General features: G+C 65.4%; 54 protein-coding genes (2 of these 54 only partly in view). 33 read left to right on the plus strand and 21 right to left on the minus strand.

The annotated features are described in order from the left end of the window. Both IB257_RS06195 and IB257_RS06200 read right to left on the minus strand, forming a co-directional pair. A protein-coding gene (locus IB257_RS06195; protein ID WP_192492037.1) for a hypothetical protein crosses the window boundary here: on the minus strand, nt 1-592 show its 5' portion. 209 nt of this gene lie to the left of the window's left edge; 592 of the gene's 801 nt are visible here — the first part of the coding sequence; the start codon lies at nt 590-592; its stop codon lies off the left edge, out of view. Nucleotides 593-746: 154 nt separating this feature from the next. Beyond that, the gene (locus IB257_RS06200) at nt 747-1,718 is read right to left on the minus strand and encodes a LysR family transcriptional regulator (RefSeq protein ID WP_192492038.1); all 972 of its coding nucleotides are present in this window, start codon (nt 1,716-1,718) and stop codon (nt 747-749) included. Nucleotides 1,719-2,004: 286 nt separating this feature from the next. Here IB257_RS06200 and IB257_RS06205 point away from each other — a divergent pair, with 286 nt between their 5' ends. From IB257_RS06205 to IB257_RS06220, 4 genes are read left to right on the plus strand one after another with little or no spacing between them, the layout of a single operon-like run. Further along, a complete protein-coding gene (locus tag IB257_RS06205; RefSeq protein ID WP_192492039.1) occupies nt 2,005-3,333 on the plus strand; it encodes an MFS transporter in 1,329 nt (442 codons plus the stop codon). Then, on the plus strand, nt 3,330-4,109 hold the full coding sequence (locus IB257_RS06210) for an SDR family NAD(P)-dependent oxidoreductase (protein ID WP_192492040.1): 780 nt from the start codon (nt 3,330-3,332) through the stop codon (nt 4,107-4,109). Before IB257_RS06205 ends, IB257_RS06210 begins: the two co-directional genes overlap by 4 nt. A gap of 34 nt (nt 4,110-4,143) precedes the next feature. Next, nucleotides 4,144-5,886 carry a dihydroxy-acid dehydratase gene (gene ilvD / locus IB257_RS06215; RefSeq protein ID WP_192492041.1) on the plus strand — a complete coding sequence of 581 codons (1,743 nt, stop codon included), beginning with the start codon at nt 4,144-4,146 and terminating at the stop codon, nt 5,884-5,886. Further along, the gene (locus IB257_RS06220) at nt 5,883-6,776 is read left to right on the plus strand and encodes an NAD(P)-dependent oxidoreductase (protein WP_192492042.1); all 894 of its coding nucleotides are present in this window, start codon (nt 5,883-5,885) and stop codon (nt 6,774-6,776) included. The genes ilvD and IB257_RS06220 overlap by 4 nt, the downstream gene beginning before the upstream one ends. Before the next feature lie 41 nt (nt 6,777-6,817). Here the strand turns inward: IB257_RS06220 and IB257_RS06225 are convergent, their stop codons facing one another. After that, nucleotides 6,818-7,435, minus strand: a complete 618-nt coding sequence (locus tag IB257_RS06225; RefSeq protein ID WP_192492043.1) for a cysteine hydrolase family protein — start codon at nt 7,433-7,435, stop codon at nt 6,818-6,820. A 151-nt stretch (nt 7,436-7,586) separates the two neighbouring features. Between IB257_RS06225 and IB257_RS06230 the strand changes: the two genes are divergently transcribed. The 9 genes from IB257_RS06230 to IB257_RS06270 all read left to right on the plus strand — a co-directional run bounded on the left by IB257_RS06230 (nt 7,587) and on the right by IB257_RS06270 (nt 16,581). Continuing rightward, the gene (locus IB257_RS06230; RefSeq protein WP_054456291.1) at nt 7,587-8,537 is read left to right on the plus strand and encodes a GlxA family transcriptional regulator; all 951 of its coding nucleotides are present in this window, start codon (nt 7,587-7,589) and stop codon (nt 8,535-8,537) included. 279 nt (nt 8,538-8,816) lie between these two features. After that, nucleotides 8,817-9,644, plus strand: coding sequence for an ABC transporter permease (locus IB257_RS06235; RefSeq protein ID WP_225588749.1), 828 nt, complete (start codon nt 8,817-8,819; stop codon nt 9,642-9,644). After that, the gene (locus IB257_RS06240; RefSeq protein WP_225588750.1) at nt 9,641-10,495 is read left to right on the plus strand and encodes an ABC transporter ATP-binding protein; all 855 of its coding nucleotides are present in this window, start codon (nt 9,641-9,643) and stop codon (nt 10,493-10,495) included. Before IB257_RS06235 ends, IB257_RS06240 begins: the two co-directional genes overlap by 4 nt. Next, complete coding sequence (locus tag IB257_RS06245) at nt 10,488-11,525, plus strand: aliphatic sulfonate ABC transporter substrate-binding protein (RefSeq protein WP_192492045.1); 1,038 nt, start codon at nt 10,488-10,490, stop codon at nt 11,523-11,525. Before IB257_RS06240 ends, IB257_RS06245 begins: the two co-directional genes overlap by 8 nt. After that, nucleotides 11,518-12,276 (plus strand): LLM class flavin-dependent oxidoreductase, encoded by a 759-nt coding sequence (locus tag IB257_RS06250; protein WP_192492046.1) that lies wholly within the window; start codon nt 11,518-11,520, stop codon nt 12,274-12,276. The genes IB257_RS06245 and IB257_RS06250 overlap by 8 nt, the downstream gene beginning before the upstream one ends. Further along, nucleotides 12,273-13,496 (plus strand): LLM class flavin-dependent oxidoreductase, encoded by a 1,224-nt coding sequence (locus IB257_RS06255; RefSeq protein WP_192492047.1) that lies wholly within the window; start codon nt 12,273-12,275, stop codon nt 13,494-13,496. The genes IB257_RS06250 and IB257_RS06255 overlap by 4 nt, the downstream gene beginning before the upstream one ends. A 228-nt stretch (nt 13,497-13,724) precedes the next feature. After that, the gene (locus tag IB257_RS06260; protein WP_175162310.1) at nt 13,725-14,585 is read left to right on the plus strand and encodes a hypothetical protein; all 861 of its coding nucleotides are present in this window, start codon (nt 13,725-13,727) and stop codon (nt 14,583-14,585) included. A 127-nt stretch (nt 14,586-14,712) separates the two neighbouring features. After that, the gene (locus tag IB257_RS06265) at nt 14,713-15,636 is read left to right on the plus strand and encodes a bifunctional helix-turn-helix transcriptional regulator/GNAT family N-acetyltransferase (protein WP_192492048.1); all 924 of its coding nucleotides are present in this window, start codon (nt 14,713-14,715) and stop codon (nt 15,634-15,636) included. Between the two features lie 60 nt (nt 15,637-15,696). Then, a complete protein-coding gene (locus tag IB257_RS06270; RefSeq protein ID WP_192492049.1) occupies nt 15,697-16,581 on the plus strand; it encodes a DMT family transporter in 885 nt (294 codons plus the stop codon). A gap of 25 nt (nt 16,582-16,606) precedes the next feature. Here IB257_RS06270 and IB257_RS06275 read toward each other — a convergent pair whose 3' ends face one another. The 4 genes from IB257_RS06275 to IB257_RS06290 form a co-directional block, all read right to left on the minus strand. After that, on the minus strand, nt 16,607-17,179 hold the full coding sequence (locus IB257_RS06275) for an HD family hydrolase (RefSeq protein ID WP_125472351.1): 573 nt from the start codon (nt 17,177-17,179) through the stop codon (nt 16,607-16,609). A gap of 45 nt (nt 17,180-17,224) precedes the next feature. Next, a complete protein-coding gene (locus IB257_RS06280; protein ID WP_192328409.1) occupies nt 17,225-17,605 on the minus strand; it encodes a hypothetical protein in 381 nt (126 codons plus the stop codon). A gap of 67 nt (nt 17,606-17,672) precedes the next feature. Continuing rightward, nucleotides 17,673-18,317: a hypothetical protein gene (locus IB257_RS06285; RefSeq protein ID WP_192492050.1), complete on the minus strand. Its 645-nt coding sequence runs from the start codon at nt 18,315-18,317 to the stop codon at nt 17,673-17,675. A gap of 247 nt (nt 18,318-18,564) precedes the next feature. After that, nucleotides 18,565-18,948: a hypothetical protein gene (locus tag IB257_RS06290; RefSeq protein WP_054456281.1), complete on the minus strand. Its 384-nt coding sequence runs from the start codon at nt 18,946-18,948 to the stop codon at nt 18,565-18,567. Nucleotides 18,949-19,114: 166 nt separating this feature from the next. Here IB257_RS06290 and IB257_RS06295 point away from each other — a divergent pair, with 166 nt between their 5' ends. After that, nucleotides 19,115-19,630, plus strand: coding sequence for a hypothetical protein (locus IB257_RS06295; RefSeq protein WP_225588751.1), 516 nt, complete (start codon nt 19,115-19,117; stop codon nt 19,628-19,630). Nucleotides 19,631-19,883: 253 nt separating this feature from the next. Here the strand turns inward: IB257_RS06295 and IB257_RS06300 are convergent, their stop codons facing one another. Further along, nucleotides 19,884-21,029, minus strand: coding sequence for an alpha-hydroxy acid oxidase (locus tag IB257_RS06300; protein ID WP_054456279.1), 1,146 nt, complete (start codon nt 21,027-21,029; stop codon nt 19,884-19,886). 162 nt (nt 21,030-21,191) lie between these two features. On the opposite strand from IB257_RS06300, the gene IB257_RS06305 reads away from it, so the two are divergent. After that, nucleotides 21,192-21,530 (plus strand): hypothetical protein, encoded by a 339-nt coding sequence (locus IB257_RS06305; RefSeq protein WP_125472354.1) that lies wholly within the window; start codon nt 21,192-21,194, stop codon nt 21,528-21,530. A gap of 112 nt (nt 21,531-21,642) precedes the next feature. Continuing rightward, entirely contained in the window at nt 21,643-22,074 is a 432-nt protein-coding gene (locus tag IB257_RS06310; RefSeq protein WP_054456277.1) for a VOC family protein, read from the plus strand. Nucleotides 22,075-22,102: 28 nt separating this feature from the next. Here IB257_RS06310 and IB257_RS06315 read toward each other — a convergent pair whose 3' ends face one another. Next, on the minus strand, nt 22,103-22,519 hold the full coding sequence (locus IB257_RS06315) for a VOC family protein (RefSeq protein WP_175181367.1): 417 nt from the start codon (nt 22,517-22,519) through the stop codon (nt 22,103-22,105). Next, on the minus strand, nt 22,516-24,543 hold the full coding sequence (locus tag IB257_RS06320) for an aminotransferase class I/II-fold pyridoxal phosphate-dependent enzyme (RefSeq protein WP_192492051.1): 2,028 nt from the start codon (nt 24,541-24,543) through the stop codon (nt 22,516-22,518). Before IB257_RS06320 ends, IB257_RS06315 begins: the two co-directional genes overlap by 4 nt. A gap of 90 nt (nt 24,544-24,633) precedes the next feature. Between IB257_RS06320 and IB257_RS06325 the strand changes: the two genes are divergently transcribed. Then, entirely contained in the window at nt 24,634-26,334 is a 1,701-nt protein-coding gene (locus IB257_RS06325; RefSeq protein WP_192492052.1) for an NAD(P)H dependent flavin oxidoreductase family protein, read from the plus strand. Between the two features lie 24 nt (nt 26,335-26,358). Here the strand turns inward: IB257_RS06325 and IB257_RS06330 are convergent, their stop codons facing one another. Both IB257_RS06330 and IB257_RS06335 read right to left on the minus strand, forming a co-directional pair. Further along, on the minus strand, nt 26,359-28,272 hold the full coding sequence (locus tag IB257_RS06330; RefSeq protein ID WP_192492053.1) for a radical SAM protein: 1,914 nt from the start codon (nt 28,270-28,272) through the stop codon (nt 26,359-26,361). 111 nt (nt 28,273-28,383) lie between these two features. Continuing rightward, on the minus strand, nt 28,384-28,926 hold the full coding sequence (locus tag IB257_RS06335; protein ID WP_192492054.1) for a hypothetical protein: 543 nt from the start codon (nt 28,924-28,926) through the stop codon (nt 28,384-28,386). Between the two features lie 170 nt (nt 28,927-29,096). On the opposite strand from IB257_RS06335, the gene IB257_RS06340 reads away from it, so the two are divergent. After that, a complete protein-coding gene (locus IB257_RS06340; RefSeq protein WP_192492055.1) occupies nt 29,097-29,501 on the plus strand; it encodes a hypothetical protein in 405 nt (134 codons plus the stop codon). A 16-nt stretch (nt 29,502-29,517) separates the two neighbouring features. On the opposite strand, the gene IB257_RS06345 is transcribed toward IB257_RS06340, so the two are convergent. Beyond that, nucleotides 29,518-30,693, minus strand: coding sequence for a diguanylate cyclase (locus tag IB257_RS06345; protein ID WP_054456489.1), 1,176 nt, complete (start codon nt 30,691-30,693; stop codon nt 29,518-29,520). Between the two features lie 243 nt (nt 30,694-30,936). On the opposite strand from IB257_RS06345, the gene IB257_RS06350 reads away from it, so the two are divergent. Beyond that, nucleotides 30,937-31,872, plus strand: coding sequence for a DNA/RNA non-specific endonuclease (locus IB257_RS06350; RefSeq protein WP_082401132.1), 936 nt, complete (start codon nt 30,937-30,939; stop codon nt 31,870-31,872). A 21-nt stretch (nt 31,873-31,893) separates the two neighbouring features. Here IB257_RS06350 and IB257_RS06355 read toward each other — a convergent pair whose 3' ends face one another. The 4 genes from IB257_RS06355 to IB257_RS06370 form a co-directional block, all read right to left on the minus strand. Then, the gene (locus IB257_RS06355) at nt 31,894-32,700 is read right to left on the minus strand and encodes a hypothetical protein (RefSeq protein WP_054456270.1); all 807 of its coding nucleotides are present in this window, start codon (nt 32,698-32,700) and stop codon (nt 31,894-31,896) included. Nucleotide 32,701: 1 nt separating this feature from the next. Further along, nucleotides 32,702-33,367, minus strand: a complete 666-nt coding sequence (locus IB257_RS06360; protein WP_125472362.1) for a hypothetical protein — start codon at nt 33,365-33,367, stop codon at nt 32,702-32,704. Nucleotides 33,368-33,505: 138 nt separating this feature from the next. Beyond that, nucleotides 33,506-33,985 (minus strand): VOC family protein, encoded by a 480-nt coding sequence (locus IB257_RS06365; RefSeq protein ID WP_054456268.1) that lies wholly within the window; start codon nt 33,983-33,985, stop codon nt 33,506-33,508. A 94-nt stretch (nt 33,986-34,079) separates the two neighbouring features. Next, entirely contained in the window at nt 34,080-36,107 is a 2,028-nt protein-coding gene (locus IB257_RS06370; protein ID WP_225588752.1) for an alkyl/aryl-sulfatase, read from the minus strand. Between the two features lie 363 nt (nt 36,108-36,470). On the opposite strand from IB257_RS06370, the gene IB257_RS06375 reads away from it, so the two are divergent. From IB257_RS06375 to IB257_RS06415, 9 genes are all read left to right on the plus strand, one after another. Then, a complete protein-coding gene (locus tag IB257_RS06375) occupies nt 36,471-38,045 on the plus strand; it encodes a diguanylate cyclase (protein ID WP_175213654.1) in 1,575 nt (524 codons plus the stop codon). Between the two features lie 15 nt (nt 38,046-38,060). Further along, nucleotides 38,061-38,843 (plus strand): hypothetical protein, encoded by a 783-nt coding sequence (locus IB257_RS06380; protein WP_054456266.1) that lies wholly within the window; start codon nt 38,061-38,063, stop codon nt 38,841-38,843. A gap of 57 nt (nt 38,844-38,900) precedes the next feature. Further along, on the plus strand, nt 38,901-39,869 hold the full coding sequence (locus IB257_RS06385) for a hypothetical protein (RefSeq protein ID WP_175181374.1): 969 nt from the start codon (nt 38,901-38,903) through the stop codon (nt 39,867-39,869). A 172-nt stretch (nt 39,870-40,041) separates the two neighbouring features. Beyond that, entirely contained in the window at nt 40,042-40,791 is a 750-nt protein-coding gene (locus IB257_RS06390; protein WP_217472161.1) for a DUF899 domain-containing protein, read from the plus strand. Nucleotides 40,792-41,009: 218 nt separating this feature from the next. Continuing rightward, entirely contained in the window at nt 41,010-41,561 is a 552-nt protein-coding gene (locus IB257_RS06395; RefSeq protein WP_119451278.1) for a hypothetical protein, read from the plus strand. A gap of 104 nt (nt 41,562-41,665) precedes the next feature. Next, nucleotides 41,666-42,151 carry a nucleoside deaminase gene (locus IB257_RS06400; RefSeq protein ID WP_054456486.1) on the plus strand — a complete coding sequence of 162 codons (486 nt, stop codon included), beginning with the start codon at nt 41,666-41,668 and terminating at the stop codon, nt 42,149-42,151. A 96-nt stretch (nt 42,152-42,247) separates the two neighbouring features. Next, on the plus strand, nt 42,248-42,736 hold the full coding sequence (locus IB257_RS06405) for a hypothetical protein (protein ID WP_192352349.1): 489 nt from the start codon (nt 42,248-42,250) through the stop codon (nt 42,734-42,736). A gap of 87 nt (nt 42,737-42,823) precedes the next feature. Further along, nucleotides 42,824-44,125 carry a UDP-N-acetylglucosamine 1-carboxyvinyltransferase gene (locus IB257_RS06410; protein ID WP_192492056.1) on the plus strand — a complete coding sequence of 434 codons (1,302 nt, stop codon included), beginning with the start codon at nt 42,824-42,826 and terminating at the stop codon, nt 44,123-44,125. 205 nt (nt 44,126-44,330) lie between these two features. Continuing rightward, nucleotides 44,331-45,722, plus strand: coding sequence for an FAD-binding oxidoreductase (locus IB257_RS06415; protein WP_192354871.1), 1,392 nt, complete (start codon nt 44,331-44,333; stop codon nt 45,720-45,722). A gap of 26 nt (nt 45,723-45,748) precedes the next feature. On the opposite strand, the gene IB257_RS06420 is transcribed toward IB257_RS06415, so the two are convergent. Then, entirely contained in the window at nt 45,749-46,165 is a 417-nt protein-coding gene (locus IB257_RS06420; RefSeq protein WP_192492057.1) for a DUF1801 domain-containing protein, read from the minus strand. A gap of 137 nt (nt 46,166-46,302) precedes the next feature. Here IB257_RS06420 and IB257_RS06425 point away from each other — a divergent pair, with 137 nt between their 5' ends. Together IB257_RS06425 and IB257_RS06430 are read left to right on the plus strand one after the other, a co-directional pair. Continuing rightward, nucleotides 46,303-47,700 carry an HdeD family acid-resistance protein gene (locus IB257_RS06425; protein ID WP_175213657.1) on the plus strand — a complete coding sequence of 466 codons (1,398 nt, stop codon included), beginning with the start codon at nt 46,303-46,305 and terminating at the stop codon, nt 47,698-47,700. A 27-nt stretch (nt 47,701-47,727) separates the two neighbouring features. After that, on the plus strand, nt 47,728-48,777 hold the full coding sequence (locus tag IB257_RS06430; protein WP_175181377.1) for a DUF4105 domain-containing protein: 1,050 nt from the start codon (nt 47,728-47,730) through the stop codon (nt 48,775-48,777). Here the strand turns inward: IB257_RS06430 and IB257_RS06435 are convergent. Both IB257_RS06435 and IB257_RS06440 read right to left on the minus strand, forming a co-directional pair. Beyond that, entirely contained in the window at nt 48,726-50,321 is a 1,596-nt protein-coding gene (locus IB257_RS06435; RefSeq protein WP_192492058.1) for an FAD-dependent monooxygenase, read from the minus strand. The two genes, IB257_RS06430 and IB257_RS06435, sit on opposite strands and share 52 nt — an antisense overlap. A gap of 159 nt (nt 50,322-50,480) precedes the next feature. Then, nucleotides 50,481-51,386, minus strand: a complete 906-nt coding sequence (locus IB257_RS06440) for a LysR substrate-binding domain-containing protein (protein ID WP_125470632.1) — start codon at nt 51,384-51,386, stop codon at nt 50,481-50,483. Nucleotides 51,387-51,499: 113 nt separating this feature from the next. On the opposite strand from IB257_RS06440, the gene IB257_RS06445 reads away from it, so the two are divergent. Genes IB257_RS06445 through IB257_RS06455 form a run of 3 tightly spaced genes read left to right on the plus strand, consistent with a single transcriptional unit; the run spans nt 51,500 to nt 54,620 of the window. After that, on the plus strand, nt 51,500-53,182 hold the full coding sequence (locus tag IB257_RS06445; RefSeq protein ID WP_192492059.1) for an alkaline phosphatase family protein: 1,683 nt from the start codon (nt 51,500-51,502) through the stop codon (nt 53,180-53,182). 10 nt (nt 53,183-53,192) lie between these two features. Continuing rightward, nucleotides 53,193-53,645, plus strand: coding sequence for a cupin domain-containing protein (locus tag IB257_RS06450; protein ID WP_054456254.1), 453 nt, complete (start codon nt 53,193-53,195; stop codon nt 53,643-53,645). A gap of 3 nt (nt 53,646-53,648) precedes the next feature. Then, nucleotides 53,649-54,620 (plus strand): tripartite tricarboxylate transporter substrate binding protein, encoded by a 972-nt coding sequence (locus IB257_RS06455; protein WP_054456253.1) that lies wholly within the window; start codon nt 53,649-53,651, stop codon nt 54,618-54,620. A gap of 25 nt (nt 54,621-54,645) precedes the next feature. On the opposite strand, the gene IB257_RS06460 is transcribed toward IB257_RS06455, so the two are convergent. After that, nucleotides 54,646-55,558: the 3' portion of an acyl-CoA thioester hydrolase/BAAT C-terminal domain-containing protein gene (locus IB257_RS06460; RefSeq protein WP_192492060.1), read on the minus strand. It continues 386 nt past the right edge of the window; only the last 913 of its 1,299 coding nucleotides appear in the window; its start codon lies beyond the right edge, outside the window; its stop codon occupies nt 54,646-54,648.

Consider the following 55,558-nt stretch of genomic DNA (forward strand, 5'->3'; position numbering starts at 1 on the left):
CCCCAATGAAATCAACATGCGAGTCAAACGGCGGCATCGACTCCAGCAGTACGTCTGAACCCGGCAAGCTGGGCTCGGAGAGGTTTTCCCCCACCGCCACGCGCGGCTCAGAGCCGTCGTAGGCCAGCAGCATCAGCGGAAAATTCCTGGGATCCGCGTCATAGGAAGCTTGGGTGTCAGGAGTGAGATAGGGTCTTGCCGCAGGCCCCAGGCAGTATTGCGGGCTGTTCCAATCGCTGCCCTCATTATCCGCATACAGCTCTCCGGGCGTGATGCCTTGGCTGGCCAACAACTCCAGAGCTTCGGCCATGGTGTCGTTATGGCGAATGGGAATATCCGCAGGCAGATACCCCGCCCGCACGTACATCGCAATCACGTCGCCTGTCGTGCGCAACGGTTCCTGATACTGGTACGAGCCTTCGTTCAAGGTGGCCAGACCGAAGCTCAGGTTCAGCAACGCTCGATACGGGATATTGCCTCCGCGCGGTTCGAGTACGTATCCGCCTTCCAGCAGCTTCGTTTCCAGCGCCTGCCAATCGGGCGGCGGTAAATGCAGGTCGCGGGGGCACAGGAACTGGTGGTGTTCGGACATTAATGGGACTCGCTCTGTTGAGATGTCTAAAGTCGGCCAAGGCGACGGCGGGCCGTCTTGCCATCCGCGGTAGCCATAATCAAAACGTCTAGGGTATACGCACCAAGCCTGATCCATTTAGGGCGGACCGTGCCCAACCCAAGACAATCGGCCGCTACGCGCCAGCAGCATCGATCAATTCCGCCGACGACTCCCGCAAGCACTCTGCGAACAGCTCCGTGGTGGAAGTCGTCGTATCTTCGCGCCAATACAGAATCGCCTCCCCCAATGGCCCCAGCGGCGGCAGCGGCAGCATCCGCATGGTTCCGCGCTGTACGTAGCGGCGCGCGAGCGACAGCGGCAGGATCGAAACGTATCCCCCGTCGCGCAGCAAGGACAGGTTCAGCGCCAATGAACTGGACTCGATGGTCGGACGAAGCAGGGTCACGCCATGTTCGGCCAGGATCTCGACCATGGTCGCAAAGGCGGGCGAACCCTGCATCGGCGTGATCCAGCGCACGTCCTGCAGGTCGTCCCAGGCCACTGGGGTGTCCGGGCCGCCCAATGGGTGGCGCGTACCCACCACGAACACGAACGGCTCGTGATGCAAGGACTCATGGCGCATCACTGGCAGATACCCGGTCACGCGGTTGCGGCCCAAGGCCAGGTCGAGGTTGCCTTCGTCCATCATCTTGAGCAGGCGGTCGAGCGTGGCTTCCACGAACGAGAACGAGGCATTCGGCGCGCGCCGCGTGAACAGCTCGACGGCATGCGCGATCAGGGGTTGGGGAATCGTCACCACGGCGCCGAATCTCACGTGGCCCGCCGTGCCAGAGGCCAGCGCCTTGACGTCGCGCCGCGCCAGTTCGATCTGGCGCAGGATCTCGCGCCCGCGTTCGACCAGCACGCGGCCTATGCGCGTCAATTCGATGGCGTTGCCTACACGGCGCACGACCGGCGCGGCCAGCGCCTCCTCGATCTCCGCGATCTGCTTGGAGATGGCAGGTTGCGTGACGTGGAACGCGGCGGCCACCCGAGTCACCTGGCGCAGCTCGCCCAGCGCCACCAGGATACGCAGATGCCCAAGCTTCAGGCCGCTGCGGAAAAAGCGTTCTATCGAATTGTCGGACGGCGTGTTGGCGGACATATCGGGAATGGGAAGACGGGGGGATCGGTCGCCATCAGGTAACGGCGCAAGCCGCCAATCATAACCAAACGGTAATGCCAAATGCGGAAAGTGTGATTTGCCGCCGAATGCGAGCAGCCCGTACCCTTCGAACGGACAGCACTGTAGCGCAGGCCTTTCGTGAAGCATCGACGATCAACCGGGAACAAAGATTGATCCCACGCCGATGCCGCATCGCATAACCGAACTCGCAGGCTGCCGAATAACTCGATGTGCCCCATGGCACACACCCACGGAGACAACACTCATGAGCACGTCCCTATCCGGCGGCGCGCCGGCCTATGCCGGCGCGCAGGCCGCGCAGAATCCTGCGCAGCTAGACGCGCTGTACCGCAAGCTGGCCTGGCGCATCATGCCGTTCCTGTTCCTGTCGTTCATCGTCGCGTACATCGACCGCGTGAACGTGAGCTTCGCCAAGCTGCAAATGCTGGCCGACCTGTCGATGTCGGAAACGGTCTACGGCTTGGGGGCCGGCATTTTCTTTCTGGGCTACTTCATCTTCGAGGTGCCCAGCAATCTGATCCTGCATCGCGTGGGCGCGCGCATTTGGATTGCGCGCATCATGGTCACGTGGTCGATCATTTCCTGTCTGACGATGTACGCGCAGGGACCGCTGTCGTTCTATCTGCTGCGTTTCCTGCTGGGGGTGGCGGAAGCCGGCTTCTTCCCGGGCATCGTGCTTTATCTGTCGACCTGGTTCCCGTCGAGCCGCCGCTCGCAGATCATCGCGCTGTTCATGGTGGCCATTCCGGTGTCGGGCGCCATCGGCGGTCCGCTGTCCGGCTGGATCATGGAGCGGTTCGGCGGCATGCATGGCCTGGCCGGCTGGCAGTGGCTGTTCCTGGTTGAAGGCCTGGGGTCGCTGCTGGTCGGGATTGCCGCCTTCTTCATGCTGCAGGACCGGATCGAGACGGTGAAGTGGCTGAACGCGGACGAGAAGCGCCTGCTGGCGCAGGATCTGGCGGCCGACGACAGCACGCGGGCCCGCCATAGCGTGCGGCAGGTGTTCGGCGACCGCAAAGTGTGGCTGCTCGGCCTGCTCTATTTCTGCATCGCCATGGGCAACTACGGCCTGGTGTTCTGGCTGCCGACGATGATACGGGCCGCGGGCGTGGCCAATCTGGGCAATATCGGCCTGCTGTCGGCGGTGCCGTCACTCATCAGCGCGGTGGCGATGATACTCATCGCGCGCCATGCGGACCGCACGAACGAACGCCGCATCCACGTTGCCGTGTGCTGCGTGCTGGGCGCCGCCGGCATGCTGGTATCGGTGCTGTTTGCCGAGCACCTGTGGTGGTCGATGGCCGCCCTCATCGTCGCCGCCATCGGCATCAATTCGATCGCGCCGGTCTTCTGGGGCATTCCCACGGCGATGATGAGCGGCGCGGGCGCCGCAGCGGCCATCGCGCTGATCAATTCGGTGGGCAACCTGGCCGGTTTCGTCAGCCCGTATGTCATCGGCTTTCTCAAGGACACCACGGGGCAGCTGCTGCCCGGCATGATCCTGCTGGCCTGCGCGCTGGTCGGCGGGGCCTTCATTGCCATGTCGCTGCGCACGAAGCGGGGTCAGGCATGAGCGTGCCCGTCTGTCTGGTAACCGGCGCCGCCAGCGGCATCGGCGCGGCCACGGCCCTGCGTTTCGCGCGTGAAGGCTGGGCCGTGGCCATCAATAATTTCGACGGCGGCACCCGGGCGGCGGCCGAGGCGGTGGCCGCGCAGTGCGGCGAGGCCGGCGCCCAGGCCATCGTCGTGGATGCCGACGTGGGCGACGACGCTGCCTGCCGCGGCTTGGTCGATGCCGTCGCGGCGCGGTGGGGACGGCTGGACGCGGTCGTCAACAGCGCGGGCACGACCCGCGTGATTCCGCACGGCGACCTGGAAGCGGTCGATGCCAGCGAGTTCGAACGCGTCTATCGCGTGAACCTCATCGGCATGTTCCAGATGACGCGCGCCGCGGCTCGCCTGTTGCGCGAGCGTCCGGCAGGCGCGGCGTCGGGCTGCGTCATCAATATTTCTTCGCTGGCGTCCCTGAATGGCACGGGATCGTCCATCGCTTATGCGGCCTCGAAGGGCGCGGTCAATTCGCTGACGCTGTCGCTCGCGCGCAATCTCGCCCCCCAGGTCCGCGTGAATGCCATCGCCCCGGGCATGGTCGACGACGGCCTGCTGCGGCGCGTGCTGGGCGACGAGGCCTACGCCCGAGTGGTCGACGGCATGCGCGAGAACGCGCCGCTCAAGCGGGTGTCGCAGCCGTCGGAGGTCGCGGAACTGGCCTGGTTCATTGCCGCCCGCGCGCCGGCGATGACCGGCCAGGTGCTGGCCCTGGAAAACGGCTTGATGCTCAACACCTGAGCCTCCTCCGATACTGATACTAGGAACACCATCCATGAAAGATCTGCACAAACACCGCTCCCGCACGGTCACCGAGGGTGTGACGCGCGCCCCGCACCGTGCCTTCCTGCGCGCCACGGGCCTGGACGACGAGGCCATCGACAAGCCGTTCGTCGCCATCGTCGACACCTTCGGCGAGAACACGCCCTGTTCCATGTCGCTGAACCAGGTCTCGGACAACGTCCGTCTCGGGATCGCGGCCGGCGGCGGCGTGCCGATACGCGGCTCGGCGATCTCGGTCTCCGACGGAACGTCGATGAATCACTCGGGCATGCGCTTCTCGCTGGTGTCGCGCGAGACCATCGCCGACAGCGTCGAGTTGTTCGTGCGCGCCCACTGCTACGACGCGCTGGTCGGCGTGGCCGGTTGCGACAAGACCCTGCCGGGCATCCTGATGGGCATGGTGCGCGTGAACGTCCCCGGCGTGTTCCTGTTCGGCGGGGCAATGTTGCCCGGCGTGGCCCCGGACGGCTCGCAAGCCTCGATCCTGACGGCCATCGAGGCCGTGGGCGCGGCGCAGCGCGGCGACATGTCGGCCGAGACGCTGCGCGGCATAGAAAAGCGCTGCACGCCGACCGCCGGTTCCTGCCCGGGGCAATTCACGGCCAACACCATGGCGATGGTCGCTGAGGTGCTGGGGCTGGCCCCGCTGGGCTCGGCGATGGTGCCGGCCGTCTACAGCGAACGCATCGCGATTGCCCGCCGCGCCGGTGAAAACGTCATGCGCGCGCTGCGCAACGGCGGGCCGCTGCCGCGCGACCTTGTGACGCGCAAGAGCCTGGAGAACGCCTGCGCGGCCGTCGCCGCCACCGGGGGGTCGACCAATGCCATGCTGCACATCCCGGCCATCGCCCACGAGGCAGGCATCACATTCACGCTCGATGACGTGTCGGAAGTGCTGGCGCGCACGCCGCTCATCGGAGACATGCAGCCGGGCGGACGCTATCTTGCCGTGGACCTGCATCATGTCGGCGGCGTGCCGGCGGTGCTCAACGCCCTGCTCGCGGGCGGACATATACACGGCGACACGCTCACGCAAAGCGGCGAAACGCTGGAAACGGCGCTGCGCGCCTTCCCCGGCCCCGACGGCCGCGTGGTCAAGCCGCATGACGAACCGCTCTCGCCCAACGCGGGGCTGGTGGTCCTGCGCGGCAATCTGGCCCCGGACGGCGCCGCGCTGAAGACCGCCGGCCTCAAGCAGCTGGTGTTCTCGGGCACGGCGCGGGTCTTCGAGACGGAAGAGGACTGCATGGCCGTGGTTGCCGCCGGTACCTATCGGGAAGGCGACGTCCTCGTCATACGCAACGAAGGGCCCAAGGGCGGCCCGGGCATGCGTGAAATGCTGAGCGTCACCGCCGCGATCTACGGGCAAGGCATGGGAGAAAAGGTCGCGCTGCTGACCGATGGCCGGTTCTCGGGCGCCACGCGCGGCATGTGCATCGGCTATGTCGGCCCCGAAGCGGCGGCGGGCGGTCCGATACGCCTGCTGCGCGACGGCGACCGCATACACATCGATGCAATCAAGGGGAGCCTGGACGTCGAACTCTCCGACGAGGAACTCGCGCAGCGGGCAAAGGCCAGCCAACCGTTCGCCCGCGGCAGGCTGGGTGGCGTGCTTGAGAAATATGAAGCGCTGGTGCGTCCGGCCAAGCTGGGCGCCGTGACCCATTCCGGGGCCGTGAACTGGCCTTACGAACCGTCGCTCGGGGAAGCTCCTGCCCAAGGGGGCCAGGAATGACGAAGACGCCGCGCATCGGTTTTTGCGGCATCGGCCGCATGGGTGAACCCATGACCCGGCGGCTGTTGGCCGCTGGTCACGAGGTCGCCGTCTGGAACCGCTCCAGCGCGAAGCTCGACTCGCTTGCCGCTGCCGGGGCCGTGGCAAAGGCAACGCCGCAGGCGCTGGGCGAGAGCGTGGACATCGCCCTGCTTTGCCTGGGCGACGGCAAAGCCGTGGAGGACGTGGTGTTCGGCGCGCACGGGTTGGCGCAAGCCGCCACGCCGCCCGCTTGCCTCATCGACCATTCGACCTTGTCGCCCGCGCTCACGCGCGCCCTGGCCCAGCGCTGGACAGCGGCAACTGGCGGCGTGTGGATCGATGCGCCTGTCTCGGGCGGCACGGACGGCGCAGCGGCCGGCAAGCTGGCCATCATGGCGGGCGGACCGGCGGATACGATCGAAGCCGTAACGCCCGTGCTGCGCGCCTACGCCGCGCGCGTCACGCGCATGGGGGAGGTCGGCGCGGGCCAGACCACCAAGCTCGCCAATCAGGCCATCGTCGCGACCACGCTCGCCGGCCTGGCCGAAGCCTTCGTGCTGGCCAAGCGCAGCGGCATCGATACGGCGGTCCTGCCTTCGGCCCTGCAAGGCGGTTGGGCCGACTCCGTGCTGCTGCAAACCTTGTGGCCGCGCATGGTGACCCCGCCCGAGCAAGCCACCGGCACGGTGCGCGTGCTGCTCAAGGATCTGGACGCGATTGCCGAACTGGCCGAAGCGAGCGCCACGGTCCAACGCGTGCTGCCGGAAGTGCAGCGCCTGCTGCAGGATGCCGCGCAGCGCGGCATGGGAGATTGGGATCTATCTCAAGTTTTCCGGATCGGTGAAGCGGAGAGCCAGGCCGGCGCGTAATGGACTGCACGATGGGGAGCGCCTGGCGCCCCCCTCCTCCGTCAACCCAACGGCAACGCCAGCACCTGCTTCGTCGTCATGATGTCGCCGAAAGTGTCATCGATGCTCGCCAGCGCGGCGCGATGCAGCATCGCATGCGGCAAGGCCGACTGTTCCCCCGCACCCGTATCCAGGTCGCGCGTGGCGCAGGCATCGGCCGCCACGATCACCTGATAACCCAGCGGCACTGCGTCGCGGGCCGCGCCTGCGACGCAGGCGTGCGTCATCAGACCGGTGATCACCAGCGTGCGTACGCCAGCCGCCTTCAGGCGCTGGTCGATGTCGGTGCTGGGAAACACGCTGACAGTGGACTTGCGCAGCACCGTATGGCCCGGCGCGGGACTCAGGTCGGGGTGGAATTCGATGCCCGTGCTGCCGTCGGCGAAGACCGGGCTGCCGGCGGGCGTGCCGTGCTGGATGTGGAAGACCGGGATGCCATGCTGATCGGCGTGGGCAACGAGCTGCGCCGCGTTGCGCAGGGCCGCCGGGCCTTCAGGGATGGGCAGCCTGCCGCTGAAGTATTCATTCTGGAAGTCGATCACCAGCAAGGCGGTGCTGGCCGGGTCGATGGACTGCGGGGCGGTGGCGCCGGCGATGGCGCGAATGGTCGGGTGGTTCATCGTAGGTCCTTGATCTGTAGGCGTTTAGTGTGCCGTTCACGCACGAGGGCGAACGGCATCAAGGATGCGCCATCGGGCATTAACCCGAAAGTGGCCCGAATACCAATTAGTGATAGGATCGGGCCAAATCCGCATTCCTGCCTCTTGTGCCATGCATACCATCGCCGTCGTCGCCTTCGCGGGCATCAGTTCCTTCCACCTGTCCGTGCCCTGCATGGTGTTCGGCGACGATCTGGCCCGGCTGGGCGTGCCGCGCTATCGCCTGCTGGTTTGCGGCGAAGCGGTCGGACCCGTCGCGACCATGTCGGGTTTCGATATCCATGTGCCGCACGACTATTCGGCCCTGGCCGAGGCCGACACGGTGATCGTGCCCGCCTGGCGCGATCCGGACGAGCGCCCGCCGGAAACCATGCTGCAGGCCCTGCGCGAAGCGCATGCGCGCGGCGCGCGGGTCATCGGCTTGTGCCTGGGCGCCTTTGTGCTGGCGGAGGCCGGCCTGCTCGACGGCCGCCCGGCTTCGACGCACTGGGTCTGGAGCGACGACTTCGCCCGCAAGTACCCGCAGATCCGTCTCGACCGCAAGGCCCTGTACGTGGACGACGGCGATATCCTGACCTCGGCCGGCACCGCGGCCGCCATCGATTGCTGCTTGCACCTGCTGCGCTGCGACCATGGCGCAGAACTCGCTAACCGGGTGGCCCGCCGCATGGTGATGGCGCCGCACCGCGATGGCGGGCAGGCGCAGTACATCGAACGGCCGCTGACGCGGGAGGACGGCGGCGACCCGATAAGCGTCGCGATGGAATGGGCCATCGAGCATTTGCAGGAGCCGCTGGGGCTGGACCGCCTGGCCGACCACGCCGGACTGAGCCGCCGCAATTTCACCCGGCGCTTCAAGCTGAAGACGGGCACGACGGTGACGCAATGGGTGCTGAACCACAGGCTGGCCGCGGCGCAGCGCCTGCTGGAGACGGGCGGGCTGTCGGTGGACCGGGTGGCCGAGGCTACGGGATTCGGGTCGACGGTGTCGCTGCGGCAGCATTTCACGGCGGCGTTTTCGGTGTCGCCTGCCGCTTATCGGAAGCAGTTCCGGCAGCGGTGATGGAGTTTTGTATCGACGAACCAAGGCTCGGATGCTGGCCAGGTTTGATCGATGCGCGCGGGGCAACAAATAATTCAAACAGAGTTCGTCTTTTCAAGCTGGCGCTCGCCAACTAAGCATAGTCAAAAACAAGATTTAGCCTCCCTTCTCCCCACGCTATATTTTTTTCATCAGCCGCGCCTCGCACAGAGAGCCGGATCAAACCGCCCATGGCCATCAATCGTCGCGGCGCTTATTAATCATCCAGCGGCATCACACCGGAAAGCGATGAAGAGAAGAATGTCCAATGAGACACAGGGAGTCTTTTTCTTGCAGGCGATGCGTGCGCTGCGCGGCGGCGCACACGCCCTTGCAGGACGCCTCAGCCTGCCGCTCATCATTATCGCGGCTTGGCAATCGGCTTCCGTCACAGGCCTGATTTCGCCCACCCTCTTGCCCTCCCCGCTCCATGTCGCCGAGACGGTGGCGTACCTGATCGACAGCGGAGAACTCTGGCGCCACGTCAGCGCCAGCGGCCTGCGAGTGATACAGGGCTTCGTCGCGGCTGCCGCGCTGGCGCTGACATTGGGAATCTCCATGGGAATCTTCAACCGCCTGGAGCGATTCGTGGATTTCCTGATTCAAATACTCAAGCCGGTTCCCCCTATCGCCTGGATTCCGCTGTCGGTCCTCTGGTTTGGCATTGACGAAGGCGCCAAGATTTTCATCATCGTGCTCGGCAGCTTTTTTCCGATTCTGACGACTACCGTGGACGCCATCCGCCAGACGGACCGGCGCTACGTGGAGCTGGCCCGGACGCTGGAGCTGCCCCGCCATCTGTTCATCCGCAAGATCATGCTTCCGGGCGCGACGCCGCAGATCATGAGCGGTCTGCGCATAGGCCTGGCCATGGCCTGGATGTGCGTTGTAGCCGCCGAGCTGATAGCAGCGCCCAGCGGCGTAGGCTTTCTGATCATGGACGGCCGGGCGATGTCCCAGGCAGATTTGGTGCTGGCAGGCATGCTGACCCTGGGTGTGCTTGGGAAGATCACTGACGACGTTCTACGGGCTGTGGAACAACCGCTGGTCCTCTGGCGTCCTCAGTTCAAGGGGATGACACGCACATGAATGCCCTATCGCAAGCGCCGCAACGGGCAGGCAACGCCATGCAGGCCCTGAATGTGAGCAAGCAATACCTGGGTCCCCATGGCCAGCATGTGGCGGCGCTGATAAACATAGATCTCATCTTTCCCGAAGGCAGCATCACCTGCGTGGTGGGGACCAGCGGTTGCGGCAAGAGCACCTTGCTCAGGATCCTGGCTGGCCTGGATGGCGATCATGGCGGCAGCGTCACGCTAGGCGCACAGACTTTCTCCGGGCCATCGCTCCAACGCGGCGTGGTGTTCCAGGACCATCGCCTGCTGCCCTGGATGACGATTGCGGAAAATGTGGCACTGGGCCTGCACCGCGAGACCGCCCAGAGACGCCAGGAGATCGTGGACCAGAAGCTGGAGTTGGTTGGGCTATTGGCGTTTCGCGACACCTATCCTGCACAGCTTTCGGGCGGCATGGCCCAACGTGTAGCCATTGCACGTGCGCTGGCGCATGAGCCGCGCGTGCTGCTGCTGGACGAGCCGTTCGGCGCGCTGGACACCATCACCCGGCTGCAGATGCAGGATGAGTTGCTCCGAATCCGCGAGAAGGAACGGGTGACGACCGTGCTGATCACCCATGACATCGAGGAAGCCGTCTATCTGGGCGATCGGATTGCCGTCCTGTCGAGCAGGCCGGGCACGGTACGGGCCGTGGTCGATGTCGAGTTGCATCACCCGCGCAAGAGGACAAGCGCCAGCTTCGCGGCCTTGCGCCAGTCGCTTTACGAGCAATTTCTACAACATGCCTCCGGAGCGCCGCCAAGCAACGTGCCAGAGCGTGGCGATACGGCTTACACCCCGATAGCAGGTGGCACCCATGCATGAACGATTCCGGAACCTCATGACAGCGGCGGTCTTCGGCGCAGTCTTGCTCTGCTCCATGGCGGCCCACGCCACCGATACGCTGCGCCTGGGCGTCATGCCCTTCGTGCCGTACTCGGCAAGCCTGCTGGCCCGGCAATACGGCTGGGTGGAAGAGGAACTGAAAAAGGCCGGCCACGACGACGTCAAAGTCATCTGGACGCAATTTTCCGGCGGCCCGCCGATCAATGAGGCGTTTGCTTCCGGCGACCTGGACATCGCCGCGCTCGGTGACACTGCCGCATTGATCGGCCGCGCTTCCGGAATCGACGATCGCATTATCGGTCTGTCATACAAGGGAGAGGAAACGCTGGCGCTGATGGTGCGCAAGGATGCGCCATTCCAGAGCGTGGCAGAGCTCAAGGGTAAGAAGGTGGCGACGTTGCGCGGGGGAAACGTGCATGAACTGCTGGCGCTTATCCTTGCCGAATCCGGCCTGAAACTGTCGGACGTGCAGTTTCTCAACCTGTCTCTGCAGGACATGAACACGGCGCTGCTCAATAGCGATATTGACGCCGCGCTGGTGTGGGACCCCGTCTTCACTCAGTTGGAGACCGAAGGCCAGGCACGCACGCTGCGCGATGGCAAGGGCCTCAAGAGCAATCTGATTCCCATCATCGCCTCCGCATCGCTCATCCAGCAGAAGCCCGAGTATGTCCAGGCCTACCTGCGCGGTATCGCCCGCGGCGCCGACGCGCTGAAACGCCGGCCGCAGGAAGCGGCCGCCGAGCTGGCTCCTGTTTTCGGATTGAGTCCGGCGCAGACGTTGACGGCATTCAGCCGTTCCACCTGGGTCCCGCGTCTGGACGCGCAAGCGTTGGCCGAACTGAGGCGTTCAGTCGAGTTCCTGTTGGGTAATCGAATGATCCGCAAGCCCCTGGATCTGGACAAGTTTGTCGATCCTGCAGACGCCGCGACCACAGACCTGACGGGATATTTGGGATCCGCCCGTGATCCCTCCAACCCGATCCCGGCGGGGTTACCCCATGCCTGAATCAAACAAAGGCATAGCGCCCCAAAACACGGATGATCAACCCCGGGCCTTGCCGGCGCGGCTGGTGCTTTGGCCTGCGACGCGCCCTGATTTCCAAGCCGTTCGCGACATCGTGCTCGAAGCTGAAGCGTTGGGCGCAAGCGCGGCGCTGATCACAGGTGGACGCGGCGCGCTGGAACCCTTGACCGTGGTAGGCGCGCTGGCGCCGCTGACCGTACGCATAGGCCTGCTCGCCGAAGTCGACGCTGCCGAAACCCATCCCTATACCGCTGCCCGCCGACTGGCGGCGCTCGATCACATCAGTGGCGGCAGGATTGGCTGGTCGCTGACAGGCGCTCGCGAACCTGGCCGCATTCGGGACTACGTCGATGCGGTGCATGCGCTCTGGGATAGTTGGGATGACGATGCCCATCGATTCGACAAGCGCAGCGGCGTCTACATCGATACGGATCGGATCGCGGCAGCGGACCACGCAGGGCCGTTCTATCGCGTGGCAGGCCCGCTCGATATTCCTCGACCGCCGCAGGGCCGCCTGCCCAGGGTGGGCGATGACAGCACTGCGGATGTCTCTTTCAGTGAGTGGATTGACGTCGTGGCAGTTCCGACCGCATGGCGCAAGCTGTGCGCCCGGTTCGAACCGGGCGTCGCGGATACCGCCGGACGGCCGCCTCGGACGCTGCGGCGCGAGTTAGGCCTATCGGACATTCCCCCGCAGTACTCCAACCGTCTTGCCGCCGCCCCAAATCCATGACCGCTCAAGATCGATCGTTGATTCTGCTCGTGAACGCCTTTGTCGCGGGCCACCACGAGGGGGCTTGGCGGCTGCCCCAAGCTCAACCAGAACGCCTGCGTGACATCCGCTATCACCAGGAGATCGCCCGCCTCGCCGAGACTGGGGGCTTTCATGCCATGTTCGTCGCGGATTTCTTCGTGTTCAATCCGGGCGCGCGCCATAGCCCGCGCTGGGAACTGGATCCGCTGACGCTCCTGTCGGGTGTCGCGCAGGCGACCGAACGGCTGGGCTTGATCGCAACAGGATCGGCCACGCTGAGCACGCCGGAAGAAATTGCGCGCACCTTTTCCACGTTGGATCATGTCAGCGCCGGACGCGCCCTCTGGAACATCGTGACCAATGGCGATCCCGCGGCAGCCGCCAATTTTGGACAGGACAAGCCCGTACCGCATCAGCAGCGCTACCAGATCGGCGCGCAGGCTGTTCAAGACGTGCTGCAGCTTTGGCGCAAAGGACAGGACGTGCCAGCGCCAGTCCAGTCGCATCCGGTTCTGGTGCAGGCCGGGTCCTCATCGGATGGCCGCGACTTCGCCTCGCGCTATGCCGAACTGGTATTCACCGCGCAAAACACCATCGGGGAGGCACATGCGTTTCGTCACGACTTGCTGACACGCGCCGCGGCGCATGGACGCAAGCCTGATGCTGTGAAGCTCATACCCGGCATCAGCCCCGCCATCGGCAGCACGGTTGAAGAGGCGCGCCGCAAAAAGCGCGACCTTGACGAGTTGATCGTACCGGAAGCTTCGCTGGCGTGGCTGGCTGGCTTTGGAATCGATCTGGGAGCCCACGACCTGGACGGTCCCCTGCCGCCGATATTGGGTGACATCGATAGATTCGAAGGGATAAAAAGCCGTTTCGGGGTAATCGCTTCGGTAATCGAACGCCACCGCCCGACGACCATCCGTGCGTTGCTCCAGTTACTTGCGGGCAGTCGCGGCCATGCCAGCCTGAGCGGCACGCCGGAGAGCATCGCGGACCTGATTGCCGAGTGGTTCCAACAGGGCGCGGCCGATGGCTTCATGCTGATGCCGCATGCTTTCCCGAGCGAGTTCCAGTTGTTCGTGGACGAAGTCGTGCCCTTGCTACGCCGACGCGGCTTGCTGCGGGATGGAGACCGGCAAGCGGGCTTGCGTGAACGCCTGGGGTTGCCGATGGAAGGGCTGGGCGAGCGAATCTAGGAAATATCTGCGCAATGCCCCCCAGATGAGGGTCTGAAAAGGCATTCGTCTGCCGCAGTAGGCCAAGGGCCTATGAAATGGGACAAAAGCGGCGCTATCGCCCGCAATCGACGAGCATCTGCCCCCCTACTCCAGAGGCACGAAGAAAATCCCGCCATATCAGTACATTTACATCCGCTCCTGCCGTAAATCTAGATAAGTCTGGTTTATTGAAAACAGGAGTTTGATGTGGCAGAAAAAGGCTTGATCCGTGGACTTGTGATCGGCGTACCCTCATTGGTGGTTTTGGGAGCCGCTTCCCTCTCCATGCTGGGGTACGGTGCAGCCAGTGCCATTGAAAGCCGCTTTGGCGTGCCTACGGAATTGACGTATGACACGCCACTAGATCTTCTGCATCTCTCCAGTCACGCGTTTTCCGGCTGGATAGAAATTGCGGACGAGATACACACCCTCGAAAACTTCAAACTGTTGGCCATCGTCATGGCGGCCATAGGCCTCGCCATCACTCTGGTTTTCATTGGCTCGCACACGCCGAAAGTGCGCGAACCCGTGATAAAGGCCGGAAGCAGCATCGCGCTCATGCTCTCCAAAATTCCTGGCTGGCAGTTCATTCAAAGAGGCCGGAGATGGCTGCGCAAGGAAATAATCAGCTTCATTCCACTAGCCGCACTCAGCATTGCACCTTGGCTACTTATTTTCGCCATGAAGACCGTGCTGATTCTATTTGCCCTCCTTCCCTATTTGGGATACGTGGGGGCAATGAAACAGCTCCAAACCTGGATAGTTTCCGCTGAGCATTGCACCCCAATCGGCAGCAGAAATGAGAGATTGATTCTCTCCGACCTTCCAAAGACATCTGCCCAGCAAGAGAACAAAAGCAAGGCCACTCCATGCCTCGCTCTCTGGAGAAACGGTTCCATGATTGCAGAAGGCCGACATGTCGCGTCAACCGGAAGCACCATCATCCTTTTTGATCCGGTAAGCGGCAATGTGACGATAGAGCCGACCGAGGGAAGCTCCTTGCGTTTACACGGCCTTTCCGCAATGACGCTGAAAGAGTTGATTGAAACTCCCAACACCGACAACTAAGGCGGAAAATGGCTCGATTATTTGATAGAAAACATCTATAGCCTTGAAATAATCATAGCAAAATATATAAAATTACTTGCCTATAGCAAACAATAATATGCCTTAAGCAAGTAATTGGAACTCCCCCATGACAGAGCAATCGCTCTACGACCGCGCCGAAGCGGTCCGGCATTTCAACCGTTTCTACACCCGCCAGATCGGCGTCCTGCATGAGCACCTGCTGGCCAGCGAGTTCTCGCTGACCGAAGTCCGCATTCTTTATGAACTGGCCCACAGGCCGGCGCTCAGCACCTCGGACCTGTGCCGGGAACTGAACCTGGACGCCGGGTATGTCAGCCGCGTGATCTCGGGCTTCGAAAAGAAAGGCTTGATCGCCAAGACGCGCTCGGCCGCGGATGCCCGCGTCGGCCTGCTGGAACTGACAGAGGCCGGCCGGGCGGCGTTTGCTCCGCTCAATGAAGCGTCCCGCAACGAGATCATCGCCATCCTCAAACAGCTATCGGAGCCGGCGCAAGCGCAGCTGGTCAATGCCATGAACGAAATCCAGAACCTGCTCGGCGACAAAGCCCCCCTGCCCTATGTGCTGCGCGATCCGCGCCCGGGCGACATGGGGCTGGTGGTGGCAAACCAGGCCATGGTCTATGCGCAAGAATTCGGCTGGAACTCGGAGTACGAGGCGCTCGTGGCCGAGATCGTGGCGAAGTTCATCCGGGAGTTCGACCGCGAGCGAGAGCGCTGCTGGATCGCGGAGAAGGACGGGAAGATGGTGGGCTCTGTCTTCGTGGTGCGGCAGGACGAAACCACGGCGAAGCTGCGCCTGCTGTATGTGGACGGCTCCGCGCGCGGGCTGGGCATAGGCCATCGGCTGGTCGACGAGTGCCTGCGTTTTGCGCGGCAGGCGGGCTACAAGCGCATGGTGTTGTGGACCAATAGCGTGCTGACGGACGCGCGCCGGATCTATGAAAAGGCCGGCTTCGAACTGGTCGAGGATGAACAGCACCACAGTTTCGGCAAGGATCTGGTGGGACAGTATTGGGCGCGGGATCTGTAGAAAGCGCGATGCATCCCTGCGGCCAGATCAAATCCGTTTCCACGGACAGGCTCGACTCCGATGAGTGAACGCGCCCAGGCCATATGCGCCGCCGCCGTCACAGGCGCGCTTGTGGGGGCCGCGATGGTGTCCACCCGCGCGGTGTCGAGCGACGTGTCGCCCGAGACGCTGGCTTTCCTGCGTTATGCCATCGGGGCGCTCGTGCTTGCCGCGCCCATGCTGCGGCGATGGTCTGTACGGTTCACGGCCAAGGATTTCTGCGCGGTGGCGGGCCTGGGCATACTGCAATTCGCGCTGCTGATATTGCTGTTGAACTACGCGCTGGCCCGGCTGCCGGCCGCCACTTGCGCGCTGGTGTTTTCCACGCTGCCGCTGGTAACGCTGTGCCTGGCGATTGCCACGGGACGCGAGCAGTTCAGCTGGCCGCGGCTGATCGGCGCGGGCGTGGCGGTCTCTGGGATTGCGCTATTGCTGCAACCCTCTGCCGCCGCGGTGGGCAGCGCCGCAGATGGCTGGGCATGGGCCGCCTTGTTGGGCGCGACCTTCATCGGCGCGGCTTGCAGTCTTTTATATCGCCCGTACCTGCGTCGCTATCCATCCATGTATGTCAGCGTGGTGGCGATGCTGGTGTCGGTCTTGTTCCTGGCGGGCGTCTGCCTGGCGCGAAGCGCGCCATTGCTGCCCAGCCTGTCCGGCTTTCAATGGGCGAACGTGGTGTTCATCGGGCTTTCCAGCGCGGGGGGCTATTTTTGCCTGCTGTGGGCGCTAAGCCGCCTGGAGGCAAGCCGGGTAATGTCGTTTCAGGCGCTGGCGCCGATTACGGCAGTATTGATCGAGCTGCTGAGCGGCTCGTATCCGCTGACCTGGCGCCTGACGGGGGCTTTTGTTCTGGTGTTATCGGGCGTCTGGTTCGGCACGCATGAACGGCGTGCAAGCGCCGCTTGACTCTGCCTCTGGAGCATCAAACCGTTCAGGTTTCTGGATTGATCCGGGCGCGCGTCTTCTCGTCCAGGATGCTGCGCACCAGCGCAAACAAAGGATCCGCGTCGGTGTGCTTCTGGCCGTAGGTCAGATTGAACCCATAGTCGAAATCCGGCGGATTCAAACCCTGCGTGTGCTGCAGGATGGTTTCCAGCTTGTCCAGGGCCTTGACGGCTTTGGCTTCCGGCGTGGCGGCATCCTCATATTCCTGCCAAAGCGCCAGGATTCCTGCGCGCTGTTGCTCATCCAGGGAGCGGGTCAGGTGCAGCAGGTCGGCTTTCTCCTGTTTGGCCTTGTCCGGATGATGGTGTTTCTCGATCGCGGGCACGTCGCCATGGATGGCCTCGCCCAGATCGTGCAGCACACACAGCTTCAGAACCTTGAGCATGTCCAGGCCGGCCAACTCGTCTTCGAAGGCCATGGCCATCAGGCACAGGCGCCAGCTGTGTTCGGCCGTGCTTTCGGGGCGGCCGGTGGACGTGAATCCGCTACGCAGCACGCTCTTGAGTTTTTCGGCTTCCTGCAGAAAGGCCAGCCGGCCTTTGATGTTCTCGATATTCATTTCAATTCCAACCCAATGCGGCGCGGCCATGGGCCGCGCCCGCCATCACAAGGTCGGCTGCGGAATGGGGATATCCTTCGATATCAGGTCGCCGTCTTGAATCCTTGTGTCGCACCCGGAGCTTAGGCCCCACTTGGTGACCGTGCCGTCATCAATCCTGAACTTCTCCGTGCATCGGTAGATGGTGTTGTTGATGATGCCACGGACGTATTCGTACGAAATGATCTTGCCGCCGCTGGACAAGGTATAGCTGTTGGTGGGCGGCCCCCATTTGGAAACCAGCTTTTCTTCGCTTTCGCCAACCCACGATTGCATCATGTCAGCCCTGGTTTCCTGGCGTTCATTGTTGATCATATTGCCTAGCGGGGAACCCGCGCACCCGGCAAGCAGTTGAGCCACAAGAACCGTCAAGATTAGCTTCTTCATTTATTTTTTCCCCTGGGATCGGCCTGACATGGCCGTGGATTGCAAAGACAGCAGTTCGCAGTGCGGCCTAGCAGCAAGATTCCTTCGGCAGATCGAACCCGACCTTGACGCTGGTCGCGATCACGTTCTTGAAAGCTGCATCGGCGACGCTGTTGTAGCGGGCGTCGCAATTGAATTTGTTATTGAGCAGGTAATCCTTGCCTTCCGCCTTTTCCATCTGCGTGGCCCATTTCTCGGCTGCATCCAGCGCTTGGTCTCCGGCCTGTACAAAGCCCAGCATGATTTCCATGCCACCGGCTGCGCGAGGCGCGGTCCAGCTTGCGTACACCCAGGGATCGGCGGCGTTGCCGCAGTCGGTCAGGCAATCTGCCGTATAAGCCAGGTTCGAGTCGAAGGCGGCGGGGGTGAGTTTCTGCCCCTGCTTGGGCGCATATTCGCCTATGAAGCTGGCAAGGTCGGGCTTGCAGGTTTCAGAGGGTTCCATGCTCAATGCCGATACCTTGCCCGACTGGATCGTCGCGGTGACCAGGCAGCCCTGCACGTCGAACACGCGATCGTCACCATAGGATTCCTGCGGCGCGCCGGCTATCGTTTCGAAATGCGCCTGGCTCTTGCCCAGCATTTTTCCATTGAAGACTTCCTGCACGGTGGCGGCCTGCGCAATATTGCCGCCGGCCATCAGCAGCCCCATGGCCAAAACTCTGAAATACATACTGGATCAGGCTCCGTCGAATATGGGTTTTGCCGCGGGCCAAACCTCGCGCGCAAACGGAGCGTATTCAAACATAGATGGCACTGCACGGATGGGCAAAAAATCGGTAATTCACCGGCATACGCCTGCGGATACTTCGCATTCACTGGAAGCCGCGGATTCAAGCAGTAACAACTGCGGCAGCGGGGCAACAAATTATCACGTTTACGATACGGCCCTGGCAGATCGCCGTATGACCGGCCTCCGATTAACGCTTAGGCGCGAATATCACCTTGACCGGCGCGCCCTGCTTGACCGTGCTGGCCCAGGGGCCATTCTTCGGTTCGAACGCGGGATGCCAGGCCCTGAGTTCCGTATCGGAAATCCATTCAAGCTGCAGTTGCTCATCAGGCGTATACGACCGGAACTGCGTCAGCGCCACGATGAACGCATTGCACTTTTCCGACACGCCGGTCTCGACCACGGATACCTGGGTCTGCTCGTCCCAGGTCAGCGACCCGCGCTGCGGGCATTTGCGGACCTCGACGTGATACTTTCCGCCAGGCGAAGGGAGATCGGCGATGATTTTGTCGGGACCGCAAGCCGTCAGCAGCATGGACGACAGCAATACCAGCGGAATGCTTTTTTTCATTGAAAAGCCTTCTGACCGTGAAGGAGGTCGATCCGTGAAAACCTGCGCATGATACCTTGCGACCTTGCGCACCGTTGAAGCCTGAAGCGTTCACACATGGACGATCGATGAACACACCTACGCAATACTGCAGCCAGAAGTTTGCCCTCAAGCCCTGGAGGCTCGCATGCCGATAGCCCTGGCCGATCTGGAGCAAGGCGTCATGGAGCTGTTGCGCGCACAGCCCGCGTTCGCTGGCTGGAAGAAAAAGGGCAAGCGTTGCCTGTGGCGAGCCTGCGGCGAATTGCAGCAAGGCGTGGAACTGATCCGCTACAAGGGCTCGTTCGAGGATGCGCAGCACGTGTCCTTGGGCGTCTACGTGTCGTTTCCGTATGAAAAGGAATGGCCGGTCTACGTGCCGGCAGAAGTCTGGAACAAGTGGCGCATGTACCGCCGCGCCTATTTGAAACCGCGAGAAGGGCTGATCCAGGACCCGACCCTGGGCAGCGGCGCGGTGTTCAAGATCAGCAGTGCGCAGGACCTGAAGGACTGGCTGTCGACCTTGGCGGCGGATGTCGAAAACCATCTGGCTCCATGGTTGCAGCGCTATCAGACTCTGGAGGAAGCGTGGTACGAGTACCGCATTCCGTCCTGGCGTCTGCAGGCGGCCGGCCTTAAACCGGAAGAAAGACCGGAGCGCTAAATCAAGGGAAAGTAAAGCCCGCCGCGCCATTCCCGAAGTTCTCCACGCTGCGCGGGGACGCAACGATAGGCTCGTTCCCGGGTCATATCGTTTTCGTCAATCTGCACATTCTGGCGACGCCACGGCCCCTTGCAGACGATATCTCCAAAAGAATATCGCACCCACGCCCGCACGGTGACATGTTTGTCAGCGACCTCACCGATCGGAAACTCAAGTGGTCTTAACGCATCCGATAATACCGGCGAAGAGACGATCAGCGGAACCGCAGGTGCCGCCGCTGCAATTCAGCAACGGTCCTGCACCCCATCAGCTTCATGGCCCGCTCGATCTCGACCCGCATCAGTTCCAGCGCCCGCTCCACGCCCGGCCGGCCGGCGGCCGCCAGCGGAAACAGGTAGTAGCGGCCCAGCCCCACGGCCTTGGCGCCTAGCGCCAGCGCCTTGAGCACATGAGTGCCACGCTGCACGCCGCCGTCCATCATCACGTCGATGCGGTCGCCAACCGCGTCGACGATTTCCGCGAGCTGGTCGAAAGCGCTGCGCGAGCCGTCCAATTGGCGGCCGCCGTGGTTGGACAGCACGATGCCGGTACAGCCGATGTCGGCCGCGCGCCTGGCGTCTTCCACCGACATCACGCCCTTCAGGCAGAATTGCCCGCCCCATTCCTGCACCATCGCGGCGACATCGTCCCAGGTCATGGCCGGGTCCAGCATGTCGGTGAAGTAGCGGCTGATGGACATGGCGCCGCCGCCCATGTCGACGTGGGTGTCCAGCTGCGGCAGCCGGAAGCGTTCGTGAGTTAGGTAATTGAGCGCCCAGGCTGGCTTGATGGCGAACTGCGCGATGCCGGCAAGATTGAGCCTGAACGGAATGGCGAAGCCGGTGCGCTTGTCGCGTTCGCGGTTGCCGCCGGTGATGCTGTCCACGGTCAGCATCATGACCTGCACGCCGGCTTCCTTGGCGCGGGCCATCATTTCGCGGTTCAGCCCGCGGTCCTTGTGGAAGTAGAACTGGTAGACCTGGGGGCCGCCGCTGATCTTGCGGGCTTCTTCCAGGCTGACGGTGCCCAGCGAGGAGACGCCGAACATGGTGCCGAACTTGCCCGCGGCGGCGGCCACGGCGCGTTCGCCGTCATGATGGAACAGCCGCTGCAAGGCGGTGGGCGAGCAATAGACCGGCAGCGCCAGCTTCTGGCCCATGACGGTCACCGACATGTCCACTTCCGCCACGCCGCGCAGCACATCGGGCAGCAGGTCGCAGGACTCAAAGGCCGCGGTGTTGCGCCGGTAGGTGGTTTCATCGTCGGCCGCGCCGTCGATGTAATTGAAGATGGGGCCCGGCAGCCGCTGGCGGGCCATGCGGCGAAAGTCGTGGAAGTTCTGGCACTGATGCAGACGCATGGGTGGACCTTTATCGACACTACACGTACAGACAGCCTGAGCCCCCGGATGGAGCGGGAGGAATTGTAGACCGATAGCCGCATTTCCAAGGACATCAAAATGGACCCAAGCGCAGATCGTGTTAAATGCGGGCTTTCGCCCTACGAACGGAAGTACTCCGCAATGCCTCACCACCTGCTCAAACCGGCCACGCTGATCGCGGCCGCCGTCCTGTCGCTGCCCGCCGCAACCGTCTCGGCGCAACAGAACCTGGAGCGCGCCACCTCCTTGGCCCAGATCCACGCCATCATGGAGTATTGCGAGGTGCTGACCCCCGAACTGCTGGAGGTCCTGAAGAAGCGGCAGCAGTCCGCCACGCGCGAGTCCGGCGTGTCGTCGCTGGTGTTCGATGCGGAGTATCTGCGCGCCTACGCCAAGGCGCGCAAGGACATGGCGGATTTCGGGGAGGAAGAAAAGGAGCTGACCTGCCAGCCCATGCGGGCCATGGCCGGCAAGGACTGAGCCCTCATTGCCATGCACCCGAAGTGGCTGCGCGGCGCCTTGAAACATGGCGCCGGCAAGCGTAGTCTGACACCGCTGATTCTTCCCCCACTGCCATAGCCGGGAGCGATTCATGGCGCAGAAAGAACGACATAAGGGCCGCTTGATAGATCACATCGGGCTGGTGGTGCGCGACCTGCCCGCGAGCAAGGCGTTCTACACGGCGGTCTTCAATGCGTTGAAGATTCCCATCGGCGGTTCCGACGGCCCGGACTTCTGGACGGACGAGCTGTTCATTTCCTCGCGCGGCAGCGCCGAGGTGCAGGGCGAACTGACCGGCCGCATCCATCTGGCGTTCCAGGCGGAAGACCGGGCCATGGTAGATGCCTTCTACCAGGCGGCGTTGGCGCATGGCGGCCGGGATAACGGTCCGCCGGGCGAGCGCGCAAACTACCATGCCGGCTACTACGCCGCGTTCGTGCTGGACCCGGACGGCAACAATATCGAAGCCGTCACGCGCGCGGGCGCCCAACGCAGCGCGGCCTCGGTGCGGATCACCTACTGAACGCGCCGCCAGCGCCCGGGGCTGGACGTCAGGCCGCGCCCCGCGGCGCCTGGATCATCTTCCAGCCATTGCCCGCCGGATCGCGAAAGCCCGCGTCCACGCTGCCGTAGCGTTCGATGGGTTCCTGCGTGAACTCGACGCCCAACGCCTGCAGCCGGGCATAGTCTGCGCGGCAGTCGGCCACATGCAGGACCAGAGGCGGCATCGCGCCTTTGGCGACCATGGCACGCAGCGTCTGCGCCGTGGCCTCGTCGTGGATGGGCGGGCCGGGCGAAAACAGGCCGAGCTGAAACGAGGGCTGGTCCGGATGCTGGACCGTCAGCCACCGGTACGGCCCGTTGCGCACGTCCGTATGGACGCGGAATCCGAGCTTGTCCACGTAGAACGCCAGCGCCGCGTCCTGATCGTCCACGTATATACCCGCCACGTTGATGCCTGAGTTCATGAGACCTCCTTGGTTGATGGCGGAAATTTACCGTCGGTCTCGCGGCGGCGCTTCTCCAAAACAGCGATGTTGAGGTCGGGGCGCTGCGCGGCCTTCGCTACGCAGCCGGGCATGCTGTCCAGTGGCGGCGTCCCCGCCCGCGCCTGTACCCGCATGGCGCTGGGGCTGAGCCCGGTGACGTCGCGGAAAATGCGGCTATAGGTGCCGAGGCTTTCCCACCCGGTCGCATAGGCGATTTCAGTGACGCTCTGCTCGGTGTCCCGCAGCATGGCCACGCTTTGTTCGATACGCCGCGTCAACAGGTAGCGGTGCGGCGGCAGGCCGAAGGCGCGCTTGAAGGAGTGCGCGAAATGGGCCTTGGAGATGCCGCTGACCTCGGCCAGGCGCTCCACCGACCAGGCTTCGTGCGAGGCCGCGTCCATGCGGTCCTTGACGCGCAGCAGGCGGCGCAGCAAGCCCGGATCCTGCTGCGGGCCTGCGCCTGGCGCGGCTTGCGCCAGCAGCGTTCCCAGCTTCAGCAAGGCGTCTTCCTGCACCGTGCTATAGCCCACCACCACACCCGCCGCCAGCTCCACCTTGCGGCAGAAGTCCGCCACCGGCTGCATGCCCACGCCCGCGGCCCGCGCCGCCGCCACGGCCTGCGCCACATCCCAGCCCGGGGGCAGCCACCACAGCAGATGAAAGCCGGCGTGTTCGCCACCGACGCGCAATGCATCGCTGCCGACGGCCTGGCGCAAGGCGCGCAGCACGGCGTCGCGCCGGCGCGCGTACACGCCGCGCGCCTTGCGCACGTGGCGCGCGAGACTGCCGTCCTGCAGGAACGCGGCCAGCGTCATTTGCTCGATGATGCTGGGCGAGCGCCCCGCGCGGCGACGCGCCTGCACGAAAGCGGGCGCCAATTCCTTGGGCACCACCGCATAGCCGATGCGCAGCGCGTTGAACAAGGTCTTGTTGAAGCTGCCGCAATGGATGACGCGATCGGCCGTATCCAGGCTTTTCAGGGCGGCCAGCGGCGCGCCGTCGTAGCTGAATTCGCTGTCGTAGTCGTCCTCGACGATCCAGCAGCCGGCCTGCGCGGCCCAGTCCAGCAGCTCCAGGCGGCGGGACACGGGCATGGTGGCGCCGGTAGGCGCCTGGTGGGCGGGCGTGACGTGCACGAGCTTTACGCCGCGCTGGCGCCGCGCCTGCGCAACCGGAAAGCCGCCGGCATCGATGGCCAAGGGAACGATGTGCCGCGTGTACTGGCCGAAGATCGGTTCGGCATTCAGGTAGCCCGGATCCTCGATCAGCACCTTGTCCTGCGGCTGCAGCAGGAGATGGCCGCAGAGGTCCAGGCCGTCGCGGATGCCGCCCAGGACGATGACCTGCTCCGGATCGCAGCTGATGCCGCGCGCCGCGCCCAGATAGCGGGCGATCTGCTCGCGCAAGGGGCGCCAGCCTTGCGGTTCATCGTTGGCAAGCTGGGCCGGCGTGACGCGCCGCGCGCTGGCCATCAGCCCCTTGCGCCAGCGTTCCATGGGGAAGAGCGCGGCGTCGGCGCTGCGGGAGTAGAACTGGGAGTTGGGCTGCAACGGCGCGTAGATCGCGGCCATATGCGGCGCGGCCCCAGGCGGGCTGACAGCGGGCGCGGGCTGCGGCTCGCCTGCTTGCGTTGCCGGCCGCGGCTCCGGGGCCTTGGACGTTGCGGCACTCTCGCCCGGCAACCCCGCCCGGAAAAAGTTGTCCGGAATCACCGCCGCCACGTATGTGCCCGAACCCACCGTGCCCGCGGTATAGCCTTCGCTGCGCAATTGGTCGTAGGCAGCCTCGACCGTGGAGCGCGCAATGTGCCAGCGCGCGGCCAGGCTGCGCGTGGACGGCAGGCGCGCGCCGGACGGCAGCGCGCCCTTCAATATGCGTTCGCGGATCTCGCGGTAGACCCAGGCCTGCTTGGACTCCCCTGGCCGCGCGGCGTCCATCGGCAGGTCCAGGCTGGCTTCCTGGCGTTTCGCTCCTGGCTGCCCTGCGGAAAGTGGCTTGTTCATATTGAGAGAAATGGCTCTATTTCATGTAGCCATTCTATCGGTAGATTGGCTGCCTGAGCCCCATGCGGGGCAAATTTCCTGGAACCCGCCATGACCGCCACTGCGCCCTGCCACACCATCACCCTGGAGACCGGCCCCTTCTTCACGGACGGCACGACCTCGATCCTGGAGGCGGCACTGGCCCAGGGCATACCCGTACCCTTCTCCTGTCAGCGCGGGGCCTGCGGCTCATGCCGCGCCGTGGTCATGGATGGCAGCTATGAACGCATAGCGCCGCCCGCGGACGGCGGCTACCAGACGGCCAGCGACGAACTGCTGATGTGCCAGTGCCGCGCCGCCAGCGACCTGACGCTGCGCTTCCCGCATTGGCGCGCCCCCGAAGAACCCAGTCCGCCGCGCCGCGCCCGCGTCGCGTCGCGCCTGCCGCTGGCCCCCGACGTCACCCAGCTCATCGTCGAAATGCAGGGCGAGGACGACTACGGCTACCTGCCCGGCCAACATGCCCGACTGATCCTGGACGGCGGCGCCCGCCGCAACTTCTCGATTGCGAATGCGCCCGGCGCGGCGGGGCCTGCCCGACTGGAGTTCCACATCCGCCGCATGCCCGGCGGCGCCTTCACCGATGGCATCCTGCCCGGCCTCCAGCCCGGCGACATGCTGACCCTGGACGGCGCGCAAGGCAGTTGCACCTGGCCTGCGGCGATGCCTGCCGGCATCGACCACCTGGTGCTGCTGGCCACCGGCACGGGCTATGCGGGCGTGGCTCCCATCCTTATGGCAGCGCTGCAAAGCCGCGCGCTGAAGACGGTGACCTTGTACTGGGGCGGACGCACGCCGGACGATTGCTACGCCGGGCAGATGCTGGATGCCTTGCAGGGCAAGGGCGACGGGTTCCAGTGGCATGCGGTGCTGTCCCAGGCCGATCGCGCAGATGGCCAGCCCCGCCACGTGCAGGACGCAGCCATCGCCGCGGACCACGACTGGTCACGCAGCCTGGTCTACGCCTGCGGCAATCCGGCAATGGTGCTGGCGGCCCGCGACCGGCTGCTGGCGGCCGGCCTGCCCGCCGACCGCTACCGGTCCGAGGCCTTCCACCCCGCGGCGGGAGGCACGGCCGGCGCCGCGCCGCAGCGCGAGGCGCATCCCTGGGAGCGCCTCAGTCCGCGCTACACGCTCGCAGGCATCCTCGACGCGCGCCAGCGCTCCATGCAGGCGGTGGCGGAAATCGCCGCGCTGATGCGCCCCGGCATGACCACGCGCGAGGCCATCGCCGTGGCGGACGAGCACTTGCGCCGGATGGGCGCGTCCAACAACTGGCACCCGACCTATGTGCGCTTCGGCCCGGATACGCAGTCCCCGCCCATCCAGCGCACCGACTATGACCGCAAGCTGCAGGAACATGACATCTTCGTGCTGGACATCGGCCCGGTGTGGGACGGCCACGAGGGCGACTATGGCGACACCTTCGTGCTGGGCGCCGATGCAGACCGCCTGCGCTGCGCCGAAGCCGCGCGCGAGGTCTTCCGGCGCGCCCGCCTGGCGTGGCTGGAAGGCCTGACGGGCGCCGCCCTGTACGACCACGCCTCGGAATATGCGCGCGAGCTGGGCTGCGAACTGGTGCGCGAGATTCCCGGGCACCGGGTATCGGATTTTCCGCATGCGCTGTACGGCAAACATCTGCTGGCGCAGGCGGACTTCGTACCCGCCGACGGCATCTGGGTACTGGAGATCCAGGTGCGGGATGCACAGCGGCCGATGGGCGCGTTCTACGAGGACGTGTTGCTGCGCTAGCGCGGCGGGCGCGAAGCCCGCGCCTTACCCCCGCTGGCTCAATGCCCGGCTGATCCGGTGCTTCGACACGGTGGTCTTCGGCACATGGAACGGGAACCAGCTGCGCACGTCCTCGTCCAGCCCGATGCCGTGCATGTAGTTGTAGATGGCCTTCTTCAGCGCACGGCCGAGCGCATCGTGATCCACGCCGGTAGGGTCATGGAAGCCGACGTCGTTCTTGGCGAAGGTGATCGGCGGCAGGGGCTTGAGGGTAACGCCGTATTCCTCGGGGTTCTGTCCCACCGGTGAATGCACCGTACAGGCAAACCGGTGGAAAAAGCCGCTCTGGATGCAGCCGTTGTCGAACAGTTGCCGCACGTACTCCAGCGCGTCCACGGTGTCCTGTACGGTCTGCGTGGGAAAGCCGTACATCAGGTAGGCATGCACCAGGATGCCGGCGTCCGTGAAGGCGCGCGTGACCCGTGCCACCTGGTCGACCGAGACGCCCTTCTTCATCAGGTTCAGCAGGCGGTCCGAGGCGACCTCAAGGCCGCCCGACACCGCAATGCAGCCGCTGTCGGCCAGCAGTTCGCAAAGCTCGGGGCTGAAGGTCTTTTCGAAACGGATGTTGCCCCACCACGAAATACCGGTATCGCGCGCGATCAGTTCGGTCGCAAGCGCCTTGAGCGACTTGGGCGGCGCGGCCTCGTCGACAAAGTGGAAACCGGTCTGCCCGGTTTCGCGCACGATGGCCTCGATGCGGTCGGCCAGCACCGCGGCGGACGCGCCTTCGTAGCGGCCGATGTAGTCCAGGCTGACGTCGCAGAAGCTGCATTTCTTCCAATAACAGCCATGCGCCACGGTCAGCTTGTTCCAGCGCCCGTCGCTCCACAGCCGGTTCATGGGATTCAGCATGTCCAGCAGCGACAGGTAGCGGTCCAGCGGCAGCCCATCCCAGGTGGGCGTACCCACCTCGGCAAAGGCGATGTCGGGTTCGACCATGTTGACGTAGCGCACCGCGCCCGTATCCGCGTCGCGCAGGAAGGTGCGCACCAGGCGCTGGCGCGAGCGCTTGCCCTGCAGGTGCTCCAGGAGCGACAGCAAGGGGCGCTCGCCCGCGTCCAGGGTCACGTAGTCGAAATAATCGAAGACCCGCGGGTCTTTCAGTTCGCGCAGTTCGGTATTGACGAAGCCGCCGCCCAGCACGGTGACGATGCCGGGATCGTGCGCCTTGATGGTCTGGGCGATGCGGAATGCGGCATAGACCGCGCCGGGGAACGGCACGGACAGGAGCACCACGGTGGGCGTGTGGCGGGCCAGCGCTTCCGAAGTCAGGCTGCGCAGCATGTCGTCCACCAGCGTAGGCGGCGCCGCCAGCGCCTGGGCCAGCGGATCGAAGGTAGGCTGGCTGCCCGCCAGCGATTCCGCGTAGCGCACGAACTCGAAACGCGGATCCACCGCGTCCCGCAGCACATCGGCCAGGTCGTTCAGATACAGCGTCGCCAGGTGCTTGGCGCGGTCATGCAGGCCCAGGGCGCCGAAGGCCCAGCCCAGCGGATCGCCGCCGTCTTCGTCCAGATACACATCCAGCGAACTGAAGCGCGGCCCCTCGGGCAGGAAATGGCGGCCGACGATGCGGTGCGCCAACGTCGAATCGCGGCCCTGCAGGAAGGCGATCACAGGCCCGATGGTCGCCAGATAGCGCGCCTGCTGCGCCACGAAGGACTGGACCGCGGGACTGTGCTTGTTCGCCGGCAAGGCAGCAACGCGTTCCGCCACGGCGCGCAGGCCGTCGGCCGACAGCAGGCGCAGCACCAGGGCCAGCGCCAGATCTTCCTGGAACGAGGTCACCTCGCGCGACCGCAGAAAGCCGGTCAGGTAGGCGGTGGACGGATACGGAGTATTGAGCTGCGTCATCGGCGGGATGACCGACAGCACGCGTAAAGGCAGAGAGAACATGAAGCACGGCAAGATTGCCGTCAAAGCGGGGATCGGGGCCATTATAGGCAGCGCGGCGGAACCGGACCCGGCTGTCAGGGAACGACCGCCGGGTTGCGCCGGACGCAGGCGTCAAAGATCGCCGAGCACGCGGGGATCGAATTGCCAGCGGTGGCTGCCATTCACGCTGCACACCGCCGTCGTCTTCTTGTCGCGCTTCGGACCGATCTCCCGGAGCTTCAATTCGCCATTGCATACCGGGCACTGGCCGCCAATCTCGGTGTAGAAAACCTCGCCGGCGCGATTGGCCTCCAGGTTGCACATCATTAAAAACCGCGAATAACGCTTGCGTTTCAGATCACGCCCCGTCTCCAGGCTGACGAGGCTCAGGAAAATCAGGATGAACCACCACGCCGACATCCCCCAGGCATAGACGCCCAGGGCGGTGAGCGTCAAGCCTGCCGCGCCGGCTGCCAACAGCCAGACCGTCTTGACGGGCTTGCCGCGCAGCCGCAGGGGCGCAACGTGGTAACGCTGGAATGCTTCAGCCCAGCTGCCGCGAGAGGCCGCGGCAGCTGGCGCACTGGCGGCGGGCTGCGGGCTCGTCGCAGCGGGCGGCGTCTCGTCCGCCGCAAAACTGCCGGTGTCCGGTGCGAAGATGCTCTTGCTGGGCATGTTGCCCAGCACTCTTGCGCATTCGTCGCATACGCTATTTTTGCCCTTGTGGGCGGCTCCGCATCTAGAGCAATGCACGCTATCCCCTTGGAGTGGAAACTTTAATCCGGCACCATTATTACCATTATTCTTGGATTCCCGCCGCAACCCGTCCCGCCTGGCGTCACCTCATGCCCAACCGATCAGACCCATTCGCCCCGCCCCCAAAACAACGGAACGTCCGCCTCAATTCGCTGCTCTGGATCCTGGAACCCCTGGAGCGCGATGCCGGCTACCTGCGCCGCAAGATGTTTGGCTGCGACGCGGCGTACCTGGACGGCCTGCTGTACCTGGTCGCCGCCGATCGCGAGGATCCCTGGAGCGGCCTGCTCGTCTGCACCTCGCAGGAACGCCACGAGGCGCTGTTGGCGGAGTTCCCCGCCCTGCGCCCGCACCCCGTGCTGGGGAAATGGCTGTACCTGCCCCAGACCGGCGAGGACTTCGAGACGCTCGCGGCGCGAGTGGCGCAGCTTGCGCTGGCGCGTGATTCGCGGATGGGGGTGGCGCCCAGGCCGCGGTCGCGACGCCGGACCTGATCCGGGCCAGTTGCGGTCAGCAGTTCACCGCGCTTGCGGCGGCACCCGCCAGCTCCACCCGGTTCCCGCCCAGCGCCTTGGCCTGATACAGCGCCCGGTCGGCCGCGGCCAGCGCGTCGGCCAAGGGTGGAACCTTGTCCTCGAATTGCGCCAACCCGACGCTGACCGTGGCCGGTATGCCCAGACTGTCGTCCCGGCCCGACACCGTTACGGAAAAGCGTTGCGCCACGGCCGCGCCCAGCACCGTTGCGCGGCGCGCGTCGGGACCGGCCAAAAGGGCGGCGAACTCTTCGCCACCGATGCGCGCAAGCAACACGTCGTCGCCCAACACGCAACGCGCGCTGTCGGCGAAAAATTTCAACACCTGATCGCCCGTCTGATGGCCGTACCTGTCGTTGATGGCCTTGAACTGGTCCAGATCGAAGGCCAGCACCGCAACCGGCCCGCGCCCTGCTCCACCCTCGATGATGCGTGCGCCCTGCTCGAAGAACCAGCGGCGGTTGCCCAGGCGGGTCAGATAGTCCGTCTGCGACTCTCGCAACAGCTGCCCGTGGGTCTCTTCGCGGATCAGCTTGAGCAGCGTCATCGGCAGCACGATGGAATACAGCACGCCTTCGTACATGGTAAGGGTGCTGGCGGTCAGGTGTATGGCCGGCCCGTGCTCCGCCACCCACCAGGGCAGGATGAAGGCGCGCGCGGCGTAGACCAGTGCGTGGAGGGTTACCGCCGCCGTTGCAATGCGCAGCGGCGTCAACGACCTGAGCGACTGGCACCGCAGCAGTTCCCAAGCGGTCACGCCGCTGACCAACGCGATCGGGAATGCGCTGATGTACTTCCAGACGAGATCCTCCCACTGTGCGCCGGCCGCCAGCCAGATCAGCGCCATGACGACCAGCAAACCGATGGAAGCGCCCCGATGGCGCCTGCCGCTCAACGAGGCCGCGCCGTTCATGATGAGGAGATAGCCGCTGAGGACGATGAGATTGGCGACGGCCGAGCCCAACGGGCTGGGAAGCCTCGCGCGAAACAGCGCGACAGTGCAGCCCACGGCCAGCGTGGCGAAGCCCGCCGCCAGGATGCGCAATGATCCGCTGCGGCTGGGGTGGGTCCGATGCTCCCAGAACGTCAGGCCTGCACTGGCTAGCAGCGTTCCGATGATGATGAAGTAAAGGGTGAGGAGATCGACGTACATCTTCAACGCGTGGATATCGCGCCGCAGCAATCGCCGCAGCCAGCAAGGATTCTACGTGGGAAATGCGTCATGGAAACATAGCGTAACCCCTGTCACAACTTGGTTGCGCGTCATGCAACACCGGACCGCGCAGCCGTCTCTTCAAACGAAAGAATCCCGTGCAAGTGGCAAATTTGCCACTCATCTACAATCCGTGGCGGTGCCGATTGCCAACTGCAATCGGGCAGTAGCTCACAGGTAGTAATGACGCGCGCGAAGACACCCGCTTCCAAGAAGAGAAGTCCCCCAAGCAGATCCAAGGCCCGGGCCGGTTCCCGATCCAGCGGCCGCTTCCCCCGATTCCTGAAGGCCCTGCTGTTCTCGTCGCTGGCGAGTTTCGGCGCGGCGACCTATATGCTGAATCCGCAGTGGCGGATCCCGGCGCCGGTGCAGGAAGTCATCACGCGCCTGGGATGGCCGCAGCAGCGCCAGACCGCGGCGCCCGCGGCGGTGCCGACCGCAGCGCGGACAGGGGCGCCTGTTCAAACAATGTTTGCCGAATGCCGGCAGTTCTTTCCGCATTCGCGCCCGCCGGAAGTCCCGGGCGGCCAGAAGCTGCGGGAGGTGTGCTTCTCGGCCTTCGCCATCCTGCACGACGGGCAGACCAAGACGCCGGTGTTCGTGGCGGAACGCCTGAATCGCCAGATGCTGACCCAGGCCCAGGGGCAGCGCCGCACCGACAAGTTCTACGCCGAAGCGCGGCTGCCGCGCGCCGAACGGGCCGAGCTGGACGACTACCGCGGCTCCGGTTATTCGCGCGGCCACATGGCGCCGGCGGGCGACATGTCCACGCCCGAAGCCATGGCGCAGAGCTTCTCGCTGGCCAACATGGTGCCGCAGGATCAGATTCACAACGGCGGCGCCTGGAGCAGCATCGAGCAGGACACGCGCAAGTACGTGATGCGCGCCGCCGGCGACGTCTACGTCTTCACCGGTCCCGTCTATGCCGACAAGCCCAAGACCATAGGCGCGGGCGTGGCCGTGCCCACGTACATCTACAAGGTCGTGTATGACGCGACCACCGGGCGCTCGTGGGTGCATTGGCAGGCCAACGCCGCCAGCACCAAGGCCGGGCCGCCGATCAGTTACGAGGAATTCGTCAAGCGCACGGGCATCCGGGTGCTGCCGGCAGGCAGCTGATGCGCGGACTGACGAGCCCGCTCATAGTTTGGACTCGTAGAACTCGACTTCGATGCGGTCCGCGCTCAGATAGCCGCAAAGATTGGCCGGAAAGCGGGCTCGGCTGCACGCGGTGTAGGCGTTTCCGTACAGCACCGCGGTCTGCAGGAAATTGCGGCTGAGCGCCGTGCTGTCGGAGTGGATGGAGCGCGTGAGTTCGGCTTGCAGCTGCTCGCTCGCCGCGCGCATCGGCCGCAGGATTTCTGATTCGAACTTGCGGGCTACGTTTGCTTCGGCTTCGCTCGCCGGCACGCTGGAATGCTGGGGATCATAAGCGTCCAGCAGCTCGTTCGGAGCGCGGCGCGCGCAATAGAACGCCTGATAGTACGAGCCCGTCGCAGGCCGTTTGAGGCGGGCTTGGGCCAAGTAGACCAAGGAAGGCACGGGGGAACTCCAGGAGATCAAGGTGCTGGTCGTGCCCGGCTTCACCGTGCTCACGTACGCGGGCAGGCAGGCGCCCAGTGGCTCACGCCTGGACCGCAGATCCGCCAGCCTTGCGGCGGCGTAGCGGTCTCCATAGCGCAGCACGTCCTCGTAATTGCCACTGAGATGGCTGCCTATGATTACCCCTTGCACCACCCAGACGCAGTAGCCCTCGACGGTCAGCCCGTCCTGGCAATACGTCGCCAGCGCGCGCTTCATGCTGGGTCCCATCGCCTGGAACCCCAAGTCCAGGGCAGCCGAATATGCCTTGAACAAGGCTTCGCTTCTCCCGTCACCCAAGCCCAGCGGGGCGCCGAGGGTCGAAGAGGCCAGCACCGCCGCCGCCACCGAAGCAAACAATGCCATATCACTTCTCCAGTTGGGTGGCCGACAGCCGGCTGCGGTCGCGCGCGCTCAGCACCGTATCGGGATAGCGGTACGCCCAACGTCCGTCCTTGCATTGATAGACCCGCCCGCCATAGACGACGGTCGAACCTTCGCTGTAGTAGTTCAGATGCGCGGCATCCGAGGGGCGGGTGAAATACTCGCAGGCCTGGCCGGCGTAATCGAGCCCAGGATCCTTGGCGGCGGTCTTGGATGAAGGGGATGGATCCGGCGCGCCGGCGGGGGCATTGCGCGGCTTGTCGCGGCTGGCGGCGTTGTTGCCCCAGGGGTTCAGGGCGGGATCGGTGCTGTAGCGCTCCTTGATCCGGTCGCGGTTGCGCAGGTAGTCGGCTTCCTGCTGTTTCGCCCGGGCCCTGGCCGCCGCGTTCTGCGCATCTTCATATTGCTGCCGCAGCCGGTCCTGCGTCTCCTGGTTCAGCAGCGCATCATCCTGCTGGCTGGAGTCTCGCAGGTAATCGCTCAGGGCGCGTTGCGCCGCATCGATGGCGGCGTCGGCATTGCCGCGCGAGGAAGTCGAGGAACGCGACTTCCCGGTGGCCTCAATGGCCTGCCCCGGTCCCGCGAACGCCGCGTGGCCGATGCCGGCCGACACGATGGCCGCCATAAGGCGGACCGCAAGCGTGGCCATAGGAAAGCTCCCCGAGGATGATCGCGCAAACGCCGCCGCCTCCAGGGACTGGCCGTGCAGATGGCCGGCCCGCGTGCGGTGTATCCATGATAGATCGCGCCATTGCCGCGGGAATCAGCCAAAAGGAGGAATCCTCCCCTACCCCCGCCGCGCCGCCTCAATGGCCGCGATATCGATCTTGCCCATCGTCATCATCGCGTCGAACGCGCGCTTGGCTGTGGCGGGATCGGGGTCCGAGATCGCTTCGATCAGCACGCGCGGCGTGATCTGCCACGACAGGCCCCACTTGTCCCGGCACCAGCCGCATTCGCTGGCCTGGCCGCCGTTGCCGATGATGGCGTCCCAGAGGCGGTCGGTCTCGGCCTGGTCTTCGGTCGAAATCTGGAAGGAAAAGGCCTCGCTGTGCTTGAAGGCCGGGCCGCCGTTCAGGCCCACGCAGGGTATGCCCGCGACCGTGAACTCGACGGTCAGCACATCGCCCTGCTTGCCCGAAGGATAGTCCCCCGGCGCGCGCAGAATCTTTCGCACAGCGCTGTCCGGAAAAGTCCGGGCGTAGAACTGCGCGGCTTCCAGGGCATCCTGGTCGTACCAGAGGCAGACGGTATTTTTGCTGGTCATATTCATACTCCTGCCGATAGCCTTGCAAGCACGACGGCGAGCGAGACTTCGGCGCATGTGGCGAGAGGCCTGGATCGGCCTCTCGCATCCCGCCTTACGGCGTCACGATGTTGAACCAGAACGGGAAATCATCCAGCGCCCCAAACACTTCGGCCAGCTTGGCCTGATCGCCGCTGACCTTGACGTCGCCCTTGGCCATGGCGTCCTTCAGCGTGGTCTGCTTCAGCATGATGTTGTTGAGCGTCTCGCGGGTAAGCGACACGCTGGCGCTGGGATCCTTGGCCGCCTTGCCTTCGGAATGGTTCAGCACGCTGTTGGCCATTTCCAGCATGTACTTCTGCTTCGTGTCGGTGAAATCCACGTTCAGCACGACGTGCTTGCCCTCGGTCTTCTCGCGGTTCAGCCGCACCGCGAAGTAGTCGAACAGCATGTCCACCGTCATAGCGCGCACGGTGTCCGGGCTGGCGGTGTCCGGCACCGGCAGCTTCTGCACGCCTTCACGCAGTTCCTTCGCGCCGGTCAGGTAGAAGTTGCGCCACGGGCCGCTTTCGGCCTGGTAGCCCAACTGCTCCAGCGCATCGGCCTGCAGGTTGCGCGCCTCCTGGTTCTTCGGATCGGCGAACACCGCGTAGTTGACCACCTCGGCCACCCAGCGATAGTCGCCCTTGGCATAGTATTCGCGCGCCTTTTTCACCACGGCGTCCACGCCGCCCATCATGTCGACGTAGCGCTTGGCGCCCTCTTCGATGGGCAGGGTGTGCAAGGTGGCGGGGTTGCCGTTGAACCAGCCCAGGTAGAGCACGTAGGTCGCGCGGACGTTGTGGTTGACGGAGCCGTAATAGCCGCGGTTGGAGAACTTGCTGGCAATGGACTTGGGCAGCTTGACCTGTTCGGCGATCTCTTCCTTGTTGTAGCCCATGTTGGCCAGGCGCAAGGTCTCGTCGTTGATGTAGCGGTACATGTCACGCTGCAGGCTCAGCTGTTCGCGCACGTCCTTGTTGTTCCAGACCGGCCAGTGGTGCATGGCGTACATCACTTCGACATCGTCGCCCCACAGGTTCAGGGCCTCGTTCAGGTACTTCGACCAAGCCAGCGGATCGCGGATCTTGGCGCCGCGCAGGGAATAGGTGTTGTGCAGCGTGTGGGTGGAGTCCTCGGCCGTGTTGAGCGCCTTCTTTTCCCTGATGTAGTACAGCATCTCGGCAGGCGCTTCGCTGCCGGGCGCGTACAGGAATTCATAGGTCAGGCCGTCGATGGTGCGCTTTTCGCCGGTCTTTTCGATGATGTCGGTGGGCGGAATCAGCGTGACCGTGCCCGCCGAGGTCGTCGTGCCCAGGCCCGCGCCCACCTGGCCCGTCGCGCTGGGCGGCAGCAGGTTCCCGTACATGTAGCTGGCGCGGCGGCTCATGGCCGTGCCGGCCATCACGTTTTCGGCCACGGCGTGTTCCAGGAATCCCAGCGGGGCATAGATCTTGACCTTGCCCGCCTTCACCTCGGCCTCGTCGACCACGCCGCGCACGCCGCCGTAGTGGTCCACGTGGCTATGGGTGTAGATGACGGCCACGACAGGCTTCTTGGGACGGTGCTGATAGTAGAGGTCCAGCGCGGCCTTGGCCGTTTCGGTGGAGATCAGCGGATCCATGATCGTCAGGCCTTCCTTGCCTTCGACGATGGTCATGTTCGACAGGTCCTGATTGCGGACCTGGTAGATCCCGTCCATCACCTGGAACAGGCCCGAAATATTGATCAGTTGCGCCTGGCGCCACAGACTGGGATTGACGGTGTCGGGCGCATCCGAGCCTTCCTTGATGAAGCCGTACTTGTCCGAATCCCAGACCAGGTTGCCCTCGGCGCCCTTGATCATGCCGGCGGGCAGCGGCGCGATGAAGCCTTTATGGGCCAATTCGAAGGCGGTCTTGTCCGAGAACGGCAATTCCTTCAGAAGGGCCGCGTTGGCCTCCTTGGTGGAGGCCTCGGCGGGCTTGGGTCCATTAGCCGCCCATGCCGGCGCTGCAAGCGCGAACGCCAGGGCCGTCAATGCGGCTGGCGCCGAGCAACGACGGCGCCTGGACGGCAGGCGTTGCTGTGCATGGAAATCGGTCGCGCGGCGAAGCAGCTTCATGATCATTTTCTCCAGACGGGTAGAGGACAAACCACCCTGAATATGGCGGTCCGGCAAGCAACTGAGTCAGGCGAATGCAGAGGACAAGATCAAACTTGCAGGGGACGAAGCGTGAGGCCGACGCGCCGGAGGAGAAAGGAATCAGCCCGGATGAGCGATCGCATGCGACGGGGTGTTGGCTGTATCGAACAAAGCCTACACATTTTTCCTTCTAAATCAATCGTGGATTGCAATTAATCACGTTTCGCATTGCGAACGGCGGCGCCTCCATTTATCTTTGTCAGACTGAACGCGGTCGATACCCACCCCAGGCATGGCATATTGCATGGAGCTTCGATGAGCCCCCGGTCTAGCCACGCAGGCATGCGCAAGCGCAAAATCGGCCTGCTTGCGGTACTGGTCGCCCTGGCCGTGCTGAGCGTTGCCGTCGGCTTTTCCAACGCCATGTACTCGAGCTACCAGGTACAGAAGGCGCAGATCATCAAGAACGCGCTGGCCGCCAACCACGCGCGCGCCGAAAAACTGGCCGAGGTCATCGACGTCTATGTCGCCGCGTTGCACCGCCAGGCCCGGAGCGCCGCCGACCGGCTTCCGGGCTCCCTGGGCAAGCCCCAAGCGCTGCAGGATGAGTTGCAGCGCCTGGCCGGCCAGATCGATTCGCTGCACGCGGTCATGCTGGCCGACGCCGAGGGCCGTATCGTCGCCCGTTCCCCCATGGGGCAGCTCGCGGATGCCAAGGTCCTGCGTCTTGCCGACCTGGGCATAAGCGCCCAGGGCCCAGCGTCCTGGGTGACGACAATACCCGGGGCGCAAGCCGCGGTGCTTACCGTGGCCGAACCCGTGGAAGACGCGGCCGGCGCGCCCCTGGCCTACCTGGCCATCGCCATCACGCTGGACGCCGGCAGCGGCATGGACCGCATCATCGGCGACCGCGACGAAATCGCCGGCATGTCGGTGTTCCTGGTCGGCAGCAACGGCGACGTGCTGTACCGCAGGCATGCCCCTGCCGGCACGTTCGATCTGGCCAGCCTGGAGCCTGCACGGCACGGCGGCGCCGCCCTTTATCCGAAGGCGGACGGCGGCGCCGTATTGATCGGCTACGCGCCTTTGGCCAAGGGCAATTGGGCCGTGGTGGCTCAACGTTCGCTGGATCAGGTGCTGTCGCCGCTGCGCGAATTGCTCGGGGATGCCCTGCGCTCGGCCATCCCGGCCATCGTGCTCACGCTGTTGCTGGTATGCGGCCTGGCCTATGCCATCGCCTCGCCGCTGTCGCGTCTGACGCGCGCCATGAGCGCGGGCAAATCGCCTGGCGTGGACCTCGGGCGGCTCAACGCATGGTATGCCGAGGCCGACACCTTGCGCGACGCGGTGGAGCTGACGCTAAACCAGCATCAGGACGAGGTGGGTCGCCTGAATACCCAGGCGCTGACGGATCCCATGACCGGGCTATTGAACCGCCGCGCCATGACCGACGTGCTGGACGCCTACGCGGCCGATGGCGCATCCGTGGCCGTCATCGCCATGGATCTGGACCACTTCAAGCGCATCAATGACAGCTTCGGCCACATGACGGGCGACAAAGTGCTGATCGCACTGGCCGAGGTAATCCGCGCCGGCCTGCGCGACCAGGATCGCGCCTTCAGGGTGGGCGGAGAAGAGTTCATCGCCCTGTTGCCTACCGGCTCGGCCGAAAAGGCGTGCGAGATCGCCGAGCGCCTGCGCACCGCCGTAGCCCGACGCCTTATGCCGGACAGCGTGGGCCGTGTAACCGTGTCGATCGGCGTCGCGCTCTGGCCGCAGGACGGGGAATCCGCCGCCGACGTCATACGGCGGGCGGACGAAGCGCTCTACGAATCCAAGCAGCTAGGCCGCAACCGCGTGACGCTATGGCGCGACCGCGCCGCCACCGAACAGTCCCCTCCGAACAAGCGCAATTGAACACACGGTGACCAAATGAACTATTCCCTCTTGCTGGCGGGTTTGGCTGTCCTGTTCTTCGCGCTGCTGCTGCTTGCCATGAGAATCGGAAGACGGCTCGGACATGGCGCGGACGACAAAAGCGGCGCGGGGACCGCCGCCATCGAGGCATCCGTGTTCGCGCTGCTGGGCCTGTTGGTGGCCTTCACGTTTTCGGGCGCGGCCCAGCGCATGGCCGAGCGCCGCGACCTGCTGGTCCAGGAGGTCAATGCCATCGGGACGGCGTGGCTGCGCATCGACATGCTCGATGCCGCCGACCAGCCCAAGCTGCGCGAGCAGTTCCGCCGCTATGTCGACAGCCGTATCGAGTATTACAGCCACGTCGCCGCGCTGGATCAACGCGAAGCGATTGCGGCCCGCGTGGGGGCCCTGCAGAAAGAAATCTGGACCACCTCCATGAGCGCGGCGCGCCATGCCGTGCCGCCCTTTGCCGCGTCGTATGTGGGCGCAGTCAACGACATGTTCGACGTGTCCACCGCGCAGACCGTGGCGCAGAAGGTTCACCCGCCCGTTGCGACCTATGCCTTTCTGGTCTTTCTGGCCCTGGTCTGCGCCTGCCTCATCGGATCGAAACTGGCCTTGTCCCAACGCGACAGCCTGCTGCATCAACTGGTCTATGCCGTGGTCATGACCGCTGCGATATACATCATCGTGGACTTCGAGTTTCCACGCATAGGCACGATTCGGATCGACCAGAGCGATGCGCTGCTGGCCGCCCAGCGGCAGGCCATGGTTGACCCGCCTGCCGCGGCCAAGTAGATTCGCTGACGCCGCAAGGCCGGCTGCTGTTGGACACGCATTCATTCCGGAGATGACATGCCCCCGCCCGTGATGATGGTGATACGGCGTTCAGGCTGGTTGCTCGCGCTGCTTGGCAGCGCAAGCTTTGCTCCTGCCATGGCCCAGGGCCTGCGGCTAAGCCAGGACGACCTGCAAAAGCGCGCCAACGGGGTGCTCGCGATCATGTCGTTCTCCATCGTGCCCGACATCACGACCAGTTCCCTGAACATAGGCGGAGGCAGCGGATCGGTCTCGGGGTCCAGCGAATTCGCCATGACGCAGCTGGGCGGCGGCGACACCATCTCCAAATCGGTCCCCATCTACCTGGAAGGCGTGCTGGCCGCCAGCCGCTACGATCCGACCTTCGTCGCCACGCAGGGCGCCGAATCCCGCAGCATCCCCACCAAGTGGAACAGCTTTTCGGCCACCGGCGGCATAGGCTGGGACTTCAAGCTGACCGACGAACTGAAGCTGCGGCCCATCTTCAATTTTGCGCTGGGCAACGTCACCAGCGACCTGCGCGCCGCCAGCTGGTATGTGGGCCGCCAGACCGGCAAGGACATCAGCTTCCTGGACAAGGGTTCGCTCAACGCCTATGGCCTGGGCGGCTCGCTGATGCTGGACTATGAGCATTACCGCCCCGGTTACGAGGTCGACGTGGAGCTGCGCTATTCCGACATGCGCCTGCAGAGCTTCAACAGTTCTGCCGCCGTCGAGGGCCACGCCACGGCGCAATCGGCCAATCTGTGGGCGCGCTACCGTGCGCCAACGGGATTCGTCATGCTGCAACGGCCGCTGCGCTACGTGCTGGAGCTGACGCACTCTGAGTTCCTGGGCGACCAGCGCGGCATCCTGGGATTCGACCGGCTGACCTCCGTGGGCGCCGGCCTGGAGCTGGATTCCAGCGCCTATGACGTGATCATCACCCGCACCCGGCTGGTGGGCCGCTATGTGTTCGGCACCAATGTGTCGGGCTTCTCCGTCGGGCTGGCAGTGAGCTTCTGAACCGGCCGCCGGCGGAATTGCGCCGGATTTGTTACTCCCCCCTCTCCGCCCGGCGATGCCAGACTGTTTCCAGGCCGCCGAGCAGCCAGTCTGCGCGCAGACCCTTGCGCCAGGGCCTCGGCCCGCGATAAGGAGGTAGGAAATCATGACTGCATCAAGCAATGGCGCCCCCATGCGCACGCCCCCGGTCGTCTCGCCCCAGGACTGGGAAACCGCCCGCCAGCAACTGCTGGTCAAGGAAAAAGCCCACACCCGCGCCCGCGATGCGCTGGCCGCCGAACGCCGGCGCATGCCCTGGACGCCAGTGACCAAGGCCTATGCGTTCGAAGGCCCGTCGGGCATGCTCGCCCTGCCCGACCTGTTCGACGGCCGCCGCCAACTGATCGTCTACCGCGCCTTCTTCGAGCCGGGCGTGTATGGCTGGCCGGAGCACGCCTGCCGCGGCTGCTCCATGGTGGCCGACCAGGTCGCGCATCTGGCGCATCTGAACGCCCGCGACACCACGCTGGTCTTCCTGTCCCGGGCGCCGCAGGCGGACATTGCGCGGCTGAAAGCGCAGATGGATTGGAAGATGCCCTGGTACACGCTGACCGATGGCTTCGATACCGACTTCGGCGTGGACGAGTGGCATGGCACCAATGTGTTCTACCGCGACGGAGACCGCATCTTCCGCACCTATTTCCTCAACAACCGCGGCGACGAGCAGATGGGCGGCACCTGGAACTACCTGGACATCACGCCGCTGGGCCGCCAGGAAGTCTGGGAGGATTCTCCCGAAGGCTATCCGCAGACCCCGACCTACAAGTGGTGGAACTGGCACGACAGCTATGTGCCGGACGCGCCGCCGGACAGAAAGTGGGTTGAGATTTCCGATGCGGGCGAGGCCGCATTCCGGGCGCAGAGCGCAGCCGCCAAACGGTGAGCGGGCGGGCGGCTGGCCGGGCGCGGCCGCTTGCCGTATTCATTGGTAATTAAAATAACCAATAGATACACAAGCTCAAACAACAGCAATTATCGGGGTCCGATGACCGTGCTAATTTATGCGCCCGCCGACCTTCGGCCCAGGCGCATCCCCAGCGTCCCCGTCAGGCGGCTGTTGCCGGGTCGCTGCGCCCTCCTACCCCTATTTGACGAGAACCCATGCACAAGAACCTCGAGAGCGACACGATCATCGCCCAGGGAAAAAAGCGGATGTCCGGCCTGCTGCTGGCGGCGGGCCTGGCGCTTGCGGCAACCGCGCCGGCCATGGCCGTACCGCCGATCAAGGCGCACGGCGCGCCTGCCGCTGCACCCGCCACGGCAGCGCCCTCGGGTTCGGTGCAGAAGACCGACATCCAGAACCAGGCCGCCTATGAGCGCCTGATGAACAACAGCGGCATCACCCTGCAATGGCTGTGGTCGGCGCAACGCGGCCACCTGACCGCCACGGATGAGAACGACGTGGTGCGCATCGAGGGCACGCAGGCCAACCACGAAGGCACGCTGAAGATCAAGGGCGATATCGTCTCCATCGCCAGCGACCGCTTTATCTTCCGCGGCACGATCCTGATCCTGGACGCGCCGGACAAGGGCCGCCGCTGCGAACGCAACGGCGAGTTCGAGTTCCGCGCGACCGGCAAGCGCAAGTACTGGCGCCTGCAGCAGATGGAAGCCTGCGGCGGGCTGACGGACTACGTGGACGTGTACTACTGAGCCCAGCCTGCAAGAAGGCTATGCTTGCGCATCGATGCCGGCGGCCTCCTCATGCCGCAGTCCGCCGGCGCCACGGCGCGCGGCATATCTCTGAGGAGGTTTACATGATCACCGAAGTGGACAAGAAGCACCTGGCGCGCTGCGTCGAGCTGGCGAAACAGGCGCTGGAAGCGGGCGACGAACCCTTCGGCTCGGTGCTGGTTTCACCCGACGGCGTGGTCCTGTTCGAAGACCACAACCATGTCTCCAGCGGCGACCGCACGCGGCATCCGGAATTCGAGATCGCGCGCTGGGCCGCCAGCAATCTGCCGCCGGCCGAGCGCTCGGCCTGCACCGTCTACACCTCGGGCGAGCACTGCTCCATGTGCGCCTCCGCGCATGGCTGGGTGGGCCTGGGCCGGATCGTCTATGCCAGTTCTTCTGCCCAGTACCGGGAATGGCTGCGGGAATGGGGCGTCGCCCCCACGACCAAGGTGCGGCCGCTGGCCATTGCCGAAGTCGTGGACGGCATACCGGTGGAAGGTCCCGTGCCGGAGTTCGCCGAACAGATCAAACTGCTGCACCAGGAAAGAATGCGCCGCCGCGGCTAGGCGGCGCCCTGCCCGGTTCGCCGTTACCGCCCGTCTCAATCGTCAGCAGCAATCCGCAGTATTCTCGCTGCACCGCACTATGAACAGGACTCCCGCATGCCCTCTGCCCTGACCAAATGGCTCACCAGCATCGCGTTCGGCCTGCTAGTCGCCTGGGCCAGCGGCGGCGTCGTCAATCCGGTCATGCAGCAGGCGCTCGGGCTGGCGGACTTGACTGGGCTTGCCTATATGGCGGCGCTGGACAGAATGCTGATCACGACGGGCGTCGTGTCGCTGCTGATAGGCGTGGCGCTAGTCGCAGCGCTGGTCCGTATTCCAAATTTTCGCCGCCTGATCGGCTGGGGCTGCGCCATGCTCGGCCTGGCCGTCCTGCTGAACCTGCTCGGCGCCGTGCTTGCAATGGAACCCGGAATCTTCAATCCGGCCACCGGCGGCAAGCAGGCGGCCAACGACGCCTATACGGCGCTGTTTTTCTGGGCGCTGATTTTCGGCCTGCCTTATCTGGCCGGCGGGCTGGCGCTGACCATAGGTGGCTGGGTCCTGATCCGCAAGAATCCCGGCCCGGGCGCGGCCAGGCCGGCATGACACGGCCGCCGTGCGCCCTTAAAGTGTGAAATTAACCGGAGCTCCGCAAGCTCCCATCTCCCTGTTTTTTCTGGCCCTACTCGCTCCATGTCCAACCTCATCGTCCACGGCGGCACCCCTTTGCGCGGCCGCGTCATCCCTTCGGCCAACAAGAACGCGGTCCTGCCTGTGCTGTGCGCCACCCTGCTGACGGACCAGCCGCTGCGGCTGCACGGCGTGCCCGACATCACGGACGTGCGCAAGATTCTGGACATCTTCCGCACGCTGGGCAGCGAGGTGCGGCTGGACGAGTCCACCCGCACCCTGGACCTGCATCACCGCGACACCGCCTTCGACGCCGCCCGCCACCGGCTGCCCGAGGAAATGCGCTCTTCCATCATGCTGGTGCCGCCGCTGCTGGCGCGCTTCGGGGTCGCGCGCCTGGAAGACAACATCAAGGGCTGCACCCTGGGCGTGCGCGAGATCGATCCGCACGTGGACATCTTCCGCTCCTTCGGCGGCGAGGTGGAACGCGCCAGCGGCTCGCTGCTGGTCCGCAGCAGCGGCCCGTTGAAGCCGACCCACCACTGGCTGGACTACGCCTCGGTGACGACCACCGAGAACTTCGTGCTGTGCGCCGCCGCCGCGCAAGGCGAGTCGACGCTGACCAACGCCGCCTCCGAGCCGCACGTGCAGGAGTTCTGCCGCTTCATGGCGATGATGGGCGCGGACATCGACGGCATCGGCACCTCGCGGCTGACGGTGCGCGGCGGCGTCAGCCTGGGCGGCGGCGAATTCACCTTCGAGGAAGACTTCCACGAGATCACCACCTTTCTCGCGCTGGGCGCGATCACGGGCGGCGACGTGGTGGTGCGCAACAGCACGCCCGCGAACTTCCCGCTGATCGACCGCACCTTCGCCAAGTTCGGCGTGCAGATCGTGCACGAGAACGGCTGGTCGCGCGCGCTGCGCTCGGGCCCCTTGAAGGTACAGACGCCCTTCACCAGCAATGTGCTGACCAAGGTCGAAGCGGCGCCATGGCCCTATTTCCCGGTGGACCTGCTGCCCATCTTCATCGCGCTGGGCGTGTGCGCCGAGGGCAACGCCATGTTCTGGAACAAGGTCTACGACGGCGCGCTGGGCTGGACCGGTGAGCTGTCCAAGTTCGGCGCGCACGTGTTTTCGTCCGATCCGCACCGGCTGATCACGTTTGGCGGCCGGCCGCTGACGCCCGCGGTGGTCGAAAGCCCCTACATCATCCGCGTCGCCATCGCGCTCTTCATGATCGCCAGCAGCATCGACGGCCGCTCGGAAATCCGCAACGCCACGCCGATCCGCCGCGCGCATCCCCGCTTCGTCGAAAACCTGCGCAGCCTCGGCGTGCAGGTGGAATGGACCAGCGAGGAGTAAGCTTTCCAGATACGCACGCCACGGCGCGCATAACGGGAGCGGGCCGACCGGCTCCCGGCGCGGCGCGCCGCCCTCCTTAGGTCATGGCCTCTCACGCAGGAGGCGTACTCCATGCCGCGTCCGAACCCATAGGCGGCCAGGGCCTGCTTCGCAGGCCCCAGTTTCAAAGGTTGTTCACGAAGCAGCACCTTCAAGGAGGTGTGTGATGAGCCAACTTTCCGATAGCGCCCTGGATGATCTGAGAGCCTCAGCCCGAGGCCAGGTCCTCTGCCCGGGCGACCCCGGCTACGACGACGCCCGCAAGATCTGGAATGCGATGATAGACCGCCGGCCGGCGGTGATCTTCCGATGCGCCGGCGCCGCCGACGTGCGCCGCGCCGTGGATTTCGCGCGCGACAACGGCCTGGTCCTGTCCGTACGCGGCGCAGGCCACAACATCGCAGGCACCGCGGTCTGCGAAGGCGGCATGATGATCGACCTGTCGCCGATGAAGTCGGTGCGCGTCGATCCCGTGCGCGCCCGAGCCTATGTGGAGCCCGGCGCGACGCTGGCCGATTTCGACCACGAGGCCCAGGCTTACGGCCTGGCGACGCCGCTGGGCGTGAATTCCACCACCGGCGTGGCCGGGTTGACGCTGGGCGGCGGTTTCGGCTGGCTGACCCGCAGGTTCGGCATGACCATCGACAACCTGCTCTCAGCCGATGTCGTCACCGCGGATGGCAAGCTGCTGCACGCCAGCGAACAGGACAACCCGGATCTGTTCTGGGCAATCCGGGGCGGCGGCGGCAATTTCGGCGTGGTCACCATGTTCGAATTCCAGCTGCATCCGGTCGGACCCGAGGTTTATGGCGGCCTGGTCGTGCTGCCGCTGGAACAGGGTAAAGAAGCGCTGTCGAAGTACCGCGATGCGCTGGCGACCCTGCCCCAGGAACTGACGGTCTGGGCCGTGCTGCGCCTGGCTCCGCCGCTGCCGTTCCTGCCGCAAGCGGTGCACGGCAAGCCCATGGTTGCCTTCGCCATGTGTTATTCGGGCGATCCGGCCAATGGCCCAGCCGCGGTGGAAGTGGTGCGCGGCTTCGGCACGCCTTATGGCGAGCACCTGGGCCCCATGCCCTACGCCGCCTGGCAAAAGGCCTTCGACCCGCTGCTTACACCCGGCGCCCGCAATTACTGGAAGTCGCACAATCTGGGCGGGCTGGAAGACGGGCTGATCGACGCCATAGTGGCGGCGGTGGAAAACCTGCCTTCGCCGCAATGCGAGATCTTCCTGGGCTACATCGGCGGCGTAGCGGCGCAGGTGCCGGTGTCCGCCATGGCCTATCCGCACCGCTCGGCGCAATTCGCCATGAACGTGCACGGCCGCTGGGACTTTCCGGAAGAAGACGAGCGCTGCATCGCCTGGGCCCGGACGCTGTTCCGGACCACGGAGCCCTATGCGCAAGGAGGGGTGTACGTGAACTTCCTGACGCAGGACGAACCGGAGCGGCTGGGCGCGGCCTACGGCCCGAACTTCGACCGGCTGGTCCAGGCCAAGACCCGCTACGACCCGCAGAACCTGTTCCGGCATAACCAGAACATCAAGCCGGCGTCGCCTTGAACCCTGCGGACGCGGCGGGGATCCGACTAGCGGGCGCCGGACTTCCCCGCCGCGTTCAGGGCCGCGGCCGCTCGGATCAGCGCCGCCAGGGCCGTTTCGTCCAGCGTTTCCCCCTCGCGGATATCGATGGCGCGCCGCGTGTTGCCGTCCAGGCTGGCGTTGAAGAGCCCGGAGGGATCCTCCAGCGCCGCACCCTTGGCGAAGGTCAGTTTCACGGCGCTTTTGTAGGCTTCGCCGGTACAGATGATGCCGTCGTGCGACCACACCGGCACCCGCCATTTCCATTCCTCGACTGCGCCGGGATCGGCCTGCCTGATGATGGCCCTGACCCGCGCGAGCGTCTGGCCGCGCCAGTCGTCCAATTCTCGTATCCTGGCGTCTATCAAGGTGGAGGCCGTCTCTTGCGTTGCCTCTTTGGTTGCGTTGCTCGTCTTGGTGTTCATGCCATGTCCCGGGAAAGATCGCAGACGGATGCGTCAGGAAGAATACCTGCATCGATCCCGGAAAATTTGTTAACTTGGTTAGCAAACCAAAATAGCTAGCACCGTAACGGGGTCACGGAAGAGGAGAATCAAGCGCAATGGCCAATCTGGTTTTGCTGCTGCTGGGCGTGGACTACCTGCGCAAGCGCGCCCGCGGGCTGTATGTCATCGGCGGCCTGCTTTTCATTACAGGCGTCACGCTGTTCATCGACGCGCTCGATAATGCCGTCTATTTCCCGCTGAATTTCTTCGCGGCGCTGCTGGTCCTCGAAGGCCTGGCCACGCTGGTGATCGCCAAGTCCGGCGTGGGGGGGCAGCGGGTGCTGCGCTATGCCAAGGGCGCCATCGTGCTGACGGCGGGCATCCTGGTCCTGATCGGCCACCATCACGGGCATTTCGCGCTGTCCATGCTGTTCGGCCTCATGTTCCTGGTGGACGGCCTGATCCAGTGCACCGCCGCCTACGTGGTGCGCTATGACCGCTGGCGCTATGTCTTTGCCTCGGGCGTGGCCGAAATACTGTTGGCCATCTTCTTTTTCCAGCCCTACCCGACCCATTACGTCGGCACGGTGCCGTACTGCCTGGGCCTGTTCCTGGCGTTTACAGGGCTGCGGCTGCTGTCGCTGGCGCGCCGCGTCCGCCACCTGGACTCCAACCCGGCGCTGGACGTCAATCCGCATCCGGACTTCATGCCCACGCGCGCCGACGCCCATGCGCAAAAGGTGTTCGACGGCCCGCCGCTGGAATCGGAGCGCGCGCTGACCGTGCACGTCTGGACGCCGTCGGGTTCGGCCAAGACCGAGACGCGCAACTATCCCGTGGTGAACCGCTACATCGCCGCCGTCGACATCAACGGCGTGGTGTCGACCGGCCACGCCGCGCTGGAATCACCGGAAGGCGTGTACATCAGCCTGTATCCGGCCCAGGAGATCGACCACTCTCCGGAACAGTTCGGCACCCTGCTGCGCGCCACGGCCGAAAACAACGTGCCCGGCGTGTACCAGCCCGACTACGCGACCGAATCCAAGGCCTGGACCCCGTCCACGATGCGGGTGCGCATCCGCAACTACGACGCAGCCAAGCTGCAGGCCTTCTGGGACGAATACCGCAAGACCAAGATCTACAACCTGACGCACCGCAACTGCTCCAGCTCCGTGTCCAGCGCGCTGGAGGCGGCGCTGGACGGCGTGGTGGGACGCTTGCACGGCCCGGATGCCGGATGGCGCGTGCTGCTGCGCCTTTTGCTGACGCCGGAACTGTGGGTGGCGGCGCAGATCCGCAAGCGCGCGCTGACCATGGCCTGGACCCCGGGCCTGACGCTGGACTATGCCCGTGCGCTCAGCATGCTGGCCGACCCGCGCCCGTTCGGCTGGTGGAAGATGTCGCAGGACGCGCTGCGCCAGATCGCGCGCATGCGCGCCGGCTGGCGCAAGCAGGACCGCAAGGCTCAGGCCCGCAATGCGGAGCAGGCCGAGTCCTCGCAAGGGGCGCAATGACGGCCCCGCAACGCGCGTGAAGACGCCATGATTGCGCAGATCGTGAGCGGCGTGGCCATCGTGGCCGGCGCGGCCTGGGGCGCGGCGGCGCTCTGGTTCCAATCGCCGTTCCCCGGCCGCGCGCGCGCCGTCCTGCCGGCGGCCTGGCTCGCGCTCGCGGCCGGCGCACTGATCGGCCTGTCTATCGGACAGCCCTTGATTGCCTGGCTGTTCGGCGCCCTGCTGCTGGCGCTCTTGGCCTGGTGGTGGCTGGGTGTGCGGCCGTCCAACGAGCGCCAGTGGATGCCCGAGGTGGCGCGCCAGACGCAAGGAACGGTCGAGGGCGACATCGTCACCCTGCGCAACGTGCGCAACTTCGACTGGCGGTCGCGCACCGATTACGACATGCGCTGGGAGACCCACAGCTACGACCTGTCACGCCTGGAATCGGTAGACCTGGCGTTGTCCTACTGGGGCCGGCCCGCCATCGCGCACGCCTTGGTGTCGTTCGGTTTTGCGGATGGCCAGTACGTGGTGTTCTCGGTGGAGATACGCCGCAAGCTGCACGACGTATTCTCGGAAATTGGCGGTTTCTTCCGCCAGTACGAGTTGTCGGTGCTGGCCTCGACCGAGGAAGACAGCCTGCGCGTGCGCACCAATGTGCGCGGCGAAGAAGGCTATCTGTACCGCGTGCACATGCCGGACGGCGCGGCTCGCAAGCTGTTCCTGGCCTATGTGGAGACCGCTACCCGGCTGGCGGACAAGCCGCGCTTCTACAACACGCTGACGGGCAACTGCACCACCATCGTGTACCGGCTGGCCGACCAGATCGTGCCGGGGTTGCCGCTGGATTACCGCGTGCTGTTCTCGGGTTATCTGCCCGAGTACCTGTACCGCCTGGATGCTCTGGAAGGAGCGGATAGTCCGCTGGCGTATCGGCAGGCCGGCCATTACACGCAGCGTGCCCGCGCCACCGCGGACGCGGCCGAATTCTCGCGCAACATCCGGCGCGGCGTGCCAGGCGTGCCACAGGCGCCCGCCCCCGCTCAGGATGGCGCGGCCGTGCCCGGCGCCGGCGCGCGCAGCCGCGCCAAGTAGGCGCCCAGTGTCTCCAGGTGGCTTTCTTCCGAGCGCAGCCCGACATGGCCGTCCGCCCTGACGGCCAGCACGAGGATATGCCGCACGCCGAGCCTTCCGGCCACCGAGGGATCAACATAGCCGTCCACGCCATCGACATCCGCATTCGCCGTCAGCGCGACCACGGCCTCGATGATGGCGCCGTCCGATAGCGGCTCGATCGCGGCGCGAACCTGGGCAAGCACGTCCGCAGACGTCCGCGGGCCGCCCAGGATGAAGACTGTATGGCCCTTGCGGTGGGCGCGCTCATGCAACATCCCCGCGCCGCCCGCCGCAAGGCGTATCGGGATCTGGTCGGGCAGCCGCTGGCCCGGCGAAACCGGGTCGTGCCGGTCTCCCATGACGATGGGCGAATCGCGGTAATCGATGTCCAGCTCCGCCTCGGCAACGGCCTCGTGATGCTGCGAGGCGCCATCCTCGAAGGCTTTGCGGATGGCGGCATTGCGCTCGCGCAGCACGTCCGGATCAGTGGCCAGCTGGGCGCTCTCGGCCTCGTCGCCCGACGCCAGCACGCGCTGCGCGGCTGGCCGGCGCTCCGCCTGGTAGCTGTCCAGCAGACTGTCCGAGCACTGGCCGCCGCAGACCAGCGCAAGCTTCCAGGCCAGGTTGACGGCGTCGTGCAGGCCGCTATTCATGCCATGGCCTTGGGCCGGACTGCAGGTGTGCGCGGCGTCTCCGGCCAGCAGGATGCGACCGGCCCGGAATTGCCGCGCGACTTTGGTGTAGCAACGGAAGCGCGCCGGATGGGCCACGTCCTCGAAATTCGCCTCGGGCAGATAGCGCCGCAGCGTGGACAAGGCATCGGCCACCAGATCGGAGTCTTCGGCAGTAGGCCGCAGATACACGCGCCAGCGCTGGCCCGGCAGCGCCGTCAGGATCACCGGGATCCTGTCCAGGTAGGCGTAATTGGCCTCGAAGATCTCGGGCCAGCCGCTGATCGCAGCGTCGAACACCGCCCAAGGCTGGCTGATGTCGTGGCCGTCCTGCTCGATGCCGGTCAGCTCGCGCACCGTGCTGTGGTGGCCGTCGCAGCCTATCACCCACTCGGCCAGCACTTCGATTGCGCCGCCCGGCTGCTCGATCCTGGCCAGCATGCCGTCCGGCCGTTCCTGCAGATCCACCAGCTTGCTGGCCCGCTGGACGGCGCCGCCGTGGCTGGACAGATAGTCGGCGAGGATGGACTCCGTGACCTCTTCCGAAATCCCGATGTTGTAGGGGTAGCGGCTGCCGCAAAGGTCCAGATCGATCTCGCCCAGCACCTTGCCGTCGGCATGGATGCGCGCGCCGCGCTGCTTCACGCCCGCGGCCAGCAGCGGCTCGACGATGCCCAGCGAATCGAAGATCTCCAGCGAGCGGGGGTGGACCACCGTTGCGCGGTCCCATTCCAGCGGCCGCTCGTGCGCATCGATCAACAGGCACTGCACGCCGCGCCGTTGCAGCTCGGCGGCAGTGAGCAGGCCCGCCGGACCGGCGCCCACCACCAGGACTGTCGTTGCAATCACCATGATGTCGCCTCGAGAAATTTCGAGGCGACCTGGATTGCGCCTCGGCACGAACCAAAAAAAGTAAGGCCGCGCATCGCTGGCCGTCAAAGATATTGAGGCTTACGCCGCTGGCATGACGCCGCGGACGGATCTCAACCTTTTGGACCGATCCCTGGCGACTCAGGGGTGGCCGGCCAGCTGCGCGGCCTCGCCCAGCAGCGCGTCCAGCAGGCGGCGCGCCGGCACCGTCAGCGGCGCATCGGCGCGGTGCGTCACGTAGATGACGGTCTTGGGCAAGGGATCAATGATGTCCAGCCGCACCAGCCCCAACGCCGGCCCGTAACGGTCCAGGAACCCTTGCGGCATGATGCCGATCAGGTCCAGCTGCGGCATCAACGCGAGCAACGTGGAAAAGGACTCGCATTCCAGCTGCAGGTGCAGCGCGCGTGCCTGCGTTTCGTCGCTGTACAGCGCCCTGGGATCGCCGGGCCCCTGCGCCGGCCCGGTCAGCACCCAGGCGGCTTCGGCCAGTTCGCTCAGGCGCCGGGCGCCGGCCAGCGGATGCGACGCCCGCGCAACGATGACCGACTGGCTTTCGAACAGCGGCTGCACGGCCAGGTCGCCTCCCCCGCCCGCTTCGGGCAGCGGCCCCAGCGCCATGTCAAGTTCGCCCGAACGGATGCGCTCCAGCGCCTGCGGATACAGCGTGTCGCGCACCCGCAGCCGCACCTGCGGCCAGCGCGCGCCGTAGCGCGCCACCGCGCCCGGCGCCAGCAGGATGGCGGCGGCGGGCGATACGCCCAGGGTCACCTGGGCTTCGGCGCCGCGCAGGTGCCAAGCCAGGTCTTCATGAGCCTTCTCGATTTCTCGCATGACGACCGCGGCGCGCGCCGCGAGGATCTCGCCGGCCTGCGCCAGCCGCACACCCTTGGGCGTGCGCACCACGAGTTCGGCGCCGACCTCTTCTTCCAGCTGGCGCAGCGACTTGGTCAGCGCCGGCTGCGACACGTTCAGGACCTGCGCGGCGGCGCGCATGCTGCCAGTCCGGGCCAGGGTGAGCAACAGGTTCAGATGCTGGAGTCGCAAGCCGCCTCTCCGGCCGATTACCTGGGGTAATCGACATCAAAACAATTCAAGGGATGCGCGCGCAGGCCGTCGATAGAATTCCTGCATGCCCCAATCGGAGACAGGAGCCTAGCATGACCCGAGGCGTGAAGAACATTCTCTTCATCATGTGCGACCAGCTGCGCTACGACCATCTTTCCTGTTTCGGCCACCCCAGGCTGAAGACCCCGAATCTGGACGCGCTGGCCGCGCGCGGCGTGATCTTTGACCGCGCCTTCGTGCAGTCGCCCGTTTGCGGCCCGTCGCGCATGAGCTACTACACCGGACGCTACGTGCATGCGCACGGGGCCAGCTGGAACTTCGTGCCGCTGAAGGCCGGCGAGATGACCATCGGCGACCATCTGCGGCCGCTGGGCGTGCGTTCCGTGCTGGTGGGCAAGACCCACATGCGCGCCGACATGGCCGGCATGTCGCGGCTGGGCATAGACCCGGCCTCCGTCATCGGCCGCCGCATTGCCGAATGCGGCTTCGACGCCTACGAGCGCGACGATGGCATCCATCCGTATTCTGGCCATGACCCGGACCCGCGCTACAACGACTATCTGCGCGCGCAGGGCTACGGCGGCGACAATCCCTGGGAAAGCTGGGCCAATTCCGCCGTGGACGCGGACGGCACGGTGCGCTCGGGCTGGTTCCTGAAGTACTCCAACCTGCCCGCGCGCGTGCCCGACGAGCATTCGGAGACGCCGTACATCACGCGCCGCGCGATGGACTTCATCAGCGAGGCGGGCGAGCAGCCCTGGTGCCTGCACCTGTCCTACATCAAGCCGCACTGGCCCTATCTGGCGCCTGCGCCCTACGCCGGCATGTACAACGCGCAGGACGCGCTGCCTGTGGTGCGATCGGAGGCCGAACGCGCCGACCCGCATCCGGTGTACGCCGCGATGATGCGGCATCGCGTGTCGGCGACCTTTTCCGAGCCCGGCGTGCGCGAAGCCGTCATGCCGGGCTACATGGGATTGATCAAGCAGATCGACGACCAGCTCGGCGCGCTGTTCCGCTTCATGGAGGCGCGCGGACTGTTCTACAACACCATGATCGTATTCACGTCCGATCACGGCGACTATCTGGGCGACCACTGGATGGGGGAAAAGGACCTGTTCCATGAACCCGTCATCCGCGCGCCGCTGATCGTCTACGACCCGGATCCGCGGGCTGACGCCGCCCGCGGCACGCGCTGCGCGGCCATGGTCGAAGCAATAGACCTGGCGCCGACCTTCCTGGAGGCCTGTGGCGGCGTGCCGGTGCCGCACATCATGGACGGGCGTTCGCTGCGGCCCCTGCTGTTCGGCCACACGCCGCCGGATTGGCGCGACCACGTCATCTGCGAGTACGACTATGCCTTCCAGGATTCGCGCATCGCGCTGGGTACGCCCGCGCGCCAGGCCTGGCTGCGCATGGTGCGCGATGAACGCTGGAAGTACGTGCTGGCCGAAGGCTACCGGCCGATGCTGTACGACCTGCAGGAAGACCCGAACGAATTCGTCGACCTGGGCGCCTCGCCCGCGCATGAGGCGGTGCGCAAGCGCATGGAGGAATTGCTGTTCCGCTGGGCGCGCCAGCCGCGCCAACGCGCCACGGTGGCCGACGGCACCATCGAATCGATCGAAGTCCAGCCGCGCATTTCCGAGGGCGGCATCCTGATCGGCTATTGGGACGAAGCCGACCTGGCCCGCGCCAGGCAGACGTTCAAGCCCCGTTTCGCATCATCCAACCCGCTCGTGAAGCCGACGCTGGATCGGCTGTCGCAATCCTGAGGAGTGCAGCATGATTCTCGAAACCCCCGACATCACCCGCGCCCAGGCCGGCCTGGACGGCGTCTCCTGGAACATCCTGGGCCAGGTGTACGTGCCCAAGCAGGTCAGCCTGGACAGCATTTCCTGGCACGCCACGTTTCCGGAAGAGAGCTTCGTGCCGCCGCACGTGCACCCCAACCAGGACGAGTACATCTTCGTGCTGGACGGCCGCATCGACCTGCTGCTGGACGGCAAGAAGACCTCGGCCGGCCCCGGCGACCTCGTGCGCATGCCTCGTGGCGTGCCGCATGCCTTCTTCAACAATTCCGGCGTCGCCGCCACCGCGCTGTTCTGGGCCGCGCCCGCGGGCAAGCTGCTGGAGCTTTACCGGCGCATCCACAACATGTCGAGTCCGGCGGAGGTCGTTGCGGTGGCGCCGGAGTACGACGTGATCTTCATGCCGCCTGTCTCGTCAGCGGCCTGAGCCATGCGCCGCCGCACGCTACTGAAGGGCCTGTCCGGCGCCCTGGCCTGTACCCTGCCCTGGGCCGCCCGCGCCGCGTACCCGGACAAGCCCGTACGCATCATCGTGCCGCTGCCGGCGGCCAGCCCGCCCGACGTGCTGGCGCGCGTGATCGGCGAAAGGCTGCAGCGCCTTTGGGGGCAGCCGGTGGTGGTGGAGAACCGGCCCGGCGCGACCGGCATGATAGGGCTGGACGCCGTCGCCCGCAGCGCCCCCGACGGCTACACCGTGGGCATCATGTTCCTGACGCATACCGTGCTGCCGGCGCTGTTCGGCAAGGTGTCGTACCGCACGGATGGCGACTTCGCGCCGATCGCGAACCTGGTCTGGCTGTATAACGCCCTGCTGGTGGCGCCAGGCAGCGAATACGCCGACGTCCGCGGCCTGGTCGAACAGGCGAAGCGCCAGCCCGGCAAGCTCAGCTACGGTTCCGGCGGCAACGGCTCGCCCGCCCATCTGCTGGGCGCGGCCTTCTGCCAGGCGGCCGGCATAGACATGCTGCACGTGCCGTTCAAGGGTCCTGCGGAAGCGGCGCAGGCGCTGATGGGCGGCTACGTGCAGACCATGTTCGCCACTGCTTCCGTCGCCGTGCCGCTGGCGCAGTCCGGCAAGCTGCGCGCGCTCGCCGTCACGCGTGATGGCGGCATGGCCGCCTTGCCCGGCGTGCCCACGCTGGCCGAGGCCGGCGTGCCTGCGTTCAACCTGAAAGAATGGGAGGGAATCGTCGCGCCCGCAGGTACGCCGCCGGACCTGATCGCCAAATGGAATGGCGCCATGCAGACCATCCTGGCCGACGCCGAGGTGCGCGACAAACTTGCCGGCCTGGGCATGGAAGCCGCCCAGGCCAACACGCCGGCCGAGTTCGCCGGGCTGATACGCGGCGAGCTGCAACGCTGGTCGGCGTTCGTGTCGGAACAGAAGCTGCGCAACGGATGACGGGCGGGCGGCCAAGCCCGGCCGCCTACTTCGCCACGCCCCCCGCCCTGCCCAGGAACTCCAGCACCGCCAGATAGGAGCCTTCGTTGCCCGCCGCGTTGGCGCTGGGCGTGCCGCCCGCGTCCAGCAGCAGGCCGGACATGGCGTGCGGCTTGCTGATCAGGGTCGCGGGCAGGCAGGGATAGTGCACGTGATGGCCGGCGCCCATGCAGACATGGTGGAAGGTGGGCAAGCCATGTTCCTGGCGCCGCCGCATGACGATTTCAGAGTACGCGGTGCTGGGCCAGAAGCCGTCGTCCGACGCGCTGACCAGCAGCACCGGACCAGGATAGTTCTCGACCGGAATGCGGGCGCGCTCGAACGCCGCGCTGTCGCGCGTGGCGCTGAGAAAGGCGTGCGTCTGGCGGTACGGCGGCTGGGACGCGTAGGCGGCGTCCCAGTTGGCGCTGGCGTTGTCCTGCCACAGGTGCGGCAGCGGCTCGCCGCCCTTGGTCCAGACCTGCGCGTCGCGGCCGGTGCCGGGCGCGCCAGCGCTGACTACGCCGTGCATCACGGGCGAAGGCACATAGGCGACCACTGCGCTTACCAGGTCCGGGTAATGCGAGGCCACCAGCAGCGAGGTCTCGCCGCCGCGGCTGATGCCGGACAGGGCCACGAAGCCGTCGCGCGGCTTGAGCTCCGCGCGTGCCCAGCGCAGCGCATGCTCGAAATACTCCAGCGGCATGTCGTTCAGATACTTGGGGCGGCCCTCGTAGTTGAAGATGGCCAGCGCCAGGCACTGGTAGCCGCGGGACGCGAACAGCGCCGCGCGCGGCGCGTTGACGCCGCCGGACGAGCCGTTCATGTAGATCACCAGCGGATGCGGGCCCGGTCCGGCGGGGGTGTAAAGCTCGCCCGACAGCGTCATGCCGCCGACTTGCTCGCGCACGCTGCGGTGC

It is taken from the genome of Achromobacter sp. ACM03, from assembly GCF_014851665.1.
GTDB lineage: Bacteria > Pseudomonadota > Gammaproteobacteria > Burkholderiales > Burkholderiaceae_B > Achromobacter > Achromobacter aegrifaciens.

What these genes read in the sequence shown, in the direction of transcription:
- IB257_RS06230 (WP_054456291.1), top strand. Translation starts at nt 7,587, where the DNA reads ATGCATACCATCGCCGTCGTCGCCTTCGCGGGCATCAGTTCCTTCCAC.
- IB257_RS06250 (WP_192492046.1), top strand. Translation starts at nt 11,518, where the DNA reads ATGCCTGAATCAAACAAAGGCATAGCGCCCCAAAACACGGATGATCAA.
- IB257_RS06350 (WP_082401132.1), top strand. Translation starts at nt 30,937, where the DNA reads ATGACGCGCGCGAAGACACCCGCTTCCAAGAAGAGAAGTCCCCCAAGC.
- IB257_RS06270 (WP_192492049.1), top strand. Translation starts at nt 15,697, where the DNA reads ATGAGTGAACGCGCCCAGGCCATATGCGCCGCCGCCGTCACAGGCGCG.
- IB257_RS06220 (WP_192492042.1), top strand. Translation starts at nt 5,883, where the DNA reads ATGACGAAGACGCCGCGCATCGGTTTTTGCGGCATCGGCCGCATGGGT.
- IB257_RS06405 (WP_192352349.1), top strand. Translation starts at nt 42,248, where the DNA reads ATGCCCTCTGCCCTGACCAAATGGCTCACCAGCATCGCGTTCGGCCTG.
- IB257_RS06355 (WP_054456270.1), bottom strand. Translation starts at nt 32,700, where the DNA reads ATGGCATTGTTTGCTTCGGTGGCGGCGGCGGTGCTGGCCTCTTCGACC.
- IB257_RS06225 (WP_192492043.1), bottom strand. Translation starts at nt 7,435, where the DNA reads ATGAACCACCCGACCATTCGCGCCATCGCCGGCGCCACCGCCCCGCAG.
- IB257_RS06235 (WP_225588749.1), top strand. Translation starts at nt 8,817, where the DNA reads ATGTCCAATGAGACACAGGGAGTCTTTTTCTTGCAGGCGATGCGTGCG.
- IB257_RS06265 (WP_192492048.1), top strand. Translation starts at nt 14,713, where the DNA reads ATGACAGAGCAATCGCTCTACGACCGCGCCGAAGCGGTCCGGCATTTC.
- IB257_RS06375 (WP_175213654.1), top strand. Translation starts at nt 36,471, where the DNA reads ATGCGCAAGCGCAAAATCGGCCTGCTTGCGGTACTGGTCGCCCTGGCC.
- IB257_RS06285 (WP_192492050.1), bottom strand. Translation starts at nt 18,317, where the DNA reads ATGTATTTCAGAGTTTTGGCCATGGGGCTGCTGATGGCCGGCGGCAAT.
- IB257_RS06335 (WP_192492054.1), bottom strand. Translation starts at nt 28,926, where the DNA reads ATGCCCAGCAAGAGCATCTTCGCACCGGACACCGGCAGTTTTGCGGCG.
- IB257_RS06380 (WP_054456266.1), top strand. Translation starts at nt 38,061, where the DNA reads ATGAACTATTCCCTCTTGCTGGCGGGTTTGGCTGTCCTGTTCTTCGCG.
- IB257_RS06315 (WP_175181367.1), bottom strand. Translation starts at nt 22,519, where the DNA reads ATGAACTCAGGCATCAACGTGGCGGGTATATACGTGGACGATCAGGAC.
- IB257_RS06290 (WP_054456281.1), bottom strand. Translation starts at nt 18,948, where the DNA reads ATGAAAAAAAGCATTCCGCTGGTATTGCTGTCGTCCATGCTGCTGACG.
- IB257_RS06390 (WP_217472161.1), top strand. Translation starts at nt 40,042, where the DNA reads ATGCGCACGCCCCCGGTCGTCTCGCCCCAGGACTGGGAAACCGCCCGC.
- IB257_RS06395 (WP_119451278.1), top strand. Translation starts at nt 41,010, where the DNA reads ATGCACAAGAACCTCGAGAGCGACACGATCATCGCCCAGGGAAAAAAG.
- IB257_RS06365 (WP_054456268.1), bottom strand. Translation starts at nt 33,985, where the DNA reads ATGACCAGCAAAAATACCGTCTGCCTCTGGTACGACCAGGATGCCCTG.
- IB257_RS06410 (WP_192492056.1), top strand. Translation starts at nt 42,824, where the DNA reads ATGTCCAACCTCATCGTCCACGGCGGCACCCCTTTGCGCGGCCGCGTC.
- IB257_RS06340 (WP_192492055.1), top strand. Translation starts at nt 29,097, where the DNA reads ATGCCCAACCGATCAGACCCATTCGCCCCGCCCCCAAAACAACGGAAC.
- IB257_RS06450 (WP_054456254.1), top strand. Translation starts at nt 53,193, where the DNA reads ATGATTCTCGAAACCCCCGACATCACCCGCGCCCAGGCCGGCCTGGAC.
- IB257_RS06325 (WP_192492052.1), top strand. Translation starts at nt 24,634, where the DNA reads ATGACCGCCACTGCGCCCTGCCACACCATCACCCTGGAGACCGGCCCC.
- IB257_RS06210 (WP_192492040.1), top strand. Translation starts at nt 3,330, where the DNA reads ATGAGCGTGCCCGTCTGTCTGGTAACCGGCGCCGCCAGCGGCATCGGC.
- IB257_RS06385 (WP_175181374.1), top strand. Translation starts at nt 38,901, where the DNA reads ATGCCCCCGCCCGTGATGATGGTGATACGGCGTTCAGGCTGGTTGCTC.
- IB257_RS06245 (WP_192492045.1), top strand. Translation starts at nt 10,488, where the DNA reads ATGCATGAACGATTCCGGAACCTCATGACAGCGGCGGTCTTCGGCGCA.
- IB257_RS06455 (WP_054456253.1), top strand. Translation starts at nt 53,649, where the DNA reads ATGCGCCGCCGCACGCTACTGAAGGGCCTGTCCGGCGCCCTGGCCTGT.
- IB257_RS06430 (WP_175181377.1), top strand. Translation starts at nt 47,728, where the DNA reads ATGATTGCGCAGATCGTGAGCGGCGTGGCCATCGTGGCCGGCGCGGCC.
- ilvD (WP_192492041.1), top strand. Translation starts at nt 4,144, where the DNA reads ATGAAAGATCTGCACAAACACCGCTCCCGCACGGTCACCGAGGGTGTG.
- IB257_RS06305 (WP_125472354.1), top strand. Translation starts at nt 21,192, where the DNA reads ATGCCTCACCACCTGCTCAAACCGGCCACGCTGATCGCGGCCGCCGTC.
- IB257_RS06280 (WP_192328409.1), bottom strand. Translation starts at nt 17,605, where the DNA reads ATGAAGAAGCTAATCTTGACGGTTCTTGTGGCTCAACTGCTTGCCGGG.
- IB257_RS06345 (WP_054456489.1), bottom strand. Translation starts at nt 30,693, where the DNA reads ATGTACGTCGATCTCCTCACCCTTTACTTCATCATCATCGGAACGCTG.
- IB257_RS06330 (WP_192492053.1), bottom strand. Translation starts at nt 28,272, where the DNA reads ATGTTCTCTCTGCCTTTACGCGTGCTGTCGGTCATCCCGCCGATGACG.
- IB257_RS06370 (WP_225588752.1), bottom strand. Translation starts at nt 36,107, where the DNA reads ATGAAGCTGCTTCGCCGCGCGACCGATTTCCATGCACAGCAACGCCTG.
- IB257_RS06425 (WP_175213657.1), top strand. Translation starts at nt 46,303, where the DNA reads ATGGCCAATCTGGTTTTGCTGCTGCTGGGCGTGGACTACCTGCGCAAG.
- IB257_RS06400 (WP_054456486.1), top strand. Translation starts at nt 41,666, where the DNA reads ATGATCACCGAAGTGGACAAGAAGCACCTGGCGCGCTGCGTCGAGCTG.
- IB257_RS06320 (WP_192492051.1), bottom strand. Translation starts at nt 24,543, where the DNA reads ATGAACAAGCCACTTTCCGCAGGGCAGCCAGGAGCGAAACGCCAGGAA.
- IB257_RS06295 (WP_225588751.1), top strand. Translation starts at nt 19,115, where the DNA reads ATGCCGATAGCCCTGGCCGATCTGGAGCAAGGCGTCATGGAGCTGTTG.
- IB257_RS06435 (WP_192492058.1), bottom strand. Translation starts at nt 50,321, where the DNA reads ATGGTGATTGCAACGACAGTCCTGGTGGTGGGCGCCGGTCCGGCGGGC.
- IB257_RS06205 (WP_192492039.1), top strand. Translation starts at nt 2,005, where the DNA reads ATGAGCACGTCCCTATCCGGCGGCGCGCCGGCCTATGCCGGCGCGCAG.
- IB257_RS06420 (WP_192492057.1), bottom strand. Translation starts at nt 46,165, where the DNA reads ATGAACACCAAGACGAGCAACGCAACCAAAGAGGCAACGCAAGAGACG.
- IB257_RS06310 (WP_054456277.1), top strand. Translation starts at nt 21,643, where the DNA reads ATGGCGCAGAAAGAACGACATAAGGGCCGCTTGATAGATCACATCGGG.
- IB257_RS06255 (WP_192492047.1), top strand. Translation starts at nt 12,273, where the DNA reads ATGACCGCTCAAGATCGATCGTTGATTCTGCTCGTGAACGCCTTTGTC.
- IB257_RS06300 (WP_054456279.1), bottom strand. Translation starts at nt 21,029, where the DNA reads ATGCGTCTGCATCAGTGCCAGAACTTCCACGACTTTCGCCGCATGGCC.
- IB257_RS06275 (WP_125472351.1), bottom strand. Translation starts at nt 17,179, where the DNA reads ATGAATATCGAGAACATCAAAGGCCGGCTGGCCTTTCTGCAGGAAGCC.
- IB257_RS06415 (WP_192354871.1), top strand. Translation starts at nt 44,331, where the DNA reads ATGAGCCAACTTTCCGATAGCGCCCTGGATGATCTGAGAGCCTCAGCC.
- IB257_RS06360 (WP_125472362.1), bottom strand. Translation starts at nt 33,367, where the DNA reads ATGGCCACGCTTGCGGTCCGCCTTATGGCGGCCATCGTGTCGGCCGGC.
- IB257_RS06240 (WP_225588750.1), top strand. Translation starts at nt 9,641, where the DNA reads ATGAATGCCCTATCGCAAGCGCCGCAACGGGCAGGCAACGCCATGCAG.
- IB257_RS06200 (WP_192492038.1), bottom strand. Translation starts at nt 1,718, where the DNA reads ATGTCCGCCAACACGCCGTCCGACAATTCGATAGAACGCTTTTTCCGC.
- IB257_RS06445 (WP_192492059.1), top strand. Translation starts at nt 51,500, where the DNA reads ATGACCCGAGGCGTGAAGAACATTCTCTTCATCATGTGCGACCAGCTG.